At 42.5% G+C, this 57,671-nt stretch carries 60 protein-coding genes and 1 riboswitch (1 of these 61 running past the window's edge); of the genes, 23 read left to right on the forward strand and 37 right to left on the reverse strand.

Features of this window, described 5'->3' with window-relative positions; genetic code table 11:
- The first annotated feature begins 133 nt into the window (after window positions 1-133).
- Entirely contained in the window at window positions 134-1,453 is a 1,320-nt protein-coding gene (locus G343_RS0111290) for an ISL3 family transposase (protein WP_020006453.1), read from the forward strand.
- A 63-nt stretch (window positions 1,454-1,516) separates the two neighbouring features.
- Here G343_RS0111290 and G343_RS0111295 read toward each other — a convergent pair whose 3' ends face one another.
- Window positions 1,517-1,807, reverse strand: coding sequence for a HesB/YadR/YfhF family protein (locus tag G343_RS0111295; RefSeq protein ID WP_020008256.1), 291 nt, complete (start codon window positions 1,805-1,807; stop codon window positions 1,517-1,519).
- A 7-nt stretch (window positions 1,808-1,814) separates the two neighbouring features.
- Entirely contained in the window at window positions 1,815-2,399 is a 585-nt protein-coding gene (gene plsY, locus G343_RS0111300; protein ID WP_020008257.1) for a glycerol-3-phosphate 1-O-acyltransferase PlsY, read from the reverse strand.
- Window positions 2,400-2,615: 216 nt separating this feature from the next.
- Here plsY and parE point away from each other — a divergent pair, with 216 nt between their 5' ends.
- The 4 genes from parE (at window position 2,616) to G343_RS0111320 (ending at window position 9,523) form a co-directional block, all read left to right on the forward strand.
- Window positions 2,616-4,598 carry a DNA topoisomerase IV subunit B gene (gene parE / locus G343_RS0111305; RefSeq protein WP_020008258.1) on the forward strand — a complete coding sequence of 661 codons (1,983 nt, stop codon included), beginning with the start codon at window positions 2,616-2,618 and terminating at the stop codon, window positions 4,596-4,598.
- On the forward strand, window positions 4,591-7,014 hold the full coding sequence (gene parC / locus G343_RS0111310; RefSeq protein WP_026366380.1) for a DNA topoisomerase IV subunit A: 2,424 nt from the start codon (window positions 4,591-4,593) through the stop codon (window positions 7,012-7,014). The genes parE and parC overlap by 8 nt, the downstream gene beginning before the upstream one ends.
- Window positions 7,015-7,153: 139 nt before the next feature.
- Window positions 7,154-8,131 (forward strand): LCP family protein, encoded by a 978-nt coding sequence (locus tag G343_RS0111315; RefSeq protein WP_020008260.1) that lies wholly within the window; start codon window positions 7,154-7,156, stop codon window positions 8,129-8,131.
- A gap of 129 nt (window positions 8,132-8,260) precedes the next feature.
- Window positions 8,261-9,523 (forward strand): Y-family DNA polymerase, encoded by a 1,263-nt coding sequence (locus G343_RS0111320; protein ID WP_020008261.1) that lies wholly within the window; start codon window positions 8,261-8,263, stop codon window positions 9,521-9,523.
- A gap of 19 nt (window positions 9,524-9,542) precedes the next feature.
- Here the strand turns inward: G343_RS0111320 and G343_RS0111325 are convergent, their stop codons facing one another.
- The gene (locus tag G343_RS0111325) at window positions 9,543-9,893 is read right to left on the reverse strand and encodes a hypothetical protein (RefSeq protein WP_020008262.1); all 351 of its coding nucleotides are present in this window, start codon (window positions 9,891-9,893) and stop codon (window positions 9,543-9,545) included.
- Complete coding sequence (locus G343_RS0111330) at window positions 9,890-10,546, reverse strand: sigma-70 RNA polymerase sigma factor region 4 domain-containing protein (protein WP_020008263.1); 657 nt, start codon at window positions 10,544-10,546, stop codon at window positions 9,890-9,892. The genes G343_RS0111325 and G343_RS0111330 overlap by 4 nt, the downstream gene beginning before the upstream one ends.
- A gap of 199 nt (window positions 10,547-10,745) precedes the next feature.
- Between G343_RS0111330 and G343_RS0111335 the strand changes: the two genes are divergently transcribed.
- The 6 genes from G343_RS0111335 (at window position 10,746) to G343_RS0111360 (ending at window position 17,239) form a co-directional block, all read left to right on the forward strand.
- Window positions 10,746-12,011, forward strand: coding sequence for an aminoacyltransferase (locus tag G343_RS0111335; RefSeq protein WP_020008264.1), 1,266 nt, complete (start codon window positions 10,746-10,748; stop codon window positions 12,009-12,011).
- Entirely contained in the window at window positions 12,011-13,288 is a 1,278-nt protein-coding gene (locus tag G343_RS0111340) for an aminoacyltransferase (RefSeq protein ID WP_020008265.1), read from the forward strand. The genes G343_RS0111335 and G343_RS0111340 overlap by 1 nt, the downstream gene beginning before the upstream one ends.
- A gap of 77 nt (window positions 13,289-13,365) precedes the next feature.
- Window positions 13,366-14,613, forward strand: a complete 1,248-nt coding sequence (locus G343_RS0111345) for a peptidoglycan bridge formation glycyltransferase FemA/FemB family protein (RefSeq protein ID WP_020008266.1) — start codon at window positions 13,366-13,368, stop codon at window positions 14,611-14,613.
- A 169-nt stretch (window positions 14,614-14,782) separates the two neighbouring features.
- On the forward strand, window positions 14,783-15,328 hold the full coding sequence (locus G343_RS0111350; protein WP_245541953.1) for a copper resistance CopC family protein: 546 nt from the start codon (window positions 14,783-14,785) through the stop codon (window positions 15,326-15,328).
- A gap of 14 nt (window positions 15,329-15,342) precedes the next feature.
- Complete coding sequence (locus G343_RS0111355; RefSeq protein WP_020008268.1) at window positions 15,343-16,458, forward strand: copper resistance D family protein; 1,116 nt, start codon at window positions 15,343-15,345, stop codon at window positions 16,456-16,458.
- Between the two features lie 220 nt (window positions 16,459-16,678).
- Window positions 16,679-17,239, forward strand: coding sequence for a recombinase family protein (locus G343_RS0111360; RefSeq protein ID WP_020008269.1), 561 nt, complete (start codon window positions 16,679-16,681; stop codon window positions 17,237-17,239).
- Window positions 17,240-17,421: 182 nt separating this feature from the next.
- Here G343_RS0111360 and G343_RS0111365 read toward each other — a convergent pair whose 3' ends face one another.
- The 3 genes from G343_RS0111365 to G343_RS0111375 form a co-directional block, all read right to left on the reverse strand.
- Window positions 17,422-18,132, reverse strand: a complete 711-nt coding sequence (locus G343_RS0111365; protein WP_020008270.1) for an MBL fold metallo-hydrolase — start codon at window positions 18,130-18,132, stop codon at window positions 17,422-17,424.
- A 36-nt stretch (window positions 18,133-18,168) separates the two neighbouring features.
- Window positions 18,169-18,477 (reverse strand): hypothetical protein, encoded by a 309-nt coding sequence (locus tag G343_RS0111370; protein WP_020008271.1) that lies wholly within the window; start codon window positions 18,475-18,477, stop codon window positions 18,169-18,171.
- A 99-nt stretch (window positions 18,478-18,576) separates the two neighbouring features.
- The gene (locus tag G343_RS0111375) at window positions 18,577-19,899 is read right to left on the reverse strand and encodes a DUF2254 domain-containing protein (protein WP_020008272.1); all 1,323 of its coding nucleotides are present in this window, start codon (window positions 19,897-19,899) and stop codon (window positions 18,577-18,579) included.
- 198 nt (window positions 19,900-20,097) lie between these two features.
- On the opposite strand from G343_RS0111375, the gene pepF reads away from it, so the two are divergent.
- A complete protein-coding gene (gene pepF / locus G343_RS0111380) occupies window positions 20,098-21,903 on the forward strand; it encodes an oligoendopeptidase F (RefSeq protein ID WP_020008273.1) in 1,806 nt (601 codons plus the stop codon).
- Window positions 21,904-21,934: 31 nt separating this feature from the next.
- Here pepF and G343_RS0111385 read toward each other — a convergent pair whose 3' ends face one another.
- Entirely contained in the window at window positions 21,935-22,807 is an 873-nt protein-coding gene (locus G343_RS0111385; RefSeq protein ID WP_020008274.1) for a CvfB family protein, read from the reverse strand.
- Between the two features lie 11 nt (window positions 22,808-22,818).
- Entirely contained in the window at window positions 22,819-23,544 is a 726-nt protein-coding gene (locus tag G343_RS0111390; protein WP_020008275.1) for an NAD-dependent protein deacylase, read from the reverse strand.
- Window positions 23,545-23,628: 84 nt separating this feature from the next.
- Between G343_RS0111390 and G343_RS0111395 the strand changes: the two genes are divergently transcribed.
- From G343_RS0111395 to lysA, 8 genes are all read left to right on the forward strand, one after another.
- Complete coding sequence (locus G343_RS0111395; protein ID WP_020008276.1) at window positions 23,629-25,233, forward strand: ABC-F family ATP-binding cassette domain-containing protein; 1,605 nt, start codon at window positions 23,629-23,631, stop codon at window positions 25,231-25,233.
- 86 nt (window positions 25,234-25,319) lie between these two features.
- Window positions 25,320-25,498: riboswitch (Lysine riboswitch) on the forward strand.
- 93 nt (window positions 25,499-25,591) lie between these two features.
- Window positions 25,592-26,572, forward strand: coding sequence for an aspartate-semialdehyde dehydrogenase (locus G343_RS0111400; protein ID WP_020008277.1), 981 nt, complete (start codon window positions 25,592-25,594; stop codon window positions 26,570-26,572).
- A gap of 6 nt (window positions 26,573-26,578) precedes the next feature.
- Complete coding sequence (gene dapA / locus G343_RS0111405; RefSeq protein ID WP_020008278.1) at window positions 26,579-27,472, forward strand: 4-hydroxy-tetrahydrodipicolinate synthase; 894 nt, start codon at window positions 26,579-26,581, stop codon at window positions 27,470-27,472.
- On the forward strand, window positions 27,469-28,200 hold the full coding sequence (dapB, locus tag G343_RS0111410; protein WP_020008279.1) for a 4-hydroxy-tetrahydrodipicolinate reductase: 732 nt from the start codon (window positions 27,469-27,471) through the stop codon (window positions 28,198-28,200). The genes dapA and dapB overlap by 4 nt, the downstream gene beginning before the upstream one ends.
- 4 nt (window positions 28,201-28,204) lie before the next feature.
- Window positions 28,205-28,921: a 2,3,4,5-tetrahydropyridine-2,6-dicarboxylate N-acetyltransferase gene (gene dapD / locus G343_RS0111415; RefSeq protein WP_020008280.1), complete on the forward strand. Its 717-nt coding sequence runs from the start codon at window positions 28,205-28,207 to the stop codon at window positions 28,919-28,921.
- Window positions 28,914-30,050: a M20 metallopeptidase family protein gene (locus tag G343_RS0111420; RefSeq protein ID WP_020008281.1), complete on the forward strand. Its 1,137-nt coding sequence runs from the start codon at window positions 28,914-28,916 to the stop codon at window positions 30,048-30,050. Before dapD ends, G343_RS0111420 begins: the two co-directional genes overlap by 8 nt.
- Before the next feature lie 12 nt (window positions 30,051-30,062).
- A complete protein-coding gene (locus G343_RS0111425) occupies window positions 30,063-31,151 on the forward strand; it encodes an alanine racemase (protein ID WP_020008282.1) in 1,089 nt (362 codons plus the stop codon).
- Entirely contained in the window at window positions 31,129-32,391 is a 1,263-nt protein-coding gene (gene lysA / locus G343_RS0111430) for a diaminopimelate decarboxylase (protein WP_020008283.1), read from the forward strand. The genes G343_RS0111425 and lysA overlap by 23 nt, the downstream gene beginning before the upstream one ends.
- Window positions 32,392-32,470: 79 nt before the next feature.
- Here the strand turns inward: lysA and G343_RS0111435 are convergent, their stop codons facing one another.
- Window positions 32,471-32,671, reverse strand: coding sequence for a cold-shock protein (locus G343_RS0111435; RefSeq protein ID WP_020008284.1), 201 nt, complete (start codon window positions 32,669-32,671; stop codon window positions 32,471-32,473).
- Window positions 32,672-32,848: 177 nt separating this feature from the next.
- Window positions 32,849-33,139, reverse strand: a complete 291-nt coding sequence (locus tag G343_RS0111440; RefSeq protein ID WP_020008285.1) for a DUF1033 family protein — start codon at window positions 33,137-33,139, stop codon at window positions 32,849-32,851.
- A 102-nt stretch (window positions 33,140-33,241) separates the two neighbouring features.
- On the opposite strand from G343_RS0111440, the gene G343_RS0111445 reads away from it, so the two are divergent.
- The 3 genes from G343_RS0111445 to G343_RS0111455 are packed head-to-tail and all read left to right on the forward strand — an operon-like array spanning window position 33,242 to window position 35,471.
- Window positions 33,242-33,511: an acylphosphatase gene (locus G343_RS0111445; protein ID WP_020008286.1), complete on the forward strand. Its 270-nt coding sequence runs from the start codon at window positions 33,242-33,244 to the stop codon at window positions 33,509-33,511.
- Between the two features lie 24 nt (window positions 33,512-33,535).
- Entirely contained in the window at window positions 33,536-34,282 is a 747-nt protein-coding gene (locus tag G343_RS0111450) for a 5-bromo-4-chloroindolyl phosphate hydrolysis family protein (RefSeq protein ID WP_020008287.1), read from the forward strand.
- Window positions 34,254-35,471 carry a toxic anion resistance protein gene (locus G343_RS0111455; RefSeq protein WP_020008288.1) on the forward strand — a complete coding sequence of 406 codons (1,218 nt, stop codon included), beginning with the start codon at window positions 34,254-34,256 and terminating at the stop codon, window positions 35,469-35,471. Before G343_RS0111450 ends, G343_RS0111455 begins: the two co-directional genes overlap by 29 nt.
- A 60-nt stretch (window positions 35,472-35,531) precedes the next feature.
- Here the strand turns inward: G343_RS0111455 and brnQ are convergent, their stop codons facing one another.
- From brnQ to G343_RS0111580, 26 genes are all read right to left on the reverse strand, one after another.
- Window positions 35,532-36,845 (reverse strand): branched-chain amino acid transport system II carrier protein, encoded by a 1,314-nt coding sequence (gene brnQ / locus G343_RS0111460; protein WP_020008289.1) that lies wholly within the window; start codon window positions 36,843-36,845, stop codon window positions 35,532-35,534.
- Window positions 36,846-36,953: 108 nt separating this feature from the next.
- Window positions 36,954-38,696, reverse strand: coding sequence for a vWA domain-containing protein (locus G343_RS0111465; RefSeq protein ID WP_020008290.1), 1,743 nt, complete (start codon window positions 38,694-38,696; stop codon window positions 36,954-36,956).
- A 5-nt stretch (window positions 38,697-38,701) separates the two neighbouring features.
- Window positions 38,702-39,493: an ATP-binding protein gene (locus tag G343_RS0111470; protein WP_020008291.1), complete on the reverse strand. Its 792-nt coding sequence runs from the start codon at window positions 39,491-39,493 to the stop codon at window positions 38,702-38,704.
- 2 nt (window positions 39,494-39,495) lie between these two features.
- Complete coding sequence (locus G343_RS0111475) at window positions 39,496-39,699, reverse strand: DUF6501 family protein (protein WP_020008292.1); 204 nt, start codon at window positions 39,697-39,699, stop codon at window positions 39,496-39,498.
- 93 nt (window positions 39,700-39,792) lie between these two features.
- The gene (odhB, locus tag G343_RS0111480) at window positions 39,793-41,076 is read right to left on the reverse strand and encodes a 2-oxoglutarate dehydrogenase complex dihydrolipoyllysine-residue succinyltransferase (protein ID WP_020008293.1); all 1,284 of its coding nucleotides are present in this window, start codon (window positions 41,074-41,076) and stop codon (window positions 39,793-39,795) included.
- The gene (locus tag G343_RS0111485; RefSeq protein WP_020008294.1) at window positions 41,076-43,862 is read right to left on the reverse strand and encodes a 2-oxoglutarate dehydrogenase E1 component; all 2,787 of its coding nucleotides are present in this window, start codon (window positions 43,860-43,862) and stop codon (window positions 41,076-41,078) included. Before G343_RS0111485 ends, odhB begins: the two co-directional genes overlap by 1 nt.
- A 109-nt stretch (window positions 43,863-43,971) precedes the next feature.
- Window positions 43,972-45,330 carry a HAMP domain-containing sensor histidine kinase gene (locus G343_RS0111490; RefSeq protein WP_020008295.1) on the reverse strand — a complete coding sequence of 453 codons (1,359 nt, stop codon included), beginning with the start codon at window positions 45,328-45,330 and terminating at the stop codon, window positions 43,972-43,974.
- The gene (locus G343_RS0111495; RefSeq protein WP_026366382.1) at window positions 45,327-46,001 is read right to left on the reverse strand and encodes a response regulator transcription factor; all 675 of its coding nucleotides are present in this window, start codon (window positions 45,999-46,001) and stop codon (window positions 45,327-45,329) included. The genes G343_RS0111490 and G343_RS0111495 overlap by 4 nt, the downstream gene beginning before the upstream one ends.
- A gap of 228 nt (window positions 46,002-46,229) precedes the next feature.
- A complete protein-coding gene (locus tag G343_RS0111500; RefSeq protein ID WP_020008297.1) occupies window positions 46,230-46,856 on the reverse strand; it encodes a phosphatase PAP2 family protein in 627 nt (208 codons plus the stop codon).
- Window positions 46,856-47,932, reverse strand: a complete 1,077-nt coding sequence (locus G343_RS0111505) for an undecaprenyldiphospho-muramoylpentapeptide beta-N-acetylglucosaminyltransferase (protein ID WP_020008298.1) — start codon at window positions 47,930-47,932, stop codon at window positions 46,856-46,858. The genes G343_RS0111500 and G343_RS0111505 overlap by 1 nt, the downstream gene beginning before the upstream one ends.
- A gap of 98 nt (window positions 47,933-48,030) precedes the next feature.
- Window positions 48,031-49,665: a S41 family peptidase gene (locus G343_RS0111510; RefSeq protein WP_245541954.1), complete on the reverse strand. Its 1,635-nt coding sequence runs from the start codon at window positions 49,663-49,665 to the stop codon at window positions 48,031-48,033.
- Window positions 49,666-49,776: 111 nt separating this feature from the next.
- On the reverse strand, window positions 49,777-50,490 hold the full coding sequence (gene deoD, locus G343_RS0111515) for a purine-nucleoside phosphorylase (RefSeq protein ID WP_020008300.1): 714 nt from the start codon (window positions 50,488-50,490) through the stop codon (window positions 49,777-49,779).
- Window positions 50,491-50,520: 30 nt separating this feature from the next.
- A complete protein-coding gene (locus tag G343_RS0111520; protein WP_020008301.1) occupies window positions 50,521-50,742 on the reverse strand; it encodes a YozE family protein in 222 nt (73 codons plus the stop codon).
- Window positions 50,742-51,242 carry a PTS sugar transporter subunit IIA gene (locus G343_RS0111525; protein WP_020008302.1) on the reverse strand — a complete coding sequence of 167 codons (501 nt, stop codon included), beginning with the start codon at window positions 51,240-51,242 and terminating at the stop codon, window positions 50,742-50,744. The genes G343_RS0111520 and G343_RS0111525 overlap by 1 nt, the downstream gene beginning before the upstream one ends.
- 36 nt (window positions 51,243-51,278) lie before the next feature.
- Complete coding sequence (msrB, locus tag G343_RS0111530) at window positions 51,279-51,704, reverse strand: peptide-methionine (R)-S-oxide reductase MsrB (RefSeq protein WP_020008303.1); 426 nt, start codon at window positions 51,702-51,704, stop codon at window positions 51,279-51,281.
- Window positions 51,705-51,707: 3 nt separating this feature from the next.
- Window positions 51,708-52,229, reverse strand: coding sequence for a peptide-methionine (S)-S-oxide reductase MsrA (msrA, locus tag G343_RS0111535; RefSeq protein WP_020008304.1), 522 nt, complete (start codon window positions 52,227-52,229; stop codon window positions 51,708-51,710).
- Window positions 52,230-52,245: 16 nt separating this feature from the next.
- Window positions 52,246-52,788 carry a DUF2140 family protein gene (locus G343_RS0111540; protein WP_020008305.1) on the reverse strand — a complete coding sequence of 181 codons (543 nt, stop codon included), beginning with the start codon at window positions 52,786-52,788 and terminating at the stop codon, window positions 52,246-52,248.
- A gap of 14 nt (window positions 52,789-52,802) precedes the next feature.
- Window positions 52,803-53,288, reverse strand: a complete 486-nt coding sequence (locus G343_RS0111545; RefSeq protein WP_020008306.1) for a dihydrofolate reductase — start codon at window positions 53,286-53,288, stop codon at window positions 52,803-52,805.
- 12 nt (window positions 53,289-53,300) lie between these two features.
- Complete coding sequence (locus G343_RS0111550; RefSeq protein ID WP_020008307.1) at window positions 53,301-54,254, reverse strand: thymidylate synthase; 954 nt, start codon at window positions 54,252-54,254, stop codon at window positions 53,301-53,303.
- A 211-nt stretch (window positions 54,255-54,465) separates the two neighbouring features.
- Complete coding sequence (locus G343_RS0111555) at window positions 54,466-54,903, reverse strand: BrxA/BrxB family bacilliredoxin (protein WP_020008308.1); 438 nt, start codon at window positions 54,901-54,903, stop codon at window positions 54,466-54,468.
- A 1-nt stretch (window position 54,904) separates the two neighbouring features.
- Window positions 54,905-55,699, reverse strand: a complete 795-nt coding sequence (locus tag G343_RS14855; RefSeq protein ID WP_342662119.1) for a virulence factor — start codon at window positions 55,697-55,699, stop codon at window positions 54,905-54,907.
- 29 nt (window positions 55,700-55,728) lie between these two features.
- Complete coding sequence (locus tag G343_RS15895) at window positions 55,729-56,010, reverse strand: NifU N-terminal domain-containing protein (protein WP_342662120.1); 282 nt, start codon at window positions 56,008-56,010, stop codon at window positions 55,729-55,731.
- Window positions 56,011-56,021: 11 nt separating this feature from the next.
- The gene (locus G343_RS15245; protein WP_020008309.1) at window positions 56,022-56,195 is read right to left on the reverse strand and encodes a zinc-finger domain-containing protein; all 174 of its coding nucleotides are present in this window, start codon (window positions 56,193-56,195) and stop codon (window positions 56,022-56,024) included.
- A 65-nt stretch (window positions 56,196-56,260) separates the two neighbouring features.
- The gene (locus tag G343_RS0111570; RefSeq protein WP_020008310.1) at window positions 56,261-56,662 is read right to left on the reverse strand and encodes a ribonuclease HI family protein; all 402 of its coding nucleotides are present in this window, start codon (window positions 56,660-56,662) and stop codon (window positions 56,261-56,263) included.
- 12 nt (window positions 56,663-56,674) lie between these two features.
- Complete coding sequence (locus G343_RS0111575; protein ID WP_020008311.1) at window positions 56,675-57,550, reverse strand: 5'-3' exonuclease; 876 nt, start codon at window positions 57,548-57,550, stop codon at window positions 56,675-56,677.
- Window positions 57,543-57,671, reverse strand: the 3' end of a protein-coding gene (locus G343_RS0111580; RefSeq protein WP_020008312.1) for a sulfurtransferase. It continues 729 nt past the right edge of the window; 129 of the gene's 858 nt are visible here — the last part of the coding sequence; the start codon falls outside the window, past its right edge — the gene reads right to left on this strand; the stop codon is at window positions 57,543-57,545. Before G343_RS0111580 ends, G343_RS0111575 begins: the two co-directional genes overlap by 8 nt.

Genomic DNA, 57,671 nt, shown 5'->3' on the forward strand with positions numbered 1-57,671 from the left:
TGGGCTCTATAATAAATACGGTTGATGACTGAAATGTCATTAATCGTATTTTTCTATAAAAAGGTATAAAAATAGCGCAAATGTTCTTTATAATGAAGTCACCACACCCCATACAAAGGAAACATTTACGCCTATGAAGCATTTTATACTATCTTTACTCCAAATAAAAGAGAATAATATCGACTGCACGAACACGACGGTTGAAGAGATCAGCCATAAAGGGATTAAATCCCTGTTTATCACGGCCAAACTTACGTATATTCCGACACACTGTCCCGATTGTGGATGCATGAATGCTGAGTACAGTATCGTCAAAAACGGGACCCGTGCCTCCCGCATCACGTTGCCGCATATTTCCGGGCTGCCGGCATTCTTAAAACTGACAAAACAGCGCTATCTCTGTAAAGATTGTGGCCACAGCTTTACTGCAGAGACCCCCATCGTCGAGAAATATTGTCACATCTCGACACGCACCCGTCAGTGGATTGCCCACCAATGCGACCAACGGCTCACCGAAAAATACATTTCGGAAATGGCGAGTGTCTCGACAACGACCGTGCGTCGTGTGATTGAAGAAACAGCGCATGCCATTCGTCAGCGGCCGACGCACACCTTACCGGCACACCTCTGCTTTGATGAATTTAAAAGCGTGAAATCGGTGGACACAGCCATGAGTTTTATATTCTGTGATGCGGTCAGCCATCGGGTGATTGATATCGTGGAAGACCGGAAACAATATGCATTAACCCGATATTTTTTACGCTATGACCGGTCGGTGCGCCACAAAGTGAAGACCGTTACGGTTGATATGTATGCCCCTTACTTCCATGTCATTCAGGCGTGTTTCCCGAAGGCAAAAATTATCATTGATAAGTTTCACCTGGTTCAGGCATTAAATCGAGAGCTGAATCGTACGCGCATTCAAGTCATGAATCAATACAGACATCGGGACCGGCCACTATACAATAAGTTTAAACGGTACTGGAAGCTGTTGTTAAAACCACCGAACCACTTAACGCGAACGGAATATAAAAAATATCGGCTGTTTTCAGAATGGAAGTCCACCGACAGTATTGCGCAGTATCTGCTCAATGTCGATGAAACATTAAACGCCAATTACGACTACGCCCATGCACTGTCTGATGCGTTAAGACAGGGCCATATGGAGCAGTTTAAAGCGCTCATACAAACATCACACGCCGCCCCGCTGTCACCCGGTATGCGAAGAGTATTACGGACATTCAAAAAGTATGCGCCGCATATTGAACAGACATTACACTATCCAAAACTAACGAATGGCCCGTTGGAGGGCATCAATAACAGTATCAAAGCATTAAAACGCGTGGCTTTTGGCTATCGGAACTTTGCCCATTTTAGAGACCGGATATTATTGATGACACGGTTATACCAACCGGAAATAAAAAGAGCGCCTAACTCGCGTAAAGCAAGTTAGGCGCTCCGGCTAAAATCTTTCATCAACCCTATTTGACATAGAGCCTTATTTTGATGCCGGGTTTTATTTCTCGGCAAATGAAATTTCGTCATTGTCATCGACATCAACTTTGAGCTCTGAATCCTTAAAATACCAGAGGTCACTTTCCTTGATGAAGATGTTTATACCGTCGTAATCAAAGATTTTACTGTCATCGGGAATGCTTTCAACTGCCAGAGCAGGAGAGAAGCCCTGTTTTAATTGAGTTTCACCGCCGTACTTGACAGAGATGTTCACGCCTTGGTTTGCTTCTGGTTCAAATTCTTCCTTCATCCATTTTACTGCATTGTCTGTTACATTGAGCACGGTGATCATCCTTTCATCACATGAATGTAATCTTTGACTCTGTACCGTCTATTATACGCTTAATGTTCGACCGGTGTCTAACAATTATGACTATGGAAATTATGAATGATAAACCAATCAGCAATGGATCCCAAAAGATTAAAGAAAGTATAAAGAATAAAACTGCACAAATAATGCTTGATAAGGATACCATTTTACCCAATTTTAAAGTTAGCAGAAATATAGCAAGCAATATGAAGAACATTAATGGATGATAGGCAAGCACAGCACCCGCACTTGTGGCTACTGCTTTACCGCCTCTGAACTTCAAAAATATGGGGTACACATGACCAAGTGCTGCGGAGAGCCCCGGCAGGAATACATGAAAATCAACTTCCAGAAGTATGGCAATCAGCACCGGTATAAAGCCTTTCATCATATCAAAAATCAATACGATGATCCCTGCTTTTTTACCCAGGACACGGAATGTATTGGTAGTCCCGATATTACCGCTTCCATGTTCTCTCAGGTCTATTTTATAGAACCATTTCCCGATGAGAAGACTGAAGGGTGTGGCGCCGATTAAATAACCTATGACCAGCAGTGTAATGAGAATTTCCAAATTTAAACCCCCTTTATCATCAGGTACTAACAGTTTACCATATAATAATATTCAGTCATATCATTAAATAGTTGACCATAACATTAATATGTAAACTTTAGTCAAAAATACAGAAACCGTGTAGAATAGGGTTAAGGGTTGCAAATAATGAAGTTTTGTATAAAAATAGTAAAGAGATTAAATATAACGAACGTACGTTTGTAGGGGGCACCTGATTTGGCAAGTAAGAACACTTATACAGATGAATCGATACAAATATTAGAAGGTCTGGATGCGGTACGGAAACGACCGGGAATGTATGTGGGTTCGACGGATCATCGCGGACTGCACCATCTCGTCTATGAAGTTGTCGATAACTCAGTAGATGAGATTATTAATGGTTACGGTGATGAAATTTACATCACTGTGAACGCGGACGACAGCATAACTATAGCGGATAATGGACGCGGTATGCCTACAGGCAGGCACGCGTCAGGCAAACCGACGCCTGAGGTCATTTTTACGGTGCTGCATGCAGGCGGAAAGTTTGGTGCCGGCGGCTACAAAACTTCCGGCGGCCTCCATGGCGTGGGGGCTTCTGTTGTTAACGGGCTGAGTTCATGGATGGAACTTCGAATTTTCAGAGATGGAAAGATTCATGAAATGTCGTTTAAGGACGGCGGTAAAGTTGACCGTCCGCTAAAAGTGACAGGCAAGACGAAAAATACAGGGACTGAAGTGACTTTCAAGCCGGATCCTGAAATATTTAAAATCGGGACTGCATTCAATTTTGAAACGATCGCTGAACGTATGAGGGAATCCGCTTTTTTGGAAAAAGGGTTGAAAATTACTGTCACGGACATGCGTGCTGATGAACCTCTTGAGGAAGTTTTCCAGTATGAAGAGGGTTTGAGAGCCTTTGTTGAGTTTTTAAATGAGGGCAAGGATTCCATCGGAGATATCAGCATGTTCTCAGGAGAATACAATGGCATACTTGCAGAAGTCAGTTTCCAGTACAATGATCAATACAGTGAAACCATCCTGTCCTTTGTCAATAATGTGCGTACGAGGGACGGCGGCACACATGAAATCGGGTTTAAAACCGGTTTTACCCGAGTGTTCAATGAATATGCAAGAAAGATCAAAGAGTTAAAAGATAAAGATAAAAATCTTGAAGGCAATGATATCCGGGAAGGATTGACTGCGGTCATCTCTGTTAAGATTCCTGAAAACTTGCTGCAGTTTGAAGGGCAGACAAAGAGTAAGCTCGGCACAAACGAAGCCCGGAATGTGCTTGAAAATCTCATGACCGACCATCTTTCCTATTACCTTGAAGAAAACGGCACGGTAAGTACACAGCTTGTTAAGAAAGCGATTAAAGCGAGGAATGTGAGGGAAACAGCCAGAAAAGCGCGTGAGGAAGCAAGAAATGGGAAGAAACGCCGGAAGGATACACTGCTTTCCGGTAAGCTGACACCCGCGCAGAGCCGCAACGCCCAAAAAAATGAGTTGTATCTGGTGGAAGGGGATTCTGCAGGGGGATCGGCCAAACAGGGTCGGGACAGGAAATTCCAGGCCATTCTGCCGTTAAGGGGTAAAGTTATCAATACAGAGAAAGCGAAATTTGAAGATATATTCAAAAATGAGGAGATAAATACCATCATCCATACTATCGGTGCCGGTGTGGGCAATGAGTTCAGGCCTGAGGATACAAACTATGATAAAATCATCATCATGACTGACGCGGATACCGATGGTGCACATATACAGGTGCTGCTTCTGACCTTTTTCTTTAATTATATGCGGCCATTGTTCGAGGCGGGAAAAATTTATATTGCTATGCCGCCGCTCTTTCAATTAAAGAAAAAATCCGGGAAAAAAGAAGATGTCAGATATGTCTGGACTGATGATGAACTGCAGGAGGCACAGAAGGACATGGGTAAAGGGGTTGAGCTCCAACGGTATAAAGGGCTTGGGGAGATGATGCCCGAACAGCTGTGGGAAACAACCATGAATCCTGATACAAGAACGCTGATCCAGGTAGGCATCGAAGATGAGGCGCTCTCCCTGAAACGTGTCACTACTCTGATGGGTGATAATGTTGAAATGCGGCGCAAGTGGATAGAATCCAATGTCAGCTTTACCCTCGAAGAGCAGGATAGTATTTTGGATAATGAAGATGTGGCAAAATTGGAGGAAAGTGGTGAACTGGATGGCTGATCATATACAGCAGATTCAGCTTGAGGATGTCATTGGCGACCGTTTTGGCCGGTACAGCAAATATGTCATCCAGGACCGGGCCATCCCGGATGTGAGAGACGGATTGAAGCCTGTCCAAAGAAGAATCTTGTATGCGATGCATAAAGAAGGCAATACCTTTGAGAAAGGCTATAGGAAAAGTGCCAAAACCGTCGGCAATGTCATCGGCAACTATCATCCGCACGGTGATTCAAGTGTCTATGATGCGATGGTGAGACTCGCGCAGGAGTGGAAGATGCGTGAAGAGCTGATCAATATCCATGGAAACAAGGGAAGCGTCGACGGCGATCCGCCGGCAGCGATGCGTTACACAGAGGCCAGGCTCTCTGAAATTTCCAACGAGATGCTAAGGGACATCAATAAGCGGACTGTCCAGTTCATCAATAACTTTGATGATACAGAAGTGGAACCGACAGTGCTGCCGGCTAAATTCCCCAACCTTCTGGTCAACGGTACAACAGGTATTTCTGCCGGTTATGCGACAGATATCCCGCCGCATAACCTCGGGGAGGTTATAGATGCTACGCTTAAGGTGATTGATAAACCTGCAGTCAAAATTGATGAGCTCATGACAATTCTTCAAGGACCGGATTTTCCAACAGGCGGGATTATACAGGGAAAATCCGAAATTAGGAAAGCGTACGAGACGGGCAGAGGCAGAATCATTGTACGCAGCAAACTGAGAACCGAAAATGTCAGGGGTGGCAAGACACATATCGTTGTCGATGAGCTGCCGTTTGATGTGAATAAGGCCAGCCTGGTCAAAAAGATGGATGAGGCCAGAGCGGATAAAAAAATAGACGGCATCATCGAAGTGCGTGATGAAACCGACCGTGAAGGCCTGAGAATAGTTATAGAAACCAAGAAAGAAGCCAATGTCGAAGGGATTATCAACTTCCTGTACAAAAAAACGGATCTCCAGGTGACATACAATTTCAATATGGTTGCAATCAGTGACAGAGCGCCGAAAGTGCTTGGGTTGAAAGAGATCCTTGACGGCTATATCAAGCATCAGAAAGCGGTCATCCGCAACCGCTCCGAGTATGAGCTCGCCGAAGCAGAAAAACGTCTGCATATCATTGAAGGGCTGATGAAAGCTTTATCCATTTTGGATGAAGTGATCCGCGTGATCCGTGAATCCGAGAACAAACGGAATGCCAAGGATAATCTGGTTGCGGCCTTCAGTTTTACTGAAAGTCAGGCAGAAGCAATCGTAACGCTGCAGCTTTACCGTTTAACGAACACAGATATTGTCGAACTGGAAACCGAACATGATGAACTTGAATATACGGTTAATCAGTTAAGAGAGATACTTTCGAATGAGAAAAAACTGCTTGACGTCGTCAAAGGTGAACTGAAAGAAATCCGCAAGAAATATTCGACACCGCGCATGAGTGTAATCGAGGATGAGATCGAGTCTATTGAACTTGAAAAAGAAGTGCTGGTTCCTAAGGAAGATGTCATTGTTTCGGTGACGAAAGACGGTTATATAAAACGCACCAGCATGCGGAGTTTCAACGCCAGTGCGTTGGGAGAGTTCGGGATGAAAGAAGATGACAGCATCATCATGGCCCGTGCGACGCATACCCTTGAGCAATGTCTTGTGTTCACGACCCACGGGAATTATATGATCCTCCCGGTTCATGAACTTTCTGATGTAAAATGGAAAGACCACGGCCAGCATCTCTCCAGCCGGTTTAATATTCAATCGGATGAACAGCCGGTCGCTGCATTTCTTATAGAATCGTTTGATGAACACAGGACGGTGATGACAGCGACCAAAAACGGGCAGATAAAACTCACCGGCCTGAATGCCTATGAGGCGGCGCGTATTAAACGGCCGATTACAGGTATTGGGTTAAAAGCAGATGACAGGGTCATTTCAGTTCATATGACGGATGAAAAAGATGAAGATGTACTGTTTGTGACCCGCAAAGGACTGACGCTCCGTTATCCAGTGGATATGATTAATAACACCGGCGTAAAAGCACAGGGTGTCAGGGCGATGAATGTAAAAGCGGAAGATCAAATCATTGCCGCGGAGCTGATATCAGATCAGACGCATCTTGTCACAGTCTCACAAAGAGGCGCGATAAAGCGGACAGCGCTTGAGACGGTTCCGATGGGCTTAAGAGCACAGGCAGGGCACATGCTCCTAAAAGAAATTAAATCCAGACCCCACCGCCTTATCAGTGCCGCAATCATCAATAATAATATTGATATTGTGTTAAAATCAGTTTCCAAGACATTCAAAACCAATGCCAGAGCGATCAGAGTCAGTGACAGATATTCCAATGGCTCATTTGTTGTGGATGAAAACGAATTCGGTCATGTGACAGAAGTGAATTTTGAAGATTTCAGCCATCTGAAGGAATAGATTAAAAAGCGGACAGCTGCTGTCCGCTTTTTAATATCCAGAACCTGCATTTTATCTGATTTTCACTTTAGGATATTCCTTTATTATTTATTTGAAAAAGAGTAAACTGAATCCGTAGATTATAAACAGGAGCATGATTATGAATAATGAATACAGGCGTGGCGGACGGCCGGAACATAAAAAGACGGTGACCAGGAAAAAATTGCGCAAGCGGGCGTTCATCCCCCTCATATTAATTGTCCTTTTGATTGGGGCGGGACTCTATATATATTTTTCTTTTCAATCCGGTTTAAATATTGCAGAAGAAAATGGGGCGGAGCAGGGTGCTTATGAATTTAATGGCGCGGATAACAATGACGGCAAGAAAAACATGCTGCTGCTCGGTACAGATAAGGAAGAAGATGGCGGACAGCGAACTGATGTCATCATGATTGCTCAGTACGACTATATGACAAAGGATATGAAGATGATGTCCATTATGCGGGATACTTTTGTGGAGGTGCCCGGCTATCAGCCCCAGAAGATCAATTCGGTCTACTCCCTTGGCGGGGCTGATCTGCTGAGGGAGACACTGCAGCTTAATTTCGGTATCGATATTGAAGAATATGCTGTTGTAGATTATCAGGCATTTGAATCTGTTGCGAATGTAATCAACGGTAACGGCATACCGATTGATGTGGAGAAGGATATGTCGGCTAAAATTGACACGGAAATAGAAGCCGGTGAGCAGCAGCTCAATGGTGAAGAGCTTCTCGCCTATGCGCGGTTCCGCCACGATGATGAAGGGGACTTTGGACGTGTCAGACGTCAGCAGCAGGTGATTAGTGCACTCCAGGATGAAGTGCTTTCAGTCGGAGGGCTTTTCAGACTGCCCAAGATTGCTGGCACGGGTATCGGGCATGTCAATACCAGTCTGAGTAACGGGGAAATGTATCGCATGATGGCGTCATTCCTGGTAAGGGGAGATAAGGATATTCAGTCCATGACGGTGCCCCGTGATCACACCTGGCAGTTTGTAGATACGCCGAATAACGGCAGTGTCATTGATCTGGACTTTGAAGCAAACTCTGAGGCCATGCATGATTTTCTTGAAGGGGACGGAAATGAGGAGCAGTAATTCTTTTGAATTACTGCTTTTTTTGTGGTGGTCCGCTCATGACGTTTGAAGATTATATTTAGCCGGATGGTATGACATGTGTTATTATATATTTATAAGAACACACGTTCGATTAATGGAGGTGTTGTCATGTATAATTATCATATCCTGGAGCAACAGGATGTATTTTGTGTAGACCAGAAAAGTTTTTTTGCCAGTGTGTCATGCATATTGAAAGGGCTTGATCCGAAAACGACCAAACTTGCTGTTGTCGGGGACACGAAAAGCATCGGTTCGGTTGTTCTGGCCGCAACACCCGAACTGAAGAAAATTGGCATAAAGACAGGTTCCAGATTGTTTGAGATTCCAAACAGAAGCGATATTTATATCATCAATCCATCGATGAAGACATATCTGGACTATTCATACAAGATTACCGGGATTGCGCTGAAATATGTGGCTCCTGAAGATTTTCATCAGTATTCGGTCGATGAATTTTTCATGGACGTGACAAACAGCTATCATCTTTTTGCAAATTCACCGTATGAACTTGCACAAAGGATCAAAGATGAAATATATGGGCAGACGCAGATAGAATGCACGGTGGGGATTGGAGATAATATATTGCTGAGCAAGCTGTCACTGGATATTGAAGCGAAAAAAACGACGGATGGTATTGCGGAGTGGAGGTATCATGATGTGCCTGAAAAACTGTGGCCGATCAAGCCGCTCAGAGATTTTTGGGGGATCAATAGACGCAGTGAGGTGAAGCTTAATGAACATGGTATATTCCGTATCGGGGATCTGGCCGATTATCCCCCAGTGTATCTGGAGCAGGACTTCGGTATTGCTGGAGTGGACTGGCATCTGCACGCGAACGGCATTGATTTCAGCAGAATCAGGGAAAAACATACAGTGCATTCCCCGTCCATCGCCAAGAGTCAGATACTTTTGCGTGACTACCGTTTTGATGAGGTATACGTCGTCATACTGGAGCAAGTTGATGAGGTCATTCACCGCCTGAGGGTCTCGGGCAGCCTGGCTAAAACCGTACAAATTGCTCTCGGCACCAAGGAAGGGGATGTATACCGCAAACAGTTCACGATTGCTGAAGGCACAAATAACAGCAGGCATGTGATGTCCGGTATATGGAAAATTTTAAGAAAGATTGCAGATCCTCATGCGCTGTACCGGACAATCAGTGTAAACCTGACGAACTTTATCCCTGACAGCATCAATCAGGGTTCCCTGTTTGATGATATCGACAAGGTCAAAAGAGAGGAATCCCTGATGAAGACAGTCGATCATCTTAAATTGAAATATGGGCAATTGAGTGTCATGCGTGCGTTGAGTATGACGGAGGCCTCGACACTTAAATTGCGGGAAGGATTGATTGCCGGGCATAAGAGATGAGAAGCGGCATCAGCCGCTTCTAATATTGTATCGCGTACAGCACAAGCAGTCCGTTCAATATCCCCACAACGAGTGAGAGCATCGTGCCGACCAGCACATATTCACTTTTTTTGTCCATCCCGTCCTCTGATGAATTAGAAGGGAATCTCAGTATTGATTTAGCAGCTATAACCAGACCGAGTGCCGTGTACTGATTGAACACGACAAAGATTATCGTCAGCAGTCTTTCACTGTAGCCGATTGTCATGCCGATATAGTCCGTCTCCTCAGGTTCTGATGTGGTCCTTGACAGCAATCTGAGCAGCAATTTAATTATATAGCCGCTCGCAGTGTAGACCAATACGCTTAAGATGATCAGTGCAATTTTCATGATTCAAGCCTCCTGTTGAATGAAGCGGTAAACTTCTCGTTTAATTTATCAATATCGGTATCATGATATTGAACCAGGAAAGAAAGGATACGCTCCAGCTGTCTGCCTCTTGATTTGCGGTAATGTGCGGAAATTGTCGATTCATTCTTATCCAGCATCAATGAAATATCTTTCTGCCGCATCCCTCCCAGCCTGAGTGAAGCGACTTCCTGCTGCAGAGGGGTCATACCGTTTAAAATATCAGTCAGGTACATGGTTGCAACATCGATTTCATCTGTCATACCCGGGGATGCAAAGTCCTGTATGGCAGATTTTTTAATTTCATCGAGTGCCGAACGTGTATCTTTGATCTCCTGGCTGCTCCATTGTTCAGGGTCCCCTTCGGGTGGTTCTGTATCTGCAGAAATATAGCTGCATTTGAGCGGGAAATCATTATCCGGCCACAGCAATTTGGCATAAATTGCGATGAACAGGGTATAATGCCGGGTAGAGGATAATATAAAAAGTTCATCTCCCATTCGGTAGTCCACATGGAAAAAGTCTTCATCGGATACCCAGGTGCTGATTTCTTTTTCCAGCCAGCTCAGATGTTCGAACACTTCCTCTCCGGCACGAGAACTGCCGGAGACGTCCATGATTAAGACGGAAATCATTCTATCCCACCTCCTGAATATTATAATATGAACAACTGTATATCGATTATACAACAATTCGTCTAGATAGGCGAATATATATAAATTCGCCTAAATGAACAAACTGATAACAGAGTATGAAAATCGGTAATGATGGAGATGAAAGTACAAATCTGTTAATATGATTCAGGGTATTAAAAATAGTGACAGGAGTGCCATTATGCAATTTACAGAGTTAACACGCCAGGAGTTTGAAAATTTCACACAGGAAAATTTCAGTCATTTTACACAGACACCTGCCAATTATGATTTGAAGAAGAATTCAGCTGCAGAAACGTACCTTGTAGGTGTGAAAGATGAAGGATCGGTAAAGGCTGCGAGTCTGATTACGCTGACTCCAGTGATGAAAGTATTCAAATATGCCTATTCAAACCGCGGGCCGGTAATGGACTACAGTGATAAGCGTGTATTTGATGCTTTTTTCGAAGGATTGATTGATTTTTTAAAGCCTAAAAAAGTTCTGTATGTCAGAGTTGATCCATATGAAGTGATCAAGGAAAGGAACCATGAGGGTGAAATTATAAAAGATATGGGTAACCGATATATATTTGATTACTTTAAAGCATTTGGATGGGCGCATACCGGATTTACAAAAGGTTTTGACCCTGTTGTACAGATTAGATGGCATTCTGTGCTGGAGCTACAAGGAAAAACTCCCAAAAAACTGCTCAATGATATGGACAGTCTGAGAAAGAGAAACATTAAAAAAACCGCTAAAAACGGTTTGCACATAAAATATCTGACAGTTGATCAGATCGATGTGTTCAGGCGTTTCATGAGGGAGACTTCAGAGATGAAATCATTCACAGACCGCGATGATGAATATTACATCAGCCGCAAAAAATATTTTGGCGACAATGTGCTCATACCGCTTGCATATGTGGATCTGGAGGAATATAACGCCTCCACAAAGGCCGATAGGGACCAATTGGTCAAAAATATCGACAAGGCACAAAAGGATCTTAGGAAAGATCCGGACAACAAGAAAGCCGAAAATAAGATTAAAAACTTAAGTGAACAACTGCATAATATTGAAGATAAACTTTCAGAGGGCAGGGCGCTTCTTGAGAATCACGGCAAAGAGCTGCCGGTGGCCAGCGCCTATTACTTTGTTACTCCCCATGAAGTGGTTTATCTTGCCGGCGGCAGTGACAACAGGTTCAGACATTTTGCGGGCAGTTATCTGATCCAATGGCATATGATTAACTACGCACTGGAAAATGATATAGACCTGTATAATTTTTACGGGATCAGCGGGGAATTCACACCTCAGGCAGAAGATTACGGTGTCATCCAATTTAAAAAAGGCTTTAATGCGAAAGTGAATGAATATATCGGTGATTTCATCAAACCGGTGAATGCCCCGGGATATAAAATGTATCAAAGTCTTTCTAAATTGCGCAGTTTTATTGGAGGTAGGAATTAATGGAATTTGTAGAACTGACTAAAGAAGAATATCAGAATTATATAGAGGAGGGGGAGGAGTCCGCTTTTTTCCAAATGGTTGAAAATAAAAAGAATAGAGAATGGGATAATAAGGAAGTCCGCCTGCTTGGTGTCAAAGACAACGACAAAAAAGTGATTGCGGCATGCCTGTTTGACAGGCGGAAGGCGTTGCTGGGCAAATATTTCTATTACTCAAACCGCGGACCGGTGCTTGATTATCATGACCATGAACTGGTCCGTTTCTACCTGCAGGAACTGACGAAGTATTTAAAGCGGAATGACTGCATGTATGTAAAACTGGATCCAAACTGGGTTTATAAGAAATATGACAAAGATGTCAGGGAAAAAGAAGATGACAGTGCCCAGGACGCACTCATTCAAATCATGGAGGATGAAGGATACGTCCACCAGGGCTTTTCTGTAGGATATTCCAAACTGTCACAGGCGCGGTGGATGAGCGTGCTTGATCTATCAGAATTTGACGACGCAGACACTCTCGTTAAATCATTCGATTCCCAAAGGAAGCGTAATATTAAAAAAGCGCAGAAGTACGGGGTGAAAGTAAGGTTTTTGGAAGCGGATGAAATCAGCCTTTTCATGGATCTTTACCTGGACACAAGTGAACGGCAGGGATTTTTCACGCATCCCAATCCGGAGGAATATTTCACCAATTTTAAAAAGGCATACGGGGACAAAGTATTAATCCCGCTGGCCTATATAGAACTGGATGAGTACGTAAATAACCTATCTGAGAAGCTTGATGATCTGGAGTCAAAACGCGACGAGCTGATGCAGAAGGATAGCAAGAACGATAAGACTTTAAATAAAATAGCAGAACATGACAAACAGATTGATAAATTGCAATCCGATCGCTTGGATGCCAGTGAAATCCGCGAAAAAGAAGGCAATATCCTTAACCTGGCTTCAGGCATTTATTTCGAAACGCCTTATGAACTGGTTTATAATTCAGGCGCAAGTTCAAGTAAATATCCGCAGTTCGTCGCCCCTTATATGATGCACTATGAGATGATGAAATACTGCCTGGCGCATGGCATAGACAGGTATAATTTCTACGGTGTCAGCGGTGATTTTTCAGAAGACGGGGAAGATTATGGCGTATTCAGATTCAAGCGTGGTTTCAATGCAGAAATCGAAGAACTTGTAGGGGATTTCCTCAAAGTCATCAGTCCGCTGCAATATAACGTTTATAAAGTGAAGCGTAAATTGCAGAGCATGAGCGGTAAAGAAATCAGGTAGAAAAAGTGGTCCCTGTATATTAAATTAAAACAGCCCTGTAAGATAAAAGTAATCAAATCATTGGGAGGGAGTGAATCATGAGGACGTCACTGATAGAAGAAAACACCTTTAAAAAGTTCATGGAGTCCTATAGCAGTTATTATCATTACCTGCATGATCCGCTCTATTATGAATACATTTCAAGTATCCAGGAGGTTCATCTGCTGGGTTTGTATGAAGATGATGAACTTATGGGCGTATCAATGCTCAGTGCGATACCGATATTGAAAAAGTACAGACAATTCACTTCTCATACAGGACCGCTGATTAAAGGGTTTACGAATGAAAAACTTAAATTTTTCCTGATGGAGGTAGAAAATTACGTAAAGGACCAAAAAGCATTAATGATCATCCATTCTCCGTACCATATATATCAAATCCGGGATGCGGAGGGGGAAGTGACGGACAGCACAGTGAATAACAGGGAGATTGCAGATGTATATAAAGATCTCAGGTACACTCATCATGGGTTCACTAAACAGCTGGTGAATGAAGAACTGCTGAGGCATCAGGCAGTGCTTGATATCCGCGGGGATGAAACAGATATCTTAAATCATATGAACTCAACAACACGTTACAATACACGTGCCTCCGAAAGAATGAATGTGCAGTTGAGATATCTGGGGCAAGATGAATATGACAGGTTTATAAAAATGTACAAAGAAACAGAAGCGCGTATTGGTTATGACCCGGTAGATGTCAAAAGATTAAAGAATCTGATAAGTATATTAGAGGAAAGATTGTTTGTCACACTGAGTTATGTCGATCTGGAAGCATATATGAAACGTCTCGAAACAGAATTGGCTGACCTTGAATCCGATAAGTTTGATATGCAGAAAAAGATAGACGCCGGAGAAGGTACCAAACGTATGAAAAACAGGCTTGGAGAACAGAAAAATCTGGTGACCAGTAAGGGGGACAGGCTGGAAAAAATCAGAGCAATGCAGGCCGCACATGGAAATATCATCGAACTGTCAACAGCGATGTACTACTATAACAATCATGAAATGGTCTATCTGTTCAGCGGCAGCAACCCTGAGTTTTCGATGTTTATGGGGACAAACTATACGACATGGCAAATGATCAAAAAGGCGAAAACGCTGGGTCTGGAACGGTTCAACTTCTTTGGTCTGACCGGCGATTTTACAGAAGCGTCCGGAGATTACGGTGTATATCAGTTTAAAAAGGGTTACAATCCTGTGATTGAAGAGCTGCCGGGTACATTCTATAAGACATTTAACCGCCCTGTATACAAAATCGCCCAAAAATTGAACAGGATTGAATGAAGAATGATGATGGAAACTGCAGTTTAATACTGCAGTTTTTTAATGGAAAAATGAAAGTTTATTGAACTTCCACATTTGGATTTATTTTTATGGTACACTTCCCTAAATATTGAAAGGACATGTGATAAATATGGGCAAAAGGTTTACAACGATTCTGGCAGCATTCGTTATGTTTATTGTATTTGCAAGTACTGTTCAGGCGCATTCCACAATGACATCTTCAGACCCTGAAGAAGGTTCTGTGGCAGAAGGTGAAATTTCCAGTGTTTCCATGACATTTGATACAGATATTCAGCAGGAGGAAGATATCTATGTGGAAAATGAAGAAGGGGAGAGAATCGATGCCGAGGAAATCAGTATAGAAAACGATACGGTTGAAGCTTCTTTATCAGAAACTTTAAGCTCAGGGGATTATACGGCATATTGGGAAGTTTATGGCGCTGACGGTCATCTTGTGGATGGCCAATTTGAATTTTCTGTAGAGGCAGCAGCCGCTGATGACAATGCAGAAGAAAACTCTGAGGGGTCTGAAGCAGGCGATGACAGCAGTGCAGCAGAAAACGAAGATTCAGAGACAAATGAAGAGGAAGTTGGAGCTGCAGGGGCTGATGACGGTAACAGCGGCGGTATGTCCGGCGGAGTGATCGCTCTGGTTGTCGGGCTGGCGGTTGTTGCGATAGCTGCAATAGTTTTCTTTGCCCGTAAACGCGCGTAAAACAGGAGAAATATATGGTTATTGTTTCCCAGTTGCTGTTATATATAACTTTGGCCTTATTAATGGGTGTGATGCTCGGGAATTCTTTGCTTGCCGGGCACATGCCCAAATTTCATGTGCCTAAATGGCTCGTGATTACTGCAGTTGGCGGAGTAATCCTTTTTGCATCTGCGCCCTCGCTCGAGATCATTATGAATCTATCAGGCGGTATGGATGTATGGACTGCTGCCACAATGGTATTGCTTGAATTCAATATCGGAAACGCATGGCTTTTTACTTATTTTATTGGCATTGTATTTGTTGTTCTTATTGCATTTAACGATTTGGGGGAAGATCGCATTGTATCTGGTGCGGGTATGGTCATCGTCATTTTGATGGCGATTGCCCAAGGACTTTCCAGCCATGCTTTCGAACAGGCAAGCTTTTGGGGCGTGACAGTTCATAGTGTTCATTTGCTTGCTGTAATGGTGTGGGGCGGTATGCTTATTATTTTGGGCTGGTTTACCAAAGTGCAGGCGGATTGGCCGCGGATTCTTTCCTGGTTTACGCCGCTCGCATTAATATCGATGCTTGTGCTGGCTGTTTCTGGTGTTTTTACAATGGATGTAGTTACTGCAAATCCCGACGGAGAGCAGATTAATATAGTCCAGCGTTTTACTGATGCATGGCTGACGGATTATGGTCAGTCGCTTCTCTTCAAACATCTGCTGCTGATAACGTTGTTGGGCTTTGGTACCATTAATGGTATTCTGTTCAGAAAACGGTTAGCCCGAGAACCGAAGCTGCAAATACAGCCGTGGATAAAGACAGAATCCTTTTTAATTCTTCTCGTTCTGGCGATTACTGGCTTCATGGGCGAACAGGCTCTGCCGAACCAAATCGAAACCATTGTCAGTGAAGAAGGCACATCCTCACTTTTCCAATCGATTTACGGCCAGGCTGTGCCGCCTGAAATGATGGTCTCATTGTCATTCGGCTTTATCAGTATATTGCTGTTTATCCTGGCAGCACTGTTTTTTGGGTGCATGCTTTATGCTGCCCGCAGCAGAATGCATCCTGCTGCATCTTTCATAATGGCAATATGTTTTGTGCTTGCAGGATATCTTGGTCTGATGCTTGGTGTGGTGTAACTTTGCATCTTTTGTCTGCGATTTAAAAAATATATCTCAAATCATTAAAAAACTGCAGTTTTTTAATGTCTTTTTAACGAGGGTTTTACACACATTAACAAAAAGTTAAATATATAAAATAAAATTTAAAAAATGTTGTATATTTTGTTGTCTTTTATTTAATGTTGATATATAATGTATCTATAACCTTTTAAATACATTATATGGAAGTGGTGGAAATATGAGTAAAATCGGTTATGCGAGAGTCAGTACGAAGCACCAGAATCTGACGAGCCAGCTGGACATGCTGAAAGAGGCCGGATGTATAAAAATATTTTCAGAGAAAATCAGCGGGCGCAAGTCAGAGCGCGATGAACTGGAGAACTGCATGGAATACATGCGGGAAGGCGACACATTGGTCATTGCAAAGCTTGACAGGCTTGGAAGAACGACAAAACAGCTGATAGAACTGTCGGCTGAACTTGAAAAACGCAGCATCGATCTTGAAATCATCAATATGAATGTAACAACTAAAGATCCGATGGGAAAGATGTTCTTTACAATGATGTCAGCATTTGCGGAACTTGAAGCGAATCTGATGAGTGAGCGCACAAAGAAAGGTTTGGAATCCGCAAGAGCACGCGGGAGAAACGGCGGCAGACCGGGAGTCAGCGAAGATAAGAAAGCAATGATCAGGTCATTGTATGAAACGAAGCAATATACGGGCAACAAAATTGCAGAAATGACAGGCGTATCCAGAGCAACTGTATATAAAGTCGTCAATGAATCTAAAGAATCGTAATACACAAAAAAGCTTATTCCGGAAAAGATTCCGGAATAAGCTTTTTAATGGGATAAATTACCAAATTTAAGAAATTCATTATAAAGTTTACATAATATATATTATAGGAAGTTATATCTTTAGAGTAAAAGAAGGCTTTTTAACACTTGTCAATGTAAGTTATAATAATAACCATTTCCCTCTTATCTGTTTCTCATGTTCCTTTCCGCAAGCTCAATTGCATCTGCCATCGCTTCCAATGGATCGATTAACATATCCCCATGACCGACACATAATATTTTCGGTTTATATGCCAGAATTCTTTTTGCGCTGTTAATCGATGTCTGATAATCCCATGTGGCTATTTTTGGAAATGGAAATTTGATTTTCAATGTCCTTGAAACTGCCAGGCCGCCCTGTGTCTGGAATGCATCTCCGGCTATGACTGCATTACTTATATTATCGACGAACGACACGGAACCTGGTGTATGTCCCGGCGTGGCAGCAACTGTCAGGGATCCAATTGTCTGTCCGTGATGCAATGTAAAATCCGTATGGACTGTTATTTTCGGAAATCCGCCGTTAATTTTAGTCCGGACTTCATCCGGTTTTAAGCTGAAATCCCCATCCAGCAGCAATTGGTCACGTTCAGAGATGCCGATTTGCGCGTCCGGGAATATGGTTCTGAAGTCGTTGACGCCAGCGGTATGATCCCCATGAGCATGTGTCAGTAAAAGATGTGTGACCGTCTTTTTGGTTGCTTCTGCAATATCAGCGACCTTTTTTGTGAAATTTTTAACACCCATATCAATGACAATCAGCGAATCCTCCTGTTCAATGACAAAACAATTGATCGGAAAAATTTTAGGCAGCATGGTAATCTGGTAAATGTTTTTGTACTTGGCAACCTGCATCATTTCTCCCCCTCTGTATTAAAATGCACTGAAATGTTATTTTTCTGAAGATTTATGTTCATTTTCAGCATGCAGCACTTCTTTTTTCTTCCTTCTGTTACGGGCATAAACAAACATCATTATACTTACGGCAATGGATAGGATGAAAAGAAAGCATGCATAGCCCATAAGCGGCTGCCAATTTGTTCCATCGGCAAAGTTCGGAATGATGAAAGCTGAAAGCCCCATGATGACGATGGTTAATAGTGGCATGACCGCATACTTTTTAATCGATAAAGGGACTAGAGCACTGAGGATGATGATTGACAGCACACTGATTATATAAAAGCCGGCACCCTGTATCATAATATTCACCTCCGTATTTCTGTATCTTTAATGTTCATATACCTCTATTTTACTTGCTTTAAAACAAGAAACCGCAAATAATCCAAAAACGAGCATTCTTCAGATGATTGAATTTTCCTCATTCAGTTCTTTTCCGCAGAAATGAGCGAATTTTTCTGTTATATCTTTTAGATGCTGATAATCCAAAGATACTAAATTTTTTGTATCCACAGATTCCAGAATGTACTTGGTGAAATCCCATGTCTCTTCTTGAATCTCTTCATTGCTGACAAGCGCAACTTTATATAGTGAATCTACAATATTATATACAACTGAAATGTCGTGTTTTCCGTAATGCTTAATCTGGTAGAAACTTTTATACAGGTAGTCACGGAAGTCTTTTTGATCCATGATCAGACGCAGGTCTCCATTGTTATCGGAAAAATATGTTACATGCCGATAATTACCGGCTAATTCTGAAAGTACAGCACCGATCCGATGGATACAATTAATGGCCGTGTTGGGGTCATTCATGCTGGTGGACAGCGCCTTTACAGCAATCTCAACCAACTTTTCTATCGAAAATCCAATATCCTGAAGATCGGTCCGTTCATCCCCTATTACCAAAAATGTGTCATGTTCGACTACTTCCTCATCGCTGACGGCTGAAGACCAAAAGTAGAAAGCCGGCATGCCTTTAGGTACGTAATCGCCGACTTGGAATGTGGCTTCCAGCACCATGTTATTCTCCGCAGCCCAGTTGATCAGGAAGTCGTAGTTGACCTGCTGAACATATCCTGAACGACGTGCATAAATTGTCTGGCTGTTTTTTTCTTTGAACTGTTGAATTTGGGAATGATCCCAATGCTGGTGTTCCCCGTACATTCTTTCTGCGAAGTTTTCCTGGATCAGCTTGGATGTTTTGTTACGTATGATACCAATCAGAAAGTTTACTTGCGCCCACCTTGCTGAAAAATGGATGAACAGGATAAAGAAACAAAGTGAAATAATTGTGACGATAACAGTGATGATTGGTGTTACCAGGTCCTTTTGATTTGTTTCAGTTAATAACCATAAATTGATGAGGACGAAAATGAAGCCGAAAGTAAATACGCCCAAAACATGTTGTGTGATCCTGCTTTTCATAAAATCCTGTAATGCCCTTGGTGAAAACTGGGAAGAATACGTGGTCAGCATCACCATGATTGTTGAAAAACTGATTGTAGTCATCGTCAGCATTGCTGTAATCAATGCAGCATACAGCTGCTGGGCCGTACTTTGACCAATTAATAAGAAGCCCGGTATGCTGTCAGATACCATTGGAACTAACCAGATATCCAGCAGTGTCACAGCGCCTGCTGTCATGATTGAACATAGCCCGTAAACGATCGGGAGAAACCAGAAGCTGTCCCGAAGGGAAGTTCGGAAAGCCATTTTCTTCATTTTAATCCTCTTTTCTAAGCAATAAGATACTTTAATTAAAGTGAACATTCATCTTTACCATAAATGCCCTGCCCTTGCGGAAATCAAACATATTTTTTAAATAAATGTTTGATGGTTTTAATTTTTTGAATTTTTAATGTATAATTGATTTTGAATCATTACTTCGATTTTCGAAATTTAAAGGAGTGTCATGCTAATATGGAAGAACTGGATACAAGGCGTCAGGTCGAGACGCAGTACACGTGGGATTTAACCGATTTATTCGCGTCCGATGAGGCATTCTACAAAGCAGGCGAAGAATTCAGGCCATTGGTGGAATCTTTTGTGAACAAATACGCAGGAAAATTGGCTGACCCTTCCATCGATGCCACTGCGATCAAGGAATATATGTCTCTGGCTGAAAGACTGGTGCCGCTTGGTGCTTACGCAAGTCTGAGTCTTGCTGCTGATCAGGGTGACGCCAATGCTCAGGAGATAGCCAGCACGGCTTCCAACCTATCTGCATACTTCGGCAGTGAAACAAGTTTTCTGAGCAGTGAACTGCTTGAGAAAGATGAGGCTCATCTTGAAGAAATCAAATCCATAAGCCCTGACCTGGCAGGATTTGTGGATAAGCTGCTGAAAGAGAAGCCTTACAGGTTGGATGCAAAAGTTGAAAAAGTATTAGCGTCATATTCGAATGTGTTTGACGGTCCTTATAAGCTGTATCAGAAAACAAAACTGATGGATATGGACTTCGGTACGTTTGAAGCAGAAGGTATTGATATCCCGCTTTCCTATCTTTCCTATGAAGGTAATCTGGAAGGGCATGAAAACACGGAGATCAGACGCAATGCATTCCGTGCTTTTCACGATAAGCTTGCAGAATATCAGCATACGGCTGCCGGAACTTACGATATCCATCTAAAACAGGAAAAGACGGCTGCTGACCTGAGAGGCTTTGATTCTGTGATTGATTATCTGTTACATCCGCAGGATGTGGACCGTGAATTGTATCACCGTCAGATCGATATGATCATGAATGACCTGGCACCGCATATGAGGCGCTATGCCAGACTTCTCAAACAGGTTCATGGTATTGATAAGATGAAATATGAAGACCTGAAAATTTCGCTGGACCCCGCATCCGAACCTGAAATCAGCGTTGAAGAATCCAGGCAGTACATCAATGATGCTCTGGGTATCTTAGGGGATGATTATCTTCAGATGGTCAACCGTGCCTATGATGAAAGATGGATTGATTTCGTGAAGAATAAAGGGAAGTCCACCGGCGCCTTCTGCTCCAGTCCTTATGGCACGCATCCTTATATACTGATCTCGTGGACATCTCTGATGACAGAAGTGTTTGTACTGGCCCATGAGCTGGGCCACGCCGGACATTTTTACAATGCCAACCGTGAGCAGCATATATTCGACGCCAGAAGTTCAATGTATTTCATCGAGGCACCAAGTACAATGAACGAAATGCTGATGGCCAATTACCTGCTAGAGAATTCTGAAGATCCAAAATTCAAACGCTGGGTGATCAGTTCGATTATTTCGAGGACGTACTACCACAACTGTGTGACTCATTTGCTGGAAGCTGCATACCAGCGTGAAGTGTATAAAAAAGTGGATAATTATGAAACAGTTTCCGCTAACGATCTCAATGGACTCAAACGCAAAGTCATTGAACAATTCTGGGGTGACGATGTAGAAATCACAGAAGGCGCGGAACTCACATGGATGAGACAGCCCCATTACTACATGGGTCTTTATCCGTACACTTATTCAGCAGGACTGACAATCGCTACGTCAATGAGCAAACGCGTACGCGATGAAGGACAGCCGGCAGTCGATGACTGGTTGAATGTACTTAGATCCGGGGGAACAAAAACACCTGTAGAGCTTGCACAGATGGCAGGTGTAGATATATCTACAGACCAGCCGCTCCGAGAGACTATTGATTATATCGGTGAGCTGATTGATGAACTTGAGAAATTGACGGATGAGATAGAAGGATAAGATCACCCCCGACTTAAAGTCGGGGGTGATCTTATGACTGTTCTTTGATATTCGTTCCATCTTTTGTCTGCTTCACGCTGCCCGCTTTCATCAGGCGGCCAAGTGCCCGTTTGAAAGAACCTTTTGACATATTCAACGCTTCTTTGATGTCTTCCGGTGAACTTTTGTCATTCAGAGGCAGAAATCCATCGTTTCTAGTGATGTAATCCATGATTTTTTCACTATCATCATCCATTTTTTTATAAGCCGGTTTCAGGAATGAGCCGTTGACTTCGCCCTGTTCATTGATTCCGATGACTCTGAAATTTTTCAATTCACCGAGCCGAGGTTCCGACTCACGCTCTGATTCATGGATGAATACTTTGTAGCCGTCCGCGCTAAGCATGAATGTACCCACTCTTAAAAGTCGGTATGGTCGGCCTTCAAGCCACTTATTTTTGAGATCTGTGAAATCTGCCTGTTTTAAGGGGGTGAACCGTTCGGCAGCTTCCTGTTCTGAAATCAGTTTGCCATACAGCTGATTATCGCTTTCGGCTCTTAGCTTCAGGTAAATTTTATCCCCCTGTTTCGGCCACACGTCCTTGATTTTTGGCAGATCGACCCACGGTACGAGTATGTCCCTTGGCAATCCAATATCTACGTATGCGCCGTCCCTGTTCACTTCGGATACATCCGCAAATCCGTATTTATCGATACCGACTGGAGGAATAGCGGGCGCTGCAAATAACTCGCCGCTGTGGTTCGGATAGATGAAAGCACTGATTTCTTCCCCGATATCATACTCTCTTTCTGTCGTTGAGGCGTTCATGCGGATATACATATCGGCCCCATACTTCAGATGATATGTGGATCCCTCTTTTTTTATGATTTCCAAAAACTGGACCGTGCCTGAAATTTGCTCCATTTTGTGTCTCCTTACTGTTGAATAGTTTCTATAATTTTCGTCATATCTCTATTGAATACAAGTGTTGCTTTTTGATCAAACGGAGTTTCGTCGTTGTTTATGATGATGAAATCTTCTCCGTTGAAATAATCTACCATGGAAGCTGCCGGATTGACAACGAGTGATGAGCCGAGGACTACCAGCGCGTCTGCTCTGGAAATTTTGTCTATGGCAGAGATCACCGTCTTTTCATCCAGCATTTCACCATACAGCACAATATCCGGTCTGAGCACACCACCGCAGCTGCAGTGTGTCAGATCTTCGCTCAATATCGTCTCTTTTGTGAACTGCCTGTTGCATGATGTACAATAGAAACGGCTGAGCGAACCGTGAAGTTCATCGATATTATGGCTGCCGGCATCTTTATGAAGACCATCGATATTCTGGGTGATCACACCGGGGGATTTTCCAGCCTTCTCCATCCGTGCGATGTACTCATGCACAATGTTGGGGATTTTATCAGCAATCAACAGGCGTTTCCGGTAAAATGATATGAAACTATCAGGATCATCATGCAGGTGATCTTTACTGAGCAGATATTCGGCCGGGTATCCCTCCTGTGAAATTTCATCGAACAGACCGCCCATACTCCTGAAGTCCGGAATGCCACTTTTTACAGACACACCGGCCCCTGTAAAGAAGACAATGCGGCTGGATGCATCCATTATTTCCTTAAATTGTCTCAATTCGCTGTCCATAAGTAACAAGCCTCCTCGATTACTATTACAATCGTATCATAAATGTGATATCATCGCGTAAGAATATACTAAAGGAGAATGCCTATGCTACAGGTTACTGATGTGAGTCTGAGATTTGGTGACCGCAAACTATTTGAAGATGTTAATATCAAATTCACTCCGGGGAATTGTTACGGTCTGATTGGTGCGAACGGAGCAGGTAAATCAACCTTCCTTAAGATTTTATCCGGAGAATTGGATGCTCAAACAGGAAATGTCAGCATGGGGAAAGATGAACGGCTCGCCGTTTTGAAACAGGATCACTTCGCTTATGAAGATGAGAAAGTGCTCGATGTCGTACTCATGGGGCATGAAAAGCTTTGGGAAGTAATGAAAGAGAAAAATGAAATCTATATGAAGCCTGATTTCTCGGATGAAGACGGCATCCGCGCTGCTGAACTCGAAGGCGAGTTTGGAGAAATGGGCGGATGGACAGCAGAACCTGATGCAGAAGAGCTGCTCCATGGCCTGGGTATCGGTTCTCAATTGATTGATAATAAGATGGCAGATCTTGAGACCAATCAGAAAGTGAAAGTGCTGCTTGCACAGAGTCTTTTTGGCAATCCGGATGTTTTGCTTCTGGATGAGCCGACAAATGGTCTTGACATTGAAGCGATACAGTGGCTTGAAGATTTCCTGATTGGCTTTGAGAATACAGTAGTCGTCGTGTCACATGACAGGAACTTTTTAAATAATATATGTACCCACATTGCAGACCTCGACTACGGTAAAATACAGCTTTATGTAGGCAACTATGATTTCTGGTATCAGTCCAGTCAGCTTGCTCAGCAGATGGCTCAGGAACAGAACAAGAAAAAAGAAGAAAAGATCAAGCAGCTCAAAGAGTTCGTTGAACGTTTCAGTGCCAATGCTTCCAAGTCCAAGCAGGCAACGAGCCGCAAGAAGATGCTTGATAAAATTGAACTTGATGATATCCAGCCATCGTCCAGGAGGTATCCGTTTGTCAGATTCAGTCCAGAACGTGAAATCGGTAATGATTTACTTTATGTTAACGGGTTGACACACAGCTTTGATGGCGAGAAAGTACTGGATAATGTAAGCTTTACACTCGATCCGGATGATAAAGCAGTGCTCATCGGCTCAAGTGAAATTGCCCGCACTACCCTTCTCCGCATTCTGGCTGGTGAAATCACACCTGATGAAGGGGAAGTCAGATGGGGGGTAACAACCTCCCGGAGCTATATGCCGAAAGACAATTCCAGTTATTTTGATGGTGTAAAGACGGACCTGGTTGATTGGCTGCGCCAATATGCTCCGCCTGAAGAGCAGACTGAAACATTCCTGCGCGGATTTTTAGGCAGGATGCTCTTCAGCGGTGAAGAAGCAAAGAAAAAAGCAAATGTCCTGTCCGGCGGTGAGAAAGTCCGTGCGATGCTCTCTAAAATGATGCTGTCAAAAGCGAATGTAATCATGCTTGATGAGCCGACAAACCACCTTGACCTTGAAAGTATTACTGCAGTCAACAACGGATTGAAGGCATTTAAAGGATCAATCATCTTTACTTCCTACGATTTCGAATTCATAAATACGATCGCCAATAAAGTGATTGAACTGAAAGATACAGGCGCCATCGTAAAAGAATCGACCTACGAAGAATATCTGAAGGATAAAGGTCTGATACGCTCATAAAATAGTTAGAGTATTTTATAATTTTTAGACAAATGAGTTTACAGAGCAATATTGTTTATGTATAATGACGATTATAACTAATTAAATAGCATGGATGAGGCGCATCAATCATGAGTAACTGCTCTTAACAGTCTGCGAACTGGAGCGGGTGAAAGGGTGAGATGCCGAGATGGTGTTCTGTTGCAGCAGGACAGCGTTGGATCTGAAGGTTAAGAGCTACAGATTTGTCATTATTTTTGGGAAATAATGGAGTGCATCACTTGTAGATAAAATGATAACAAGTCCGGCATTCCGCCGGACTTGTTTTTTTATAAACCGGTATGCACGTTATTACAGGAACATCTTAGGAGGAAGTTATATGGTTAAAGTGGCAATTGTTGGAGCAACTGGTGTCGTTGGAAGTAAAATGCTTGAAATGTTTGAACAATATGAGATCAGTGCAGATGAAATCTCCCTGCTCTCCTCAGCACGATCTGCCGGGAAGAAATTGGAGTTGTTCGGCAAGGAATATACGGTTGAAGAACTCACTGAAGAAACTGCCGGCCGGGGTTTTGATTATGTAGTAATGAGTGCAGGCGGTGGAACAAGTAAAGAATTTGCTCCGCTTTTTGAAGAAAACGGTGCAGTTGTCATTGATAATTCGAGTCAATGGCGGATGCATGAAGACGTCGACCTGATTGTTCCGGAGATCAATGAACCGGAACTGAATAGAAATATAATTGCGAATCCGAACTGCTCTACTATACAGTCTGTTGTTACACTTGAGCCGCTGGCTCAGGCATTTGGATTAAAACGGGTGAATTATACAACTTATCAGGCGGTTTCAGGCTCTGGTTCAGGCGGACTGCGGGACCTGGAAGAAGGTGCTAAAGGCAAGGCGCCAACGACTTATCCGCATGCCATCCATGACAATGTGCTGCCGCATGTAGATGTGTTTCTGGAAAACGGCTATACAAAAGAAGAGCAAAAGATGATTGATGAAACTAAAAAGATACTCGGCCTCCCGAAACTGCCTGTTTCTGCGACTTGTGTCCGGGTCCCGGTATCAAACAGCCACGGCGTTCAAATCAATGTCACTTTGGATAAAGAAGCCAACGAAGAAGAAGTGAGAGATGCATTCAGAGGACTCGATCACATTGCGCTTGTTGATAACCCGGCAGCCGAAGAATACCCGATGCCGGCCGATTCAACAGGCAGACCGGAAGTATTCGTGGGACGGATAAGGAAGGATAACTCACTTGAAAATACGTTCCACGTATGGTGCACGTCAGATAATCTGTTAAAAGGCGCAGCGCAGAATACAGTTCAAATTCTCAAACAAATGATGAAAAGGGAGTAGTTTCATATGAACACTCAAATCTTTGAAGGTGTTGGCGTAGCAATGACCACGCCATTCAGAAATGATGTTATTGATTACAAAGCATTCAGGAACCATATTGAATATCTGATTGATAATAATGCACAAAGTCTGGTCATCAACGGTACGACAGGTGAATCCCCCACACTTGGAAATGAAGAGATTCGCGAATTGCTGCGTGTCGGTGTAGAAACTGCAGCAGGGAGAGTCCCAGTTATTGCAGGGACTGGCACCAATTCTACAAGCGTATCTATAGAGCTGTCAAAATATGCTGAGAGCGTCGGTGCAGATGCTCTCATGCTGATCACCCCCTACTACAATAAAAGTAACCAGAGAGGGCTGATCCGTCATTTCACTACAATTGCGGAGAGTACGAAATTACCGGTGGTCCTCTATAATGTTCCCGGCAGGACGGGAATGACGATAGAAACTTCTACAGTCAGGGATTTGAGCAGGCATCCCAAAATTGCCGCTATGAAAGATGCTGTCGGTGACCTGGAATATACAAAGGAAGTTCTGTCACTCATTGAAGATGAAGATTTCGTCCTTTACAGCGGCAATGATGACAACATGCATGATTTCACCAAACTGGGCGGTAAAGGCCTCATTTCAGTTGTCGGAAATGTTATTCCCGGTGAACTGCAGGATGTCTATGACAGGGTTCAAGAGGGAGACTCTTCCGCTGAGAAAAGATTCGACAGAATCATGCCGATGATAAAAGCTGTGCAGGTGGATGTCAATCCGATCCCTGTCAAAGCAATGACCAGCGCACTGGGATTTGGCAATTATGAACTGAGGCTGCCGCTTGTGCAGCTGGAGTCTGGTGATTACAAAAACGTAATCAGCACTATGAAACAGTTCAGGGAGGGCTCTCTTGTATGAAGATACTCCTCATAGGATATGGTACAATGAACGTAATTACTGCAAAACTTGCAGAAGATGCAGGTCATGATATTGCAGGTGTAATTGCCAGAGGAGAAAATCATGATATCCCCTACCCGGCATTCAACAGAATTGATGAAGCTCAAGCGGATGTTGCTATTGATTTTTCACATCCTGAACTGATTCTGCCGCTGCTTGAAGATGAAGTGAAGACGCCGCTCGTCATTGCCACAACCGGTGATAAAGAAACGGTAATCAGTAAATTGAATGACAAAAGTCAAAATACACCTGTATTCTTCAGTGCCAATATGAGTTACGGTGTCCATGTGCTGAACGAAGTACTTAAAAAGGCACTGTCAATGCTGGATGAATTCGATCTGGAGATGATGGAAAGGCATCATAACAAAAAGGTTGATGCACCGAGCGGTACGCTTGTAAAATTACTGGATACCGCTTTGGCACACAGGGACGGAAGCTATCCGGTGTATGACAGATCTGACATTCATGAGAAGCGGAAACCTGAAGAAATCGGTGTCAGTGCAATACGCGGGGGTTCCATCGTGGGCACACACGATGTAATCTTTGCTAAAGATGATGAAGTGATTGAAATCAGTCATCAGGCGCAATCCAAAGAAATTTTTGCAAATGGTGCACTTAAGGCCGCGTCTGAACTGGTGAACAAAGCCCCTAACTTTTATGATTATAACAATTTATTTGAGGAGAGATAAAACAATGGAAAATTTCACAGCAGAAGAAATCATTCAATATATCAGCGATGCTCATAAGGTGACTCCAGTGAAGGTTTATGTCAACGGAAATTTTGGTGATGTTACTTTCCCTGAAAACCTGAAGGTGTTCGGCAGCGAACAGTCAAAAACAATATTTGCAGATTATGCAGACTGGAAAGCTTTCGAAAGCCAGAATGAGAATATTATCGAAGATGTTGAAGTCGAAATGGACAGGAGAAATTCAGCGGTTCCATTGAAAGATCTTTCCAATACAAATGCACGAATTGAACCAGGTGCATTCATCCGTGAAAATGCTGTGATTGAAGATGGCGCCGTTGTGATGATGGGTGCTACGATCAACATCGGTGCGGTTGTCGGCGAAGGCACAATGATCGATATGAACGCTGCTCTCGGCGGCCGCGCCGTGACGGGGAAAAATGTACATGTGGGTGCAGGATCTATCCTGGCCGGTGTTATAGAACCGCCAAGTGCATCTCCGGTAGTTATTGAAGATGATGTGCTTATCGGCGCCAACGCAGTCATACTGGAAGGCGTCAGAGTCGGCACAGGGGCTATTATTGCTGCCGGTGCCATTGTTACAGATGATGTTCCTGAAGGTACGGTTGTGGCCGGTACACCGGCTAAAGTTATTAAACAGGCGGCAGAAGTTGAAGGTTCTAAACGCGAAATCGTTTCAGCATTGAGGAAACTCAATGACTGAGCTGGAATTCGCTATTGAAAACCGCAGATTGCTGCATCAATATCCTGAAACAAGTATGGAAGAAATTAAAACTACAGAGCATGTTCTCAACTTTTTGGATGCGCTCGGAATATCTTATGTACGTCCCCTGGCTACAGGGGTCGTCGCATATCTGGAAGGAAATTCAGAACGGACATTTGCATTCAGAGCGGATATTGATGCGCTGCCTATTCATGAAGAAAGTAATATTGACTTCAGGAGCAGAGTCAATGGCAAAATGCACGCCTGCGGCCATGACGGGCATACAACTGCCCTGATGCTGTTCGTCAGGCGCTGTTTAGCGTTAAGAGAAAAAGGAGCGCTTGTGCACAATGTCTATTTTATCTTCCAGCCTTCCGAAGAGACAGCTGCCGGGGCAAACCAGCTGATTCATGCATGGACACCTGAGTACAGGATTGAAGCAATATTCGGCGTACATCTGATGCCTGAGGAAGCACAGGGTAAAATTCTTTTACGAGACGGTCCCATTACGGCGAGTGCCACAGAATACCGTTTTTATATCAGCGGGGAATCCAGTCATGTTGCTTCAAAACATCAGGGTATTTCTGCAATAGAGGTGCTGATGCACATTTCCGGTCAATTGTCCCAGCTTCAGCATTTCCATCTCGACGGGTTAAACAGGAACATCATTCATATCGGTCACCTGAAAGCAGGTGAAGCTATTAATACAGTAGCAGGTAGCGGCTATCTGGAAGGTACGGTCAGAACTTATGATGAGGAAGATCTGAAAATCGTTAAAACCCGCCTTGAACTGATTGCTGAAAGTTCAGAAAAACTATTCGGCGCCGGAGTTGAGGTGACATTCAACGAGGGTTACCCGCCTGTAGAAAATGATGACGGACTGCGACCGGCAGTTGACCGCGCTTTAAAGCAGCTTCAATTTGAAATGATTGAAAAAGACAACCCATATCTGTTTGGAGAAGACTTTAGTTTTTACAGCAGACTTGCGCCCTCATACTTTATATTTTTCGGTTCCCGCAATACAGCCAAGGGGTACACCAGCAGTCTCCATACTTCAACGTTCAATTTCGATGAAGAAATATTGATCAGTGTGGCGGATTATTATGAATCGTTATTAAACAGCCTATAAGGAGTGTGTAGAATGGGTGGTATACTTACAATTGACAGAGAGCAATTCATAAAATCAGCAAGACATGCAGCCGGGGGTAAAAATGTAATTGCAGTTGTTAAGAACAATGCATATAATTACGGCCTCGAGTTTGCGGTCCGGTCATTCTTAGAAGCGGGCATCCATTCATTTGCAACTACTTCTTTCGATGAAGCCAGGCGCATCAGGAATATTCATAACGATGCAATGATATTCATGATGAATCCTTTGTATGATTTTGACAGTATCCGGGCACTTAATCTGCATATCACCCTCCCCTCTCTCGAATACTATTATGAATATCAGAATACGCTTGCAGGGATAAACGTTCACTTGGAATATGCGGGGTTGTTCAACCGTTCTGGTTTTGAGGATAGTGATGAAATGATTGAAATCCTCAGACACCAGGCAGATAAGCCCCCGGACGAGCGGATGAGAATTTCAGGGATCTGGACGCATTTCGGCTATGCGGATGAACTTGAGATGGAGGAATATGAGATTGAACGCGGTCTCTGGTTTTCATTGCTTGATAATCTGTCATCACAGGGATATGATTTTGATATTGTGCATGCGCAGAACAGTGCCAGCTTCGCACGTGACGGACTGTTTGAAGGACATACACATCTGAGGCTGGGTATCAGTCTGTACGGCTCACGCCCCTACTTTGAGCTGGAAGCTGCAGACTATGTCCAGAGTCTTGAACTGAAAGCGGAAATAGTACAAATAAGGTGTATAAAAGCAAAACGGAAAGTGGGATATGGCGGTTCCTACGCTCCAGAAAAGGATTCCAGAATTGCGGTGGCTGATATCGGCTATGGAGATGGGATACTGAGAAAGCGCGCTGCGTTTGACTGTATTATTGCTGGGAAACGCTATCCGATAAAATCCTTGATGATGAGTCATATGATTGTTGAAGTTGATGATTCGGTAACACTTGATGACGAAGTTATCATTTACAGCAATCGAATGAGAATAGATGAATTTACAAATAAGGGTGTCGGAGCAAACTCAGAGCAGCTCGGTGCACTCAACTATCAATCTTTAAAAAGGGTGATCTTAAATGACGCTGAAGTATTTGGATGATGAACTCACCGTCAACGGTTTCAGCCTTACTGAAATCACAAACAATTATGGTACGCCCCTCTTCGTTTACGATGAAAATGAAATCAGACATCAATGCAGAAAATATCATCAGGTTCTGGCGGATTCCTCACTTGATTATTCAGTTTCATATGCTTCAAAAGCTTTTACATCAGTACAGCTGATACAGCTCTTAAAAGAGGAAAATATGAAACTGGATGTTGTCAGCCAGGGGGAATTATATACCGCTCTTAAAGCTGGGTTCAATCCAGAAGATATTCATTTCCATGGAAACAATAAAACAGAAGAGGAAATAAAATATGCGCTTGACGCCGGCATAGGACTGATCGTTGTCGATGCGCTTGATGAAGTGACGCTGATCGACGAGAATGCTTCGGAGAGTGTGAATGTGCTGCTTCGGATAAACCCGGGTGTGAACGTGGATACGCATGAATATATACAGACCGGTCAGGAAGACAGCAAGTTTGGACTTTCCATACATAATGGTTCGGCCAAAGCAGCTATTCAGAATATAATTCAGAGTGATCATCTGATCTTTAAAGGCGTGCACTATCATCTGGGATCACAGCTTTCCACAGAATCCCCTTTCATCAATGCGCTGGAAGCCGTTTACGGGTGGCTGTATGAAGAATCCATCGAGATCGATATACTGAATATGGGTGGCGGCTACGGTGTAAAATATGTAGAGGGAGATACCAGGTTTCCTGTTGAAGCTGCTTTTAATGATATTATTGAAAGGTTAAAGTCTCTGTCAGAAACTTATCAGAGACCGCTGCCGCACGTGATGATTGAACCCGGGCGTTCCATTGCTGCAGAAGCTGGTACAACAATCTATGAAGTTGGAATGATCAAGGATATTCCTGATATATCCCGCTATGTTTCCATAGACGGTGGCATGAGTGACCATATCAGGACACCTTTATATGATGCGGAATATGAAGTCATTCCAGTAAAAAGGACCCAAAATACTCCTGCCAATGCTCATGTGGTCGGAAAACTCTGTGAATCAGGGGACATTATCGGTAAAAATTTAACACTGCCGGGAGATTTAAAACGCGGTGATCTGCTGGCAGTTAAAACGACAGGTGCCTATCATTATTCCATGGCGTCGAATTATAATCAGATGAGAAAACCGGCAGTTGTATTTGTCAACGACAATGGCGCAAGAACTGTGATTAAAAGACAGACGCTGGATCAGCTGATTGAGAATGATATTTTTTAGAATGAAAACAAGAAATCCCGGCGCGAAACGCGCCGGGATTTCTGATGATACAAATCAATTAACATTTAAATGATTTATATTAGAGTTTAATGACGTTTGCAGCTTGTGGGCCACGGTCGCCTTCAACTACTTCAAATTCAACTGATTGACCTTCTTCAAGAGATTTGTAGCCTTCCTGATTGATCGCTGAGAAATGAACGAATACGTCGTTTTCGCCTTCAATTTCTATAAAGCCAAATCCTTTTTCTGCGTTGAACCATTTTACTGTACCTTGTTTCATTAATTAAATCCTCCAAAGACGATATTCAATATGCAAATTATTCCAGGAAGACACAAGTATTAACTTTTAATACGTCTAAACCTTTCTAATAATGCCTATTGCACTTATGATTATACTGCATCAGTCCATATTTTGCAAACCTATATTTGATGGTTTTGCAGATAAGTAGATTTAGAATCACATATAGACTTCATTGTCCTTTAACATGATCGGTGTGTAATAGATTTGGATGTCTTCTCCGCAATCATCGCAATATTCAAGGTCACATGCGTTAAAAAAGGCAACCATTTCATATTTGCCTTTTTTGAAACTATGGTATGTTTTTTTCATGTCATTTATCAGTTCATCATATTTAAATTTCATTTCATCTTCATCTTTGAATGTGTATCTTTCTGTGATATCATCCTGCCATCTATCGAAAAGCCACCAGCCTTCATAGTCAGCTTTAATTATGACAATATGAAACATTTTAAAAACTCCATTCATATTTGATAATATATGTATTATATACGCGTATAATTAGCATTATCAACTCAAAGAACTTATAATGTAAGTAAAGAGGTGCTGAATATGGAATCCAGGATGATTATTGTAATTGGACGTGTACAGGGAGTGGGCTTCAGATTTTCTGTTAAGAGAATAGCTGATGAATATGGTGTGACAGGATATGCCAAAAATGTACAGGATTACGTGGAGATACTGGCGACCGGAACCGAAGATGATCTGGACACTTTTACCGATAGAGTGATACAGGGGGCCTCCCCTTCTTCGAAGGTTGAAGACTACTCCATTAAACAATTACCGCTGGATGAGAGTTATAAGCAATTTGAAACCAAATAGTTCTGACTGAAGGTGTAATATCACATGAAACACAATTTATCACACTGGTTTGCATCAATGGTCTCCATACCGGCTGCAATCGTAGCAGGGCTGGCATCAATGATTGCATTTGATATCCATCTTGTCTTCGATATGATGATCGGTGCAGGTGGATTTTTTGCCGCTTATTTCCCATCCCAATCATACAGCATGAAATCCCAGCTGGATAAGATGGGAATGACAAAAAGCGAGTATCGTCATGTAAAAAAGGAACTTGCTGAGGCAAAAGAAAAGATTCAAAGATTGAGAAAAAATTATAAGAATGTACGGACTTTAAAGGACGCCAAATTGATATACGACATCAATAAAATCGTAAGGACTATCTATCAGTCTGTTGAAGAGAATCCAAAGCAATTTTTTAACGTTCAGCAATTCTTCCATTCCAATCTGGATTCTGCTGTAAATACAATTGAGCAGTATCTGTTTCTTTATAAAATGCCGGGGAAGACCAAAGATGAGAAAGTTAAACTGCATGAAACAAGAATTTCACTGCTGGAGCTGAAACGGACGATACAATCGAATCTGACAGCAATGAACAAAAGCAACTACCAATCACTGGAAGTAGAAAAAGATGTGATTAAAATGAATCGGAAAAGAACCCGCGGACCATTGAAACTGAGCAATAAATTGGATGAACAGAAAGTGAATCTCGACAAAAAGGAAAAAGAACCGGAACCAGTAAAAGCGAACAGGGGTGAAGATGATGAAGGAAGAGAAAAAGCTGAAAGATGAACTGTTAAGTGATCCATTTGCTAAAACAGATATGAATACTGACACAGATGAGGACTCGGAGCTGGCGCTGCAGCCGGAGAGCACCCAGGAGTTAACAGAAACTTCAAAAGAAACTTCAGAGGATGCCCTGACGACTTATCAAGAGCAATTCAGCGATGAAGATTTAAGGAAAATAGAAGAAATTAAAGAGCAGATCGAACCACTTGATAACGATGCTCTGATTCAATATGGATCAAGCGCACAGCAGGCATTATCCAAGTTCTCACATCAAATGTTGAATGAAGTACAATCTAAAGATGTGGGACCGATTGGAGATACTTTGGAAAATCTGATGAAAAAACTTAAGGAAATTGATCCGGATCAACTCTCCAATGAAAAAAAGAATATTTTCAATAGATTGTTCCGACGTGTCAAACGTTCTGTAAATGAAGTGATTTCCAAACATCAGAGTGTAGCTTCCCAGGTTGACAGGATAAGCATCCAGCTTGAACATGCAAAAGAAGTATTAACGAAAGATGTCCATCTGCTGGATAAATTGTATGATCAAAATAAAGATTATTTTGATGCCATTAATATCTACATTGCAGCGGCAGATAAGAAAAGAGAAGAAATCAACAATGAAATCCTCCCTGAACTAAAGGAAAAGGCTGAGCAGACCAACAATCAGATGCATGTTCAGGATGTCAATGATATGATGCAGTATGAAAATCGGCTGGAAAAAAGAATACACGATTTGAAACTTTCCAGACAGATTACACTTCAATCAGCCCCTCAGATCCGTATGATTCAAAATATCAACCAGACACTCGCTGAGAAGATCCAAAGTTCGATTCTAACCAGTATCCCATTATGGAAAAACCAGATGGCCATTGCACTGACACTGCTCCGCCAGGAATCCGCATCACAGGCCCAGCAGGCGGTAACAAATACGACAAACGAACTGCTCACTAAAAATTCCGAGATGCTGAAATCAAACTCGGTGCGGACAGCAGAGGAAAACGAACGCGGTATTGTGGATATAGAAACGCTTAAAACCACCCAGGAAAACTTAGTTTCGACTATCGAAGAAACGCTGAAAATCCAACAGGAAGGTTCAGAAAAGCGGAAATCTGCCGAGAAGGAATTGGTCCAGATGGAGGATGATTTAAAATCAAGGCTGTTACAGCTAAAAGATGAGCACCGTTATTAAATTTTATAGGAACTAAAAAAACCACAGCCGGAAAAAGCTGTGGATTTTTTTATCATCATCCTATGTGTATTGAATTCTTTCTTTCTTAAGCCCGATCAGATAGCCGACGATATAACCGATGATCAGGAACGGCACCCATTCAAATGAATTTGCAAATAAAGGCAGGCTTTCCATCCAGGCCATTTCAACCCAGCCGCTTCTGTGCACTACAGCGAGTGCACTTACAATGATCACTAGCAGAACAGGCAGCTGGAAACTTGCTCTCGGTGATGGGATAAAGTATGTCACGAAAAGCAGCAGAACCGAAGCCATTGCGATCGGATAAAGAATTGACAGTACAGGCTCACTTGTTTTTATCACCTGTTCAAGCCCCTGGTTGGCGAGACCCATAGAAATCAGGATAAATAATACAGCGAATACTCTGTATGGTACCTGCGGAATGATACTGTTGAAATATTCACTTACGGATACGATCAAACCTGCAGCTGTCGTAATACATGCGAATAATACGATTGCTCCAAGCAGTATGGCACCGAATTGCCCGTAAGCATCGTTTGCAGCAAAAGTAAGCAGGAATGTACCCAGATTCTGGTCATCCGGTGTTACATTGCCTAAATCAGCCCTGTTTCCAATCCAGCCCAGTGATACGTAGACAATACCAAGCAGTAAAGCAGCAATTGATGCTGACTTAACTGTACCGATCAAAAGATCTTTCCTGTTGTTTACTCCCAAATTACGGATTGAAGTCAGAACAATCACGGAAAATGCTATTGCTGCAATGGCATCCATTGTCAGATAGCCTTCAGTAAACCCTGTGGAGAACGGTGCCTCAGTGTTGAAAGTTTCTGCGGAAGGATTTGGAGCATTTCCTGAATAAATCATGAAAGCCCGTACAATAAGTGCGACGATTGTTACCAGCAAAAGCGGGGTAAGCACTTTACCTATACTGTCTGTCAGGCTGGTGGGATTATAGCTGAGTGCAAATATAATTATAAAGAATATAATTGAAAATATAAGGAGACTCACCCATCCCGTACCATCCATGAATGGCAGCACTGCCATTTCATAAGCAGTTGTTGCTGTTCTCGGAATTGCAAAGAAAGGGCCTATGGTTAAGTAAATTGCCACCATGAATATGATTGCAAAAGCAGGATGAACAACTTTCAGTGATTCCCTGTATCCTTCTTTGGAAATTGACCCTGCAATAACACCAACCAACGGAAGTCCTACACCCGTCAGGACAAATCCAATGATTGCTATCCAGAAGTAGTCTCCGCTTTGATAGCCAAGGCCCGGCGGGAAAATAAGGTTACCGGCGCCAAAAAACATGGCAAAAAGCATAAATCCGACTACAAAACTATTTTTTGTGCTCATCAAGCGACCTCCTAACTTGTGAAATGATTTATAAGATTCAGTTTACAGGATAAACACTTTAAAGTCTATAATATTTCTAATTCTCAGATATAGCATTTTAATGCAAATTTATAATAATAGTGTCTTTATAATCCTCTCAAAAACATCCGGCAAAATGACAGCGATTTCTTTAACATTTCTTATTATGACAGTATTCTGACCGTAAATATTTTTTATCGCCATTCTTGTATTTTCATCATTCTCATGGTCGATAAAAATATTAATGACGTTTATCCCCCGCTTTTTAGCTTCGTTAACCGCCTGATGAGTGTCCACAACACCTGTCTGATTATATTGTTCCGCACTCGGAAGACCATCTGAGAAAATGATCAGGAATTTATCCTTTTCCGGCCGTTTGTTTAAAATATCAGTTTCATGCCTAAAGACAAAGCCGTCTCTGTTATCGCCGGAAGCCTCAATATCCAGGAGTGAGACGGGATAGTAATATTGTGAGTTGCCGAAAGTCATATGCTCATAAATATAGTTCGGATATTGATTGGAAATGATCTGGACTGAATCTTCATGATGAGAAGTAATACGGTGTGGGATACCAAGCGATTTAAGGATATTATTGATGATAATTATGCCGTCTACACATTCATCAAGATGATCGGCCATTGAAAATGACTGATCCAGTACGAGACTGAATACGGCATCGATTTCTTTTGATTCAACATTCTTCTTTGTAAACAGTTTATGACTGCCGTTAATTATTGGACTGACCGGATTTTTCATCAGTTTGCCGGAACTTCTGCCAGTCTGTAACGCGTCCATTTTATACTTAAGCAGTTTGGTGATATCTCCAATGACCTTTTGAGCCAGATCATTGTAAGAATCGTAAATTTGCTTGTATTTATTGTAATACTTCAGATTCAATTTCGGTTTCTTTACGATGAGTTCGGCATTATTATTACTCGGAGAACGGTCTTTGAGTCTGTTATCTCCCTTATTCGTGCCAAAACCTTCTGTAAAATCTGACACGTCATCATCATAAGGGTTCTCAAGGTTGTGGTCACTTTTTTTGGAAGTGTTGTCTTCCCCTGCTTCACCAATAACATTGGCGGCCTCAGCATCTCTGCCAGTCTTAGTATCAACCCGGCTTGTGTCTTCATCGGATTCCTCCCGTTGTGACGATGTCAGTTCACTGCTGTCTTTTCTATATGGGGTTGTATGGTTATATTCAACAATATCATTAAAAGGCATTTCATGAATCTGCTGATGCTTATAGAATTTCTTGTCATCAATTGCATTATAGATGGCGTTGGCTATCGATATACTTTCCATTGTACTATGGCTGATAATATTAAATTGTTTTCGATGAACGTTGACATTCTCTGCGTTGTTTAATATTGCTATGTTCAAGTCTTTAAGGATTTGTTCGGCTTCATTCTTTGAAAGTTTCCGGTATTCGTTACTCAGGATTTCATCATCCCGTTTGATAAGTGTTTTAGCCAGCCTCCTCTGGGAAAATGATTCAAGCCGGTTTCTGTAGTGTTCTATTGACAGGAAAATTTGTTTGAATAGCAGTGAAGTCTCCTGCAGGGTTTCAAAAGCAGCATAATCGAATATGCCGGGTGATGGAAATCTCGTCAGTATATCATGCCTGAACCCCTCGAGTTCAGAGATATCGTGTCTATGTTTCCAAAAGTTACTCACATTCATCGTATTGTTTTTCGGATTGAAATAACTGAATTTGCGCACAGAAACAGACACGTCTTTATCTTTGAAAAGAAGACGTGTCAAATCAGTCAATTCCATCATGACATTTGAGTCTATGATTTCATCATTGAATTTAATAAAAGAATTACTCATATCAATCACATTCCAAAATGCAGTTCTGCTGCATTCAGTATCGCTTTCTTTTCCTGTACACTGTCGAGCTTATCAACGATTGCTCTGTAACATGCCCGGGAGATGGGCATTTCAGTACTTAAATCAGCCATATCGAGCAGACTTCTGACACTTGAAGGTTCTCTTGATATCTGCCCCTGCTCTGTCATTGTTACCAGATCCTGATGAAATGCAGTCAGAGCATCAAGAATATCTTCATCTTCCTGAATGCTTTGACTGGATAAGACAGTCTTTAAAGCATCTCTGGAAACATATCCGATTTCAATGACATTAAAGCGATTCAGAAGGGCTTCGTTCATCGGCATAGTTCCTACATAGCCGACGTTAATTGCAGCGATTACGTTGAAGTTCTTATCTGCTTCATGTATATCACCTGTCAGAGGATTCGTAATGGTTCTTCTGTAATCAAGGGCAGCATTCAGTATGGGCAATACTTCAGGTTTAGCCATGTTGATTTCATCAATGTATAAAACGCCCCCCTGCTTCATCGCTCGAATAACGGGACCATCGACAAAGACAATTTTCTGTTTGCCGTCTGCATACTCAATTGTCTTAAAGCCAAGCAAAGCTTCAATATCAACATCCACGGAACAGTTGATGCTGTACATTTTCTGATCATAATAATCGGTAAGGTCCTCTGCCAGGCGTGTTTTTCCTGAGCCTGTCGGTCCTTTCAGCAATAGGTTCTTGCCTAAAGACAGGATACTTTTGGCATCTTTTTTAATATTTTCATCATTGTGCAGGAATTTTTCAGCCATGACTAACCCGCATCTTCAAAATATGTTTTAAAGTACCCGCCGACTTTACCGGAATCATCTTTTACAAATATATATTCCTCAGTCTCATTGACGACAGTGTATTCATTTCCTGCAGTCAGCATACCAGATACTTTAAATTTTTCAGCGTCAGTATGCACTGCCTTAACCGTTCTGAGGTTATTATTCTCCCATGTTTCGTGAAGCATGATTAATCTCTCCATATTTCTGTATAATTTAAATTCATTCTAACATAAAAATGACAGGCCTCACATTTTAGAAGCCTGTCGTGAAAAATTATTTTAGCCTTCCAAGAGAAGGTCTTCAGGGTTTTCAACAAGATCTTTGATTGTTTTGAGGAAACCGACTGAATCTTTACCATCAATAATCCTGTGATCATAGCTGAGGGCAATGTACATCATTGGACGATTTTCTATTTTATCGTCCTCTACTGCAACCGGACGCTTTTGAATGGTATGCATGCCAAGAATTGCAGCCTGGGTGCCGTTTATGATCGGTGTGGACATGAGTGAGCCGAACACACCGCCGTTTGTAATCGTGAATGAGCCACCCGTCATGTCATCCAGGCCGAGTTTTTTATTCTGTGCTTTTTCGGCCAATTCAGCAATATCACTTTCAATCTGTGCAAATGTTTTACTGTCACAGTCACGCACATTCGGGACAAGCAGACCTTCTTCTGTAGAAACGGCGACCCCGATGTCATAGAACTGCTTGAAAACCATTTCGTCTCCGTCCAGCTCAGCATTTACAGCCGGATATTTTCTCAGAGCTGCAACAGCTGCTTTCGTGAAGAATGACATAAGACCAAGGCGGGTGCCGTCATGACGATCCTGGAATTGGTCCTTTTTGCGTTTCCTGAGTGCCATGACGTTCGTCATATCCACTTCGTTGAATGTAGTCAGCATTGCTGTATTCTGGGATACTTCATGCAGGCGTTTAGCTATTGTCTGCCTTCTGCGGGACATCTTCTCACGGATAACCGGTTTTTCCGGTTTAGTCGCAGGTTGTGATTTTGCTTCCTCTTTTTTAGGCGCGTCCTCTTTAGCCGGCTGTTTGCCTTGGTTGTCTACATCCTGGCTCCTCACCAGTCCGCGCGGATCAGATGCGTTGATATCATTCAGCGAAAGGCCTTTTTCACGTGCCATTTTTCTGGCAGACGGTGTAGCCACCACGTGTTCATCAGATTCCGAAGCCTCTGCAGCAGGTGCTTCTTCTGACTCTGAGGATTTATCTTCAGCTGTTCCTTTATCCTCTGCAGGTGCTTCTTCTTTAGTTTCCTCAGATTTTCCTTTATCTTCGCCTGATGTGGATCCTGAAGATCCTTCTTCAGCATTTTCATCAACGATGGCCACCACTTGTCCGACTTCTACTGTGTCACCTTCTTCTGCTTTGAGTTCGGTGAGCACTCCGGATTCTTCAGTGATGATTTCTACATTTACTTTATCTGTTTCAAGTTCAAGGACATTCTCGCCCTGTTCTACATATTCGCCTTTTTGCTTCAACCAGCTTGCGATCGTTCCTTCTGTAATGGATTCAGCCAATTCCGGTACTTTTACTTCTGCCATTATTCTGCCTCCTCGGATTTTAGAGCGTTGTCGATGATTTTTTGCTGTATAAGTTTATAAGACTCCCCGTCACCTTCAGAAGTTGAAGCACGCCTGCTTCTGCCGTTATAATTCAGCTCAGCTTTTTCAGGTGTGATTTCAAGAAGATACGGCAGAGCATAGTTATATATACCCATGTTTTTCGGTTCTTCCTGTACGAATCTTACTTCATCCAGGTTTTTGAGATCATTTAGCACGGCTTTGATTTTATCCTCCGGGAATGGGTAGATCTGTTCCATGCGAATGACAAGGATGGTGTCGTCCGGATTTTCCCTCAGATCGGTGATTAAATCGATTGCCATCTTGCCGCTCGCTATCAATACTTTTTTAACTTTAGTTTTTTTATAGTCAGGTACAATAATTTCTTTAAAGCTGCCTTCTACAAAAGCACTGACAGGCTCACTTACAATCTGGTTTCTGAGCAGGCTTTTCGGTGTCATCAACACGAGGGGTCTCATCTTATCCGTACCCAGATATGCAGCTTGTCTTCTAAGCAGATAGAAGTAGTTGGAGGCACTGGTAAGATTGGCAACCGTCATATTGTTTTCCGCTGCCAGCTGCAGGAAACGTTCCAACCTTGCTGAAGAGTGCTCTGCACCCTGGCCTTCCTGTCCGTGAGGCAGGAAGAGCGTCATGCCTGACTGCTCGCCCCATTTAGCATTTCCCGCAGCCATGAAGTTATCAAAATACACTTGTGCCATGTTTGAGAAGTCCCCATATTGCGCTTCCCAAATAGACATTGCGTTGTTGTTCTCGACATTATAACCGTAATCATATCCGACAACGGCGGATTCAGAAAGCGGTGAATTATAGACATCAAATGTGGCATTTGAATGATCTATCGCATGCAATGGCACAAATTGCTTCCCGGTTTCAGGATCATGCAGTACTGAGTGACGTTGGGCAAAAGTGCCCCGTTCGGAATCCTGACCTGTCAGTCTGATTGGTGTACCATCCTGATTGATTGTTGCAAACGCCAGTGCTTCGGCATGGGACCAATCAATAAGCTCATCGTCATCCTCAAAAGGTTTTTTTCTGCGGTTTAGAACATTTTCCAGCTTCCTGAAAACAGTGAAATCTTCTGGATATTTAAACAGATCTTCATTGATTTTCTCCAATCTGTCGTATGTGATATCTTCTTTTTTGTTTTCCTGGCCTTCAATGAGCACTTCCGGAGTCTTCAACTCACTGTCAATGTTGGTATCCTTTTTATCAATTTTATCCTGGGCATCTCTCATTTCGTCAGCGATACTATCAATGATATTGTTTTTCTCATCCTCTGTGATCACTTCCTGGGAAACGAGATCGCCGCCGTAGATTTCATCAATGGTATCACGGCTTTTAACTTCTTTATAGAGCATCGGATTGGTTGCTGTAGGTTCATCCATCTCGTTATGTCCGTATCTTCTGTAACCGACAAGATCAATGATGATATCCTTGTTAAATTTCTGTCTGTAACTGAGTGCAATCCCGATGGATCTGAGTACATGCTCAGGTTTATCAGCATTGACATGGAGTACCGGGAGGTCGAAGCCTAATGCGCCATCAGATGCGTAGACAGTGGAACGGGCAGCAGATTCTTCTGTTGTAAATCCAATGCGATTATTGGCGATGATATGCAGGGAACCGCCTACTGAGTAACCATCCAGTTTTCCTAAGTTCAAAGATTCAAAAACGACACCCTGGGCGGGGAATGCCGCATCACCATGGATAATTGTTGCAAGTGCCTTGTTATAATTTACCTCGGGTTTACCGGAATGATCGGTTGATTCCTGCTGGGCACGTGTCTTGCCAAGGACTACTGGTGCCACCACTTCCAAGTGACTTGGATTATTTGCAAGGCTGATGCGCTGGGAGATTTCCTTATCATTTCGAACTTTGGCAGCTCCCAAATGATATTTTACATCGCGGAGCCAGCCCTGGGTGATGTCCAGGGAACCGTCTTCCGGCAGAAATTGCATAGGGTCTGTATTCATAAACTCGCTGATCATCATCTCGTATGGTTTTTCCAGAATATGGGTTAGCACGTTTAAACGCCCTCTGTGAGCCATACCGAGCTGGAGGTTAGGGATCCCTTCGTCGGACATCAATTCGAGAAGGTGTTCGAGCATCGGCACCAATGTGTCCAACCCCTCAATGGAGAAGCGTTTGGCACCGACAAAATTTTTATGCAGATACTTTTCGAAGCCTTCCACCCTTGCGAGAGTTTTAAAGAGATCCTTCCTTTTATCATCGGTAAGTTCAACTTTGCTCTGAGTTTCAATTGTTTCTTTGAGCCATTGGCGTTCTTCAGTATCATTGATGTGCATATACTCATAGGCGATCGGCCCTGTATACAGGGCATACAACTGTGTCATCGCCTCGTATGCATTTTCATAATAATCTCCCAAATGTCTGCTGACGAGAGAAGCAGGCATCTTTTTCAAATCATTTTCTGTGAGATTGTAATCCTCAAAATTAAGACTTGGGACATTTTTGACATCCGGTTCATAAAGCGGATATATATCTGCCTCCAAATGTCCAAAAAGCCTGATGTTATCCAACAGTCTGAGCAGGCTTTTCACTTTGTTCTGATCCATACTTAATACGCCGGCTCCTGACTGGCCGGATTCAATACTGTCAAACAGTGTGCGCATCTCTTCACTCACACTGTCAGGATCGTCTTGATACATGTCATGAAGCTCGAGAATCATACCCAGATTTGTCCCAAAACGAACCGGGGCGTTCTCAAGTTCTCTTTCTTGCATTATGCCACCCTCTTTAAGAATCTTATTAACTAATTTACACATACCATTTTAGCATTAAGATATACTGTTTTAAAGCGAATTAACCGTGTAAAAGTCTCAATTTGCCTTTTTACATAGGGAATCTTATGGTCACTTTTGTAAATTTACCCTCCTCGCTGCTGAGCCATACGCTTCCCTTATAGTTCTCTATTAATTTTCTGGCAATTGAGAGTCCGAGACCATTTCCTCCCTGCTGTCTGCTCCTTGATTTATCTACACGGTAGAACCTGTTGAAAATGGAATCTATTTCAGTTTCGGGTATTCCGATACCGTGATCGATGATTGAGATATCAAAATGATCCTCTTTATTTTCAGTAGTGACGATGATGTGTTTATTTACAGTATCGTATTTGATTGCATTGTCCAGGAAAATGATCATCATCTGTTCAAAATGATAAGCTTCAATCATGAACGTGATTGGTGATTTTTCCAGGTCGAGTGAGAAAGTATAATCCGGATGTACTTTTTTCATTGAATTGACTCTGCTTTCAACCTCATCATTAATATCAATCTCTTCTTTGTTATCATTGGTTCTGCCATCATTTTTAGTCAGCAGAAGCAATTCTTCCACAAGTTTGTTGATACGCATTAATTCGTCAATTGAGATGTTCAGTGATTCATCCAGCACTTCCGGTTTATGTTTACCCCAGCGGCTGATCAGTTTCAGGTGACCCTGGATGATTTGAAGCGGTGTTCTGAGCTCATGTGAAGCATCTTCTACAAATTGTTTCTGCTGGTTGTATGATTCTTCAAGTGAATCCATCATATGATTGAATGATTCAACCATATAGTCTGTCTCTTCAATTTTAGTCTTCAGCTTCAGACGCTCTGAAAATCCTTCTGATTCTACTCTTTTAAGCTGGTTTGCAATACTCCGGATCGGTTTGACCATCTGTGTTGAAAAGAAATAGCTGATAATCGATGTGAACAGGATAGAAAGGAAACCAACAATTGTAGCGATGAAAACCATCATTCTGATTACAGAGTTATAAGAATCAAGCGGATGGATAACTGACAGATAACCATTCCAGTACTGTGATTCGATATTCGTACGCGCGACGAGATAGCTGCCCTCTTCGTCGCTTATTTCTGATATATCAGTTTCAAAGACCGGATCGAATTCAGGCTCCATCTCCATAGGTGTCCCTGTTGTCGCCCTGTATACAACTTCCCCGTCCTGGGTGTAAAGAATCATTTTCTGTCTGTCATACAGACTGGAATAGATTTCATTCTGTCCGATGGTATTGATTGGCTGGGAGGAATAAAGGGATTCAATCTCTCCGATACTTCTGTCAACAGAACGATACTCCTGGTCTTTCAAGTAGACACTTGTAAAATAGATCAGGAGAGAACTGAAAATCAGATAGGTGATCGTAATGATCAGCGTTGAAAGTTTGAGCCATTTGAACTTTAAAGAATTTCTATTCATGAGCGAATCACATATCCTACACCTCGTACGGTTTCGATCAGCTTGTGCTTATCAAATGGTTTTAATTTATTCCTGAGGTATCTGATATATACATCCACCACGTTTGTTTCCACTTCACTGTCATATCCCCATACATGGTCGAGAATCGTCTCTCTCTGGAGAACGATTGCTTCATTCTTTACGAGGAGGTACAGCAATTCATATTCGGTTTTCGTCAGATCGACCTCCTGATCATCAATGGATACTTTGTAAGCTGAGGTGTCTATTTCTATACCATGCAGTTTCAGCACCTCCTGCTTTTCATCATGACTGTCGGAACGTCTCATGATCACGCGGATTCTGGCCAGCAGCTCTTCAATTTCAAATGGTTTGACAATATAGTCATCAGCACCGTAATCAAGCCCGATGACCTTATCATATGTCTCACCCTTGGCTGTGATGATAATGATGGGTACGTCCTTGACTTTGCGGATTCTTCTGCATACTTCAAGACCGTTCAATTCAGGCAGCATCAGATCAAGAAGTATGCAGTCGTAGTCATTTGCCAAGGATTTTTCAAGACCGTCAGAACCATTATCTGATACAGTCACTTCATACCCTTCATGGATGAGTTCCAGTTCTATAAAACGGGTAAGATTCATCTCATCTTCCACAACTAAAATATGTTTCATTTTCATCTTCCTATCCTCCGTTTTTCATATCATATCATTTAATAACTGTTAAGGAAAAAATATAAAGGCGGTTGTCAGTATATGACTATGGATATTATTCATAAAGAAAGCGGCACCCTGAAAAGGATGCCGCCGTATGTGTGTTGGATATATTCCTCTAGTTTGAAAATGATCTTTTAAATAAGGGGGGCTTATTTATTCTCATTGATAATCATTTTCAATTACATTTTATCCAGTTATCCGCCGTCTGTCAAGTTTATTGTGGAAAATAATTGTCGTACCTAACACAACTGCAGTTCCTGCAACGATCCCAGCAATGATATCAGTTGGATAATGTACACCGAGATAGACCCTTGAACTGGAAATCATTAGGATGAAAGCAGCACAGACTGCGTAGAGGATCCCCTTGTTATTGAGATTCGTATTTTTTATCAGTGTCATTAATGACCCGAAAAATATAGTGGATCCCATCGCATGTCCGCTTGGGAAGCTGAAACCGGTAATATCAATCAAACGCAGAAAAGAGGGTCTTTGCCTGTCAAAGGAGTTTTTCATGACCGGGATCAGGATACTGCTTGCCAGCATGGAAACGATCAGGAAAAGTGTATGGAATTTCAATCTGTAAAGCATGAGTATTGTGATCATGATCAATGAAAGGATGATCATTGAAACGACTTCCCCCACCTGTGTAAATCCAAGCATCAAGGCAGTTGTTATGAAGCTTTCAGATGCATAGATAAATTCATAAACTTCAGTGTCGATCCACTTTCCAAGTCTGGATTCATGAAAATACGCGATGACCCCAAATATCAATGCAAATACAAGGAACAATGATAATTTTTTTGAACGGTTCACTATTTGCCCTCCTCTTGCAGCAGACGATTGACAAGATCCTCAGGCTGATACCCTCCGTCAAACACTTTCATCCGGGTTATTATCTCGCTTCTGTGCTGTTCGATGGCAGATAATTTCTGCATAAATTCTGACAGAGACAGTTGTTCCTCATGGATTACTTCCGCAAATCCTTTTTCTTTGAAGTATTCTGCATTTTCAATCTGATCTCCCCTGCTCTGATTCAGTGGCAGAGGAACCAATATCATTGGCTTTTTGTTAAGCAGAAATTCAAAGATTGCGTTTGAGCCGCTCCGACCGACGACTGTATCGGATATTTTCATCAGATGGGGCAGCTCTTTGTTCACAAATTCAAATTGTTTATATCCGGTTTGATTCAACGCATCATCATAATTACCGTATCCGACCAGATGAATAATCTGCCATTTATCAAGCAATTCATTCAAATTGTCTTTAATGAACTTGTTAATGGTTACAGAACCCAGCGATCCCCCCATTATAAGCATGATCGGCTTCTCCGGATTAAATCCAGTCAGTTCAAACCCGATATTGTTTCTCCCCCGCCCCAAGTCGTCACGAAAAACAGGACCGATATATTCAGCTTTGGCTGACGGCAGATGATCCAATGTTTTCTCAAAAGTGACAAATATTTTTGTTGCAAACCTGCCGGCAATTTTATTGGCAAGCCCGGGAGATATGTCAGATTCATGGATAAATACCGGAATATTAAGTGATCTCGCAGCAAGAACGACAGGTACACTGACGAAGCCGCCTTTTGAAAATACAAGCTCAGGTTTCTCCCTTTTTAATATTTTCCGAGCGTCATAAAAACCCTTTGAAACTTTGAAAAAATCCTTGATATTTTCTTTAGACAAATAACGGCGGAGTTTACCGCTTGAGATATTATAGTATTTTATAGATGTTGCATTAATGATTTCTTTTTCAATACCCTTTTTAGAACCGATGTATAAAGGTTCTATCCCTTTGTTAATCAGTCCGGGAATAAGAAGTTTATTGAGCATAACATGTCCGACGGTGCCGCCGCCGGTCAGAATTACTTTTCTTTTTACGGTATTCATTTTTTCCTCCCAAACTTTATTCATGTAAATACTTTAAACTATTTACGGCATTTTCACAATATAAAGCCGCATAAACTTAGTTTATGCGGCTATTTATTTTATTCTGACTCCTCACCTGACTCCTCTTCCTGCGGCTGCTCTTCAGATGATTGTTCTTCACCGGACTGATCTTCAGATGTACCATTATTGCCTTCCCCTGTATTCACCGGCTGTTTATCAATATGCTGGGCATTATCTGCTGCACGTTCCTCAATTTCTTCGAGAGCGTAGTCACCATTGATATAATCGACCAGATAGGAAAGCTGTGCATCATTTTCATTGATATAGCTGCGCAGTTCATTCATGAGTGCATTAGAGGTCTCCCCGGTAACATCGCCTGACTGTTCAAGCTCCTGGTCATTTTGGAAACTTTCAACTGCAGTGGTCAGTGATGGAGTGAAGGTTTCATTGAAGTTATCCATTTCATATCCGAGTGTCTCCAAAGCTACTTTGATGGAAGTGACTGTTTCGTTTTCCTGACCTTCCGTGTACATATCCCCAGGATTCAGCATCTCCACACGGTAATAATCCGGATTTGGGAGCTCAACATCTGGTGATATGCCTTCTTCATGAACCCAATTGCCTGAAGGGGTCAGCCATTTCGTATTTGTATATTTCAGAATTGAATCATCACCGAACTCATTGGTTTGCTGTACCACGCCTTTTCCGAATGACTGAGTACCTGCAATCGTCACATCCATATGATCATCGAGGGCGCCCGCAAAGACTTCTGAAGCACTTGCCGATCCTTCATTTAATAATAGATAGATATTATCGAATGACTCTGTGTTCGGATTGGATTCTCCTTCTGTAGCGATTTCGGTCTGTTCTCCGGCGCTGTTTTCCAGATAGAGTGCTGTTTCGCCCTGGTCAATAAACTGGTTGATCATGGAAACAGCTTCATCCAGCAGTCCGCCCGGGTTATATCTGAAGTCGATAATGATATCTTCAACATCATCTTCCGCTGCCTGGTTGATGCTGTTTTCGAATTCCTCAGTCGTGCCCTGCTGGAAACGGTTGATACTGATGTGACCCACATTTTCAACTTCTTCATAAGTCACGCTGTCAATATGAATGGTATCGCGTGTCACCGTAATGTCCATCGGTTCGCCATCTCCGCGAACAATAGTCAATGTGACATCTGTCCCTTTTTCACCGCGAATCAGCTGAACTGCTTCCTGGGTGCTCCATCCTTCTATAGACTGGCCGTCGACGGCGATAACCTGGTCCCCGGGTTCTATGCCCGCTTCTTCTGCAGGTGACCCCCTCATCGGTGATGTTATGACAATACGGTTGCCTTCCTGCATCACTTCAGCGCCGATACCCTCAAAGTCACCGGTGACTGATTCTTCGAACTGTGATGTTTCATCATTGGTCATGTATTCACTATACGGATCATCAAGACCTTCTACCATTCCCTCTATAGAAGAATTAATGAGCTCTTCGTTATCGACATCCTGATAATAATCGGATGTTATTGTATCGTATACGTCATACAGCTTAGAAAACTCACTTCTTGTATCCGTTCCGACATTGACTGCCTTTTCAGTTCCTGCTTCAAGACTGAGAGTAGTTACAACTGCTGTACCAATGATGGCAGTCAGTAAGATAATAATGAACCAGAACAATTTTATATTTATATGGCGTCCGCCATTTTGAGTTTCTTTTCCATTCTTTTGTTCCTCGCTCAACACACACACCTAATTCCTATATGTATAATTAAAATATATTTTAACAGTTTATGTATGGTAATGAAAGAAAAAGAACAGAAAGGAGTGCCTTCCTGTTCATCCCTATAAAAGTGATTATTCTTCTATGAATGGAAGAGATGCGTCCAGTGCAACCTCGATCATGTCATTGAAAGTCGTCTGCCTCTCTTCACTGGATGTTGACTCACCTGTAAGGATATGGTCAGACACTGTCAGTACAGACAATGCTCTGGCATCGAATTTTTTACTGATGGTGAACAGTGCACTGGATTCCATTTCAAGAGCCAGGACACCGTAATCCGCCAGTTGTTCGATATCACCGTTCTCATCGTAGAATGAATCTGCGGTAAAGATGTTGCCCACCTGTACATCCAACCCCTTTTTCTTGGCTTCATTATAACTGGACAGCAGGAGTTCAAAGTCTGATGTCGGTGCAAACTCAACATTTTTGAACAGCTTCCTGTTTTGATAGGAGTCACTGGAAGCACTTTGAGCAAGTATGACGTCCCTGACGTTGACATCTTTTTGGATAGCACCGCAGGTACCGACCCTGATCAAGTTTTTAACACCATATTCTTCCATAAGTTCATGGATATATATGGAGATTGAAGGTACGCCCATGCCTGTCCCCTGTACGGAGATCCGCTTGCCTTTGTAGGTGCCTGTAAAACCGAACATATTGCGCACTTCATTATAACAGACAACATCCTCCAGAAAAGTATCTGCAATATATTTAGCTCTCAGAGGATCTCCGGGGAGAAGGATAGTATCAGCGATTTCGCCTTTTTCCGCGTTGATATGAATACTCATTGATAAATTTCTCCTTTTATAAATGTAAGTTCAGTGTTCCAGCCAGTTTTTGTAATCATCATATGAAGCATCGAAAATCGAAAGCGGAACCCCTTCATAGGGGTGCCGCTCCAGATAATCGGAGACTTCGGAATACTCTGTTGCATCTTTGGGAAACATGGTATCCGTGGAAATGTGCTGAGCAAGTGATCCAACATCTGAATCCTCACCCCTTCTCGTCTTTATATAATGATAAAAGGAATAGTTTTTCATTATTTTACAACCAGTGTTACTACTGTCGTTTCTCCTTTGGCAACATCGCTGACTGTTTCAACATTAAAAGATTCAAGTGCGTCACTGTTTGTGATGATTACAGGAGAAATTGTGCTGGTTGCTTCTTCTTTAACCAGATCCATATCAAAATCGACCAGTTTGTCGCCGACTTCTATCCGGTCTCCTTCGGATACGAATCCTTCAAAGCCTTTCCCTTCCATTGTTACTGTCTCCAGTCCAATGTGTATTAAAAGTTCAACACCGTTGTCTGTCTTAATTCCAACAGCATGGTGTGTGGGAAACACCTGCATGATTTCCCCGGCAGCAGGTGAAACCACCTCACCATCTGTCGGGTTGATGCCAAAGCCTTCTCCCATCATTTTTTCAGAAAATACAGGGTCTGGTATATCTTCGATAGGTACATAGGTGCCATTCATCGGACTTTTAATCTCAAGATTTTTGTCGACATCATTCTTTTTACCGAACAAACTTTTGAACATCTGATTCATCTCCTGTCGTTTTATCATCAAATCACTTTATTTAAAGTAGCTGAGATATTCACCATAGCCTTCATTTTCCAGATCGTCTTTCGGGATGAAAGTCAAACTTGCTGAATTGATGCAGTATCTCAGACCGCCGAGTTCCTGCGGGCCGTCCTCGAACACATGACCGAGATGGCTGTCTGAAGAATCACTCCTGACTTCTGTTCGTCTCATGCCGAACGAATCATCGAATTCTTCAGATACATCGTCTGCAATCGCCTTTGAGAAACTTGGCCAGCCACAGTCGGAGGCGAATTTATCTCTTGAGGTAAAAAGCGGTTTGCCATTGATTTTATCAACATAAAGCCCATCTTCATAGTTATTCCAATATTCATTTTGGAACGGCGCCTCAGTAGCATCCTCCTTCATCACAGCATATTCTTTTTTTGACAGGTTAGTTACATCTTTTTTCAGTGTCATATATTATTTCACTCCCCAATGAGATTCTAAAAAGGCTTTTCTTCCCGAGCCCTTATAGTAAGCATTATAGTGAGCAGCGTGAGTCTGATGAAAATCCTGATGCTCTTCTTCTGCCTTGTAGAAATTCTTATATGGCAAGACCGGTGTATTGATCGGGGCCTTGAATATATTTTTATCATCCAGTTCTCTGATGACGGTTTCGGCTGTTGCTTTCTGTTCTTCATCATGATAGAAGATTGCGGGCATATACTGAGGTCCGCGGTCGCCGAATTGGCCTTCAGTATCTGTCGGATCAAATGTTTTAAAGAAAATTTCAAGCAATTCCTGATATGACATTACCGTATCGTCAAAATCAATCTGAACCGCCTCGACATGCCCTGTCGTTCCTGAGACGACCTCCTGATAGGATGGATTTTCAACGTGTCCGTTGGAATAACCTGATGTGACGGAATTTACTCCATCAAATTGATCAAACGGTTTTACCAGACACCAGAAACATCCGCCTGCTAATGTTGCTTTTGCCAAATTAATCACCTCTCCATTATCTTTCTATTGAAAAATACCATTCATTGTTTTCATAATCAATTGAATCGGATTTGATACTCATGTCCATTTCATCTGTAAACGATGATGTATCAACGACCAGTGCGCGGCTGTCTTCTGAAAAGGAAAGTCCCTCAGGTAAATTGCTTGATGAGCGAATGATGGAATAAAGCATATCCTGTGTCAGGGGGAGATCGGATATGTCAATATCAGTGACTTCAAAAACGATGGAATCTCCAGTTGAAACAGGTTCCAAATTAAAGTCTGTTACAATATCCAGACCGTAGACTGAATGCTCTGAAGTAAGTGCTATCCCTGATTCACTGATCGAGATATCCAAAGGTTCGTCCCCCATGTTGTCCATAATCAGTGATTCGACAGCCTGGTTATCCATCCTTACCTTTATACCCGAATCTGATTCGGTGTAATTATCATTTGTCTGCGGTGCTTCATAACTTTGACTGAGCATCAACATTGCGGCAGCAAGTACGGCAATGTTAAAAATCAAAAGTATGAAGAATAACCATTTCCAAACTTTCATATATATCATGTCCACTAATTATTTTTTCGCACAAGATGAAGAAATTCATGCGGATATTTATTGGTATTGTCTACGACGCCTTCTTCTCTGGATACGACTTCCCAGTCTGCCAGATCATATTCAGGAAAAAATGTGTCTCCGCCAAAAGTTTCAAAAATTCTCGTGATGTACATCTCATCAACCATATGCATGGTCTGTTGGTATATACCGCTGCCGCCAAAGATAAAAACCTTTCCCGGCAGTGTTTTTATATCATCGGTATCGTGCATAATCTCGATGTTATCATGAATGCTGTTAAAATTCCTGTTATTTGTAAGAATCACATTTTTGCGTTTCGGCAGCGGTCTGCCGATAGATTCGAAAGTTTTTCTCCCCATTACTAAAGTATGGCCTGCGGTAGTTTCCTTGACATGCTGCAAGTCAGCAGGAAGATGCCAGGGCATCCGGTTTTTAAAGCCGATTACATTTTGATTGGCATGACATACTATCAATGATATCACGAAATGAACCTCCTATACTGCGATGGGTGCTTTGATGAATGGATGACTTTGATAATCCACCACTTCTATATCTTCATATTCAATATCAAACATTGAGCGGCTGCTGTTAATCTTCAGGGATGGCGGGTCATAGCTGTCCCTTTCCAGTTGCGTGTTTACAGCATCCGTATGATTGCTGTAAATATGCGCATCACCCAGCGTATGAATAAACTCTCCAGGAATCAGATGACATTCCCTGGCAACGAGATGGAGCAGCAGGCTGTAGCTTGCAATGTTAAAGGGGACACCCAGGAATACATCACCGCTGCGCTGATACAGCTGAAGACTCAGCCTGCCGTCACTGACGTAGAACTGAAACAAGGCGTGGCAGGGAGGCAGTGCCATGGTATCAATCTCTGCAGGATTCCATGCAGTCACAATATGTCTCCTCGAATCCGGGTTGTTACGGATGCTCTCCACCACATTCTTCAACTGATCGGTAAATGAACCATCCGGATTTTCCCACTGTCTCCATTGTTTGCCGTAGACATTTCCAAGATCTCCGTATTTTGATGCAAAAGCATCATCTTCTAAAATACGTGCCTTGAACTTGTCCATCTCCTTTTTGTAGATTTCCTTGAACGAGGCGTCCGCTTGAGCCCGGTTGCCGAAATCAGTCATATCCGGTCCATCGTATTCATCAGATTCAATCCATTTCTTAAACGCCCATTCATTCCAGATATTATTATTATATTCCAGCAGAAACTTGATATTGGTATCGCCTCTGATAAACCATAACAGCTCGGTGGCAAACATCCTGAATAAGACCTTCTTAGTAGTCAGCATCGGAAAGCCTTCTTGCATATCAAAGCGCATCTGATAGCCAAATACGGAATAGGTGCCGGTACCTGTCCGGTCATCTTTAAACCGGCCGTCATTCGTAATCTTTTTGAGCAGATTATGATATTCCTGATCAATTGGATTCAAAGGAATCCCCTCTTTCTTTTTTATCATTATTTATATATAATTGGTTATGAGTTCACTTATATTATATAACTATCGTCTGGAGTGTAGCTAATGGAACTTATTCTTGCAATCGGACTGGCCCTGCTTTCATTTTACATGATTTCGATGTGCATATACGAGTAAAAATCATTTTAGATGAAAAACAGGAAAGGCAGTGCCTCTCCTGTTTTATTTATGAACAATTTTCATCAAAGCTGTCTTTGATATCCGCCATAATATCTTCGATGTCTCTGCCTTCTATGTGTTCACGCGGTATAAAATGTACAAGGTCTTCACCTTTGAATAATGCCATAGAAGGACTTGAAGGCACCTGCCCGATATATTCACGCATGCGCTCAGTAGCATCTTTATCCTGTCCGGCAAAGACAGTTGCCTTTTTCACAGGTTTAATCGGATTCTGATCTGCCACGGTTACTGCCGCCGGTCTGGCCAGTCCGGCGGCACATCCGCACGTACTGTTTACAACCACAAATGCTGTTTCTTCATCCTTGATGTCCTTCATAAAATTTTCGACAGATTCCGATGTCGTCAAGTCCTCAAAATTCTGACGGGTCAGCTCCTCACGCATCGGCGTTGCAATTTCCTTCATATATTCTTCATATGGATTCATATTAACGCTCCCTTTCCTGAATCTGTTTCCACACACTTCCAAGTGCTTCCTCTCCATGTTCTATACGTGCAATTGCCATTTCGATCTGGAGTCTCACATCGTACTGAGGATCGTCCTGATGCGCTCTTAAGTATGGCAGACTGTCTTCATTGCCGGCCTCATAAATGAACATAGCCGCTCTCCAGCGGACAATCGAGCTTTTGTCATCAAGTGCTTCGTACATATCCGGCAAGCCTTCGGCAAAACCGAGATCGCTGTAGGCATCGCCTGCCGTTCTTTTGACCGGTACTGATTTATCCCGCAGTCCGATGCGCAGATACGGCAGCGTCTCTTTTTCCTCTATCATTGCCAGCAGACTGACCGCTTCTCTTCTGACCTGCATCTTTTCATCATGAAGTGCAAGATTAAGCACTTCATAGTCGTCCTGATCCGGGTTTTCCATGTGGTCCAGCAGCCAGAGTCTGTCCTTCCAATTTTCCCTGGATTCAAAAGCAACAGGCGATATTTTGAAATATTCTTTAGGTTTTGGCGTTGTTTTTGTCTGCGCTTCCTCTACAAGACGATGTATACGCTCTGCATCATAAAGCGCTTCGATTTCCTCGCTCAGCTCATCGAATATATCTTCCGGTTCTCCGAAACGGACGCCATAGTCTTCCCATCTGCGCATCAGGATAATATTATCTCCATCCAGCGTCGCTTCGGAGATTGCATCTGTAAAGCGTTTTGGGAGCTCCTGTCTGTGCTCACCGCCATCATTGATTTTTATCTGGTACGGGATGGATTTAAATGTAAGCACCTGTGTTGTAACTTCCCCAAAAGTGCTGTCTAGTTCAAGTTTTTTTTTACATCATCCCCGCCCTGGAATGTTTTCTCGATTTCGGGGATCAATGATTCCCAGTCAGTTTTTGGGGATTTATCCACCGAAATGAAATCCATGGCATGAAAAACGCTGTTTACATCTTCGAGTTCGAGGATTCTGTTGATGAAATCAGGCGCATCATCAGACACTTCCCTATATGTGGAAGATTTCATATCTTCCTTTTCTTCATTCAAAGTGATTTTCATGGTATTCGGACTTGGTGTCGGTTCAATTTTTACAATTTCCAATTGTATTCCTCCTATTGCAGGTTATTCCCGTGAGTTCTGATAGAAATGCCCACTGAACATTCTTTGATGCAAAAATTATGTGCAGCCGTTCTGCTCCCCTTTTCACGGTTGAGTTTCTTCAGGATACAGTCGCGACAATATTTTTCTTCAAGATTATTGATCTTATCCAATACTTCGGTATTCACATTTCGACCTCCTCCATCAATTATACATAATCCCAGGACATAAAAAAAGGCAAGTACTTTTCAATTCAGTCTGAATCTGTTCTTTCCTTGTAAAGCCGTTCTTTAGCGAGTCTGTCCGCCTGTTTGTTCTGTTTCCGAGGCGTGAGACTGATAAGGAATAATTGGAAGTGTTTTTGAAGCCGGTTTATCTGCTTGAAGTATTGTTTAAATAACGGATGTTTCACATACCCTTTATCAAAACTGTCAGAGATAATTTTTGAATCCGTATAGATAATCAGTGAAGTGAATCCATGTTCAACAGCTTTTTCAGCTGTAAACAGCAGCGTGGCCCATTCCGCTTCATGATTGTCCATCGTGCCTAAAAAAGTTGTGTGTTCGATCAAACGGTCTTCTTCTTTGAATACTGCTGCGCCTGCTGCCTGTTTGGGATCCAGCGAAGCGGAGGCATCAATATAAACAATTGTCATATTAATACCTCTTTATAAATCGAGACTGTCAGCATATCTTCTGCTGATTGACAGTTTGTGTTCATCAAGCACTGATTTTATATGTTCAATTTCAAAATTCAACGGACTTGTCTTTTCTAGCAATGAATGATCGATCGGGACATCTGTAATGATTCTGGCAAGTTTGAGTGACATTTCAAGCGAAGCCCTGTCCGCTTCGATTTTTTTACGGACAGAGGGAGTGAGTGCATCAAGGTTTTCAAGCAGAGAACCGATGTTGCCAAATGTCTGGATCAGTTTTAGTGCAGTTTTTTCCCCAATGCCTTTAACACCTGAATAACCATCGCCCGGGTCCCCCATCAGCGCTTTAACATCCACAAACTGGTGCGGCTCTATATGATATTGGTCAATGAACAGCGATTTAGTATATTTATGATATTCAGAGAACCCCTTTTTAATCAGCCATATATCGTTGTTGTCGTTCAGCAGCTGCAACAGGTCCCGGTCTCCGCTGATGACGATCATATCTTCGTAGTTCATCGACAATGTACCGATGATATCATCCGCTTCATAACCTTTAATGCCTGTCTGGCAAAAACCGAGATCCCGCATCACTTCTTTGGCATAATCAAACTGTGGAATCAGCGCTTCTGGAGGCGCTGTTCTATTTTTCTTATAGTCCGGATACCATTCATTGCGGATTGTTTCTGCCCCCATATCCCAGGTGACAACAAGTTTCTCAGGTCTGAGTATTTCGATGAGTTTCAATACATGTCTGACCATCCCCTGCACCCCGTTGGTCGGTATTCCGCGTTCATTGATCATCAGCTGATTGCGGAAACTGGTCGCATAGAAGTGACGGAACAAAAGTGCCATGCCATCAATGACAAGTGTCTGTCCTTTATCCATAAATACTGCTCACCCTTTCATTTAAACGGGAGTCCCCTGTTTCCACTGTATTCCCAGGATCTGTGATCCATTCTGAGAAACTGCCGCCGTATAATTTTACGGGGAATCCGCCCGCATGAAG

The sequence above is a fragment of the Salinicoccus albus DSM 19776 genome, from assembly GCF_000385175.1.
Classification (GTDB): domain Bacteria; phylum Bacillota; class Bacilli; order Staphylococcales; family Salinicoccaceae; genus Salinicoccus; species Salinicoccus albus.

Excerpts from the sequence above, each read along its gene's own strand:
- G343_RS0111330 (WP_020008263.1), bottom strand. The coding sequence starts at position 10,546 with ATGATTTCCGTCTTAATCATGGACGTCTCCGGCAGTTCTCGTGCCGGA.
- G343_RS0111445 (WP_020008286.1), top strand. The coding sequence starts at position 33,242 with ATGGAATCCAGGATGATTATTGTAATTGGACGTGTACAGGGAGTGGGC.
- G343_RS0111455 (WP_020008288.1), top strand. The coding sequence starts at position 34,254 with ATGAAGGAAGAGAAAAAGCTGAAAGATGAACTGTTAAGTGATCCATTT.
- G343_RS0111360 (WP_020008269.1), top strand. The coding sequence starts at position 16,679 with ATGAGTAAAATCGGTTATGCGAGAGTCAGTACGAAGCACCAGAATCTG.
- G343_RS0111555 (WP_020008308.1), bottom strand. The coding sequence starts at position 54,903 with ATGAATCCATATGAAGAATATATGAAGGAAATTGCAACGCCGATGCGT.
- G343_RS0111315 (WP_020008260.1), top strand. The coding sequence starts at position 7,154 with ATGAATAATGAATACAGGCGTGGCGGACGGCCGGAACATAAAAAGACG.
- G343_RS0111325 (WP_020008262.1), bottom strand. The coding sequence starts at position 9,893 with ATGAAAATTGCACTGATCATCTTAAGCGTATTGGTCTACACTGCGAGC.
- G343_RS0111520 (WP_020008301.1), bottom strand. The coding sequence starts at position 50,742 with ATGAAAAACTATTCCTTTTATCATTATATAAAGACGAGAAGGGGTGAG.
- G343_RS0111355 (WP_020008268.1), top strand. The coding sequence starts at position 15,343 with ATGGTTATTGTTTCCCAGTTGCTGTTATATATAACTTTGGCCTTATTA.
- G343_RS0111370 (WP_020008271.1), bottom strand. The coding sequence starts at position 18,477 with ATGATACAGGGTGCCGGCTTTTATATAATCAGTGTGCTGTCAATCATC.
- G343_RS0111345 (WP_020008266.1), top strand. The coding sequence starts at position 13,366 with ATGAGGACGTCACTGATAGAAGAAAACACCTTTAAAAAGTTCATGGAG.
- G343_RS0111340 (WP_020008265.1), top strand. The coding sequence starts at position 12,011 with ATGGAATTTGTAGAACTGACTAAAGAAGAATATCAGAATTATATAGAG.
- G343_RS0111575 (WP_020008311.1), bottom strand. The coding sequence starts at position 57,550 with ATGGATAAAGGACAGACACTTGTCATTGATGGCATGGCACTTTTGTTC.
- G343_RS0111375 (WP_020008272.1), bottom strand. The coding sequence starts at position 19,899 with ATGAAGAAAATGGCTTTCCGAACTTCCCTTCGGGACAGCTTCTGGTTT.
- dapD (WP_020008280.1), top strand. The coding sequence starts at position 28,205 with ATGGAAAATTTCACAGCAGAAGAAATCATTCAATATATCAGCGATGCT.
- G343_RS0111290 (WP_020006453.1), top strand. The coding sequence starts at position 134 with ATGAAGCATTTTATACTATCTTTACTCCAAATAAAAGAGAATAATATC.
- G343_RS0111540 (WP_020008305.1), bottom strand. The coding sequence starts at position 52,788 with ATGAAAGTTTGGAAATGGTTATTCTTCATACTTTTGATTTTTAACATT.
- G343_RS0111385 (WP_020008274.1), bottom strand. The coding sequence starts at position 22,807 with ATGGAGCAAATTTCAGGCACGGTCCAGTTTTTGGAAATCATAAAAAAA.
- G343_RS0111365 (WP_020008270.1), bottom strand. The coding sequence starts at position 18,132 with ATGCAGGTTGCCAAGTACAAAAACATTTACCAGATTACCATGCTGCCT.
- lysA (WP_020008283.1), top strand. The coding sequence starts at position 31,129 with ATGACGCTGAAGTATTTGGATGATGAACTCACCGTCAACGGTTTCAGC.
- brnQ (WP_020008289.1), bottom strand. The coding sequence starts at position 36,845 with ATGAGCACAAAAAATAGTTTTGTAGTCGGATTTATGCTTTTTGCCATG.
- G343_RS0111465 (WP_020008290.1), bottom strand. The coding sequence starts at position 38,696 with ATGAGTAATTCTTTTATTAAATTCAATGATGAAATCATAGACTCAAAT.
- pepF (WP_020008273.1), top strand. The coding sequence starts at position 20,098 with ATGGAAGAACTGGATACAAGGCGTCAGGTCGAGACGCAGTACACGTGG.
- dapA (WP_020008278.1), top strand. The coding sequence starts at position 26,579 with ATGAACACTCAAATCTTTGAAGGTGTTGGCGTAGCAATGACCACGCCA.
- G343_RS0111425 (WP_020008282.1), top strand. The coding sequence starts at position 30,063 with ATGGGTGGTATACTTACAATTGACAGAGAGCAATTCATAAAATCAGCA.
- G343_RS0111495 (WP_026366382.1), bottom strand. The coding sequence starts at position 46,001 with ATGAAACATATTTTAGTTGTGGAAGATGAGATGAATCTTACCCGTTTT.
- G343_RS0111525 (WP_020008302.1), bottom strand. The coding sequence starts at position 51,242 with ATGTTCAAAAGTTTGTTCGGTAAAAAGAATGATGTCGACAAAAATCTT.
- G343_RS0111350 (WP_245541953.1), top strand. The coding sequence starts at position 14,783 with ATGTTTATTGTATTTGCAAGTACTGTTCAGGCGCATTCCACAATGACA.
- odhB (WP_020008293.1), bottom strand. The coding sequence starts at position 41,076 with ATGGCAGAAGTAAAAGTACCGGAATTGGCTGAATCCATTACAGAAGGA.
- parC (WP_026366380.1), top strand. The coding sequence starts at position 4,591 with ATGGCTGATCATATACAGCAGATTCAGCTTGAGGATGTCATTGGCGAC.
- G343_RS0111420 (WP_020008281.1), top strand. The coding sequence starts at position 28,914 with ATGACTGAGCTGGAATTCGCTATTGAAAACCGCAGATTGCTGCATCAA.
- deoD (WP_020008300.1), bottom strand. The coding sequence starts at position 50,490 with ATGAGTATTCATATCAACGCGGAAAAAGGCGAAATCGCTGATACTATC.
- G343_RS0111470 (WP_020008291.1), bottom strand. The coding sequence starts at position 39,493 with ATGGCTGAAAAATTCCTGCACAATGATGAAAATATTAAAAAAGATGCC.
- G343_RS0111440 (WP_020008285.1), bottom strand. The coding sequence starts at position 33,139 with ATGTTTCATATTGTCATAATTAAAGCTGACTATGAAGGCTGGTGGCTT.
- G343_RS0111435 (WP_020008284.1), bottom strand. The coding sequence starts at position 32,671 with ATGAAACAAGGTACAGTAAAATGGTTCAACGCAGAAAAAGGATTTGGC.
- G343_RS0111395 (WP_020008276.1), top strand. The coding sequence starts at position 23,629 with ATGCTACAGGTTACTGATGTGAGTCTGAGATTTGGTGACCGCAAACTA.
- G343_RS0111400 (WP_020008277.1), top strand. The coding sequence starts at position 25,592 with ATGGTTAAAGTGGCAATTGTTGGAGCAACTGGTGTCGTTGGAAGTAAA.
- dapB (WP_020008279.1), top strand. The coding sequence starts at position 27,469 with ATGAAGATACTCCTCATAGGATATGGTACAATGAACGTAATTACTGCA.
- G343_RS0111505 (WP_020008298.1), bottom strand. The coding sequence starts at position 47,932 with ATGAATACCGTAAAAAGAAAAGTAATTCTGACCGGCGGCGGCACCGTC.
- G343_RS0111320 (WP_020008261.1), top strand. The coding sequence starts at position 8,261 with ATGTATAATTATCATATCCTGGAGCAACAGGATGTATTTTGTGTAGAC.
- G343_RS0111485 (WP_020008294.1), bottom strand. The coding sequence starts at position 43,862 with ATGCAAGAAAGAGAACTTGAGAACGCCCCGGTTCGTTTTGGGACAAAT.
- msrB (WP_020008303.1), bottom strand. The coding sequence starts at position 51,704 with ATGACACTGAAAAAAGATGTAACTAACCTGTCAAAAAAAGAATATGCT.
- G343_RS0111390 (WP_020008275.1), bottom strand. The coding sequence starts at position 23,544 with ATGGACAGCGAATTGAGACAATTTAAGGAAATAATGGATGCATCCAGC.
- G343_RS0111335 (WP_020008264.1), top strand. The coding sequence starts at position 10,746 with ATGCAATTTACAGAGTTAACACGCCAGGAGTTTGAAAATTTCACACAG.
- G343_RS0111475 (WP_020008292.1), bottom strand. The coding sequence starts at position 39,699 with ATGCTTCACGAAACATGGGAGAATAATAACCTCAGAACGGTTAAGGCA.
- G343_RS0111570 (WP_020008310.1), bottom strand. The coding sequence starts at position 56,662 with ATGACAATTGTTTATATTGATGCCTCCGCTTCGCTGGATCCCAAACAG.
- G343_RS0111490 (WP_020008295.1), bottom strand. The coding sequence starts at position 45,330 with ATGAATAGAAATTCTTTAAAGTTCAAATGGCTCAAACTTTCAACGCTG.
- G343_RS0111450 (WP_020008287.1), top strand. The coding sequence starts at position 33,536 with ATGAAACACAATTTATCACACTGGTTTGCATCAATGGTCTCCATACCG.
- G343_RS0111295 (WP_020008256.1), bottom strand. The coding sequence starts at position 1,807 with ATGATCACCGTGCTCAATGTAACAGACAATGCAGTAAAATGGATGAAG.